Annotated in this window: 50 protein-coding genes (2 of these 50 cut by a window edge); 34 read left to right on the forward strand and 16 right to left on the reverse strand. The window is 72.1% G+C overall.

Annotation, left to right across the window (positions count from 1 at the left end):
- Positions 1-46 carry the 3' portion of a hypothetical protein gene (locus tag ACIO9J_RS22545; protein ID WP_402002263.1) on the forward strand. The gene continues 422 nt to the left of window position 1, outside the view, so 46 of the gene's 468 nt are visible here — the last part of the coding sequence; the start codon falls outside the window, past its left edge; its stop codon occupies positions 44-46.
- Between the two features lie 2 nt (positions 47-48).
- Positions 49-2,223 (forward strand): hypothetical protein, encoded by a 2,175-nt coding sequence (locus ACIO9J_RS22550; RefSeq protein WP_402002266.1) that lies wholly within the window; start codon positions 49-51, stop codon positions 2,221-2,223.
- A gap of 175 nt (positions 2,224-2,398) precedes the next feature.
- On the opposite strand, the gene ACIO9J_RS22555 is transcribed toward ACIO9J_RS22550, so the two are convergent.
- Both ACIO9J_RS22555 and ACIO9J_RS22560 read right to left on the reverse strand, forming a co-directional pair.
- On the reverse strand, positions 2,399-3,376 hold the full coding sequence (locus ACIO9J_RS22555) for a hypothetical protein (protein ID WP_402002269.1): 978 nt from the start codon (positions 3,374-3,376) through the stop codon (positions 2,399-2,401).
- A gap of 168 nt (positions 3,377-3,544) precedes the next feature.
- Entirely contained in the window at positions 3,545-4,234 is a 690-nt protein-coding gene (locus tag ACIO9J_RS22560) for a YoaK family protein (protein ID WP_402002272.1), read from the reverse strand.
- Positions 4,235-4,314: 80 nt separating this feature from the next.
- Here ACIO9J_RS22560 and ACIO9J_RS22565 point away from each other — a divergent pair, with 80 nt between their 5' ends.
- Positions 4,315-4,737: a ferredoxin gene (locus ACIO9J_RS22565; protein ID WP_402002275.1), complete on the forward strand. Its 423-nt coding sequence runs from the start codon at positions 4,315-4,317 to the stop codon at positions 4,735-4,737.
- Between the two features lie 111 nt (positions 4,738-4,848).
- On the opposite strand, the gene ACIO9J_RS22570 is transcribed toward ACIO9J_RS22565, so the two are convergent.
- Entirely contained in the window at positions 4,849-5,358 is a 510-nt protein-coding gene (locus tag ACIO9J_RS22570; protein WP_402002277.1) for a DinB family protein, read from the reverse strand.
- 217 nt (positions 5,359-5,575) lie between these two features.
- Here ACIO9J_RS22570 and ACIO9J_RS22575 point away from each other — a divergent pair, with 217 nt between their 5' ends.
- The 4 genes from ACIO9J_RS22575 to ACIO9J_RS22590 all read left to right on the forward strand — a co-directional run bounded on the left by ACIO9J_RS22575 (position 5,576) and on the right by ACIO9J_RS22590 (position 11,697).
- Entirely contained in the window at positions 5,576-6,766 is a 1,191-nt protein-coding gene (locus ACIO9J_RS22575; RefSeq protein WP_402002280.1) for an acyl-CoA dehydrogenase family protein, read from the forward strand.
- 90 nt (positions 6,767-6,856) lie between these two features.
- The gene (locus ACIO9J_RS22580; protein WP_402002283.1) at positions 6,857-8,440 is read left to right on the forward strand and encodes an alpha/beta hydrolase; all 1,584 of its coding nucleotides are present in this window, start codon (positions 6,857-6,859) and stop codon (positions 8,438-8,440) included.
- A 99-nt stretch (positions 8,441-8,539) separates the two neighbouring features.
- Positions 8,540-9,475, forward strand: coding sequence for an oxygenase MpaB family protein (locus ACIO9J_RS22585; protein ID WP_402002286.1), 936 nt, complete (start codon positions 8,540-8,542; stop codon positions 9,473-9,475).
- Positions 9,457-11,697 (forward strand): tetratricopeptide repeat protein, encoded by a 2,241-nt coding sequence (locus ACIO9J_RS22590; RefSeq protein ID WP_402002288.1) that lies wholly within the window; start codon positions 9,457-9,459, stop codon positions 11,695-11,697. Before ACIO9J_RS22585 ends, ACIO9J_RS22590 begins: the two co-directional genes overlap by 19 nt.
- Here the strand turns inward: ACIO9J_RS22590 and ACIO9J_RS22595 are convergent.
- A complete protein-coding gene (locus ACIO9J_RS22595; RefSeq protein ID WP_402002291.1) occupies positions 11,691-12,299 on the reverse strand; it encodes a TetR/AcrR family transcriptional regulator in 609 nt (202 codons plus the stop codon). The two genes, ACIO9J_RS22590 and ACIO9J_RS22595, sit on opposite strands and share 7 nt — an antisense overlap.
- A gap of 149 nt (positions 12,300-12,448) precedes the next feature.
- On the opposite strand from ACIO9J_RS22595, the gene ACIO9J_RS22600 reads away from it, so the two are divergent.
- Entirely contained in the window at positions 12,449-13,903 is a 1,455-nt protein-coding gene (locus ACIO9J_RS22600; RefSeq protein WP_402002293.1) for an amidase, read from the forward strand.
- A 40-nt stretch (positions 13,904-13,943) separates the two neighbouring features.
- Here the strand turns inward: ACIO9J_RS22600 and ACIO9J_RS22605 are convergent, their stop codons facing one another.
- Positions 13,944-14,915 carry a zinc-binding dehydrogenase gene (locus ACIO9J_RS22605; protein ID WP_402002296.1) on the reverse strand — a complete coding sequence of 324 codons (972 nt, stop codon included), beginning with the start codon at positions 14,913-14,915 and terminating at the stop codon, positions 13,944-13,946.
- 89 nt (positions 14,916-15,004) lie between these two features.
- Between ACIO9J_RS22605 and ACIO9J_RS22610 the strand changes: the two genes are divergently transcribed.
- From ACIO9J_RS22610 to ACIO9J_RS22625, 4 genes are all read left to right on the forward strand, one after another.
- On the forward strand, positions 15,005-15,658 hold the full coding sequence (locus ACIO9J_RS22610; RefSeq protein ID WP_402002299.1) for a TetR/AcrR family transcriptional regulator: 654 nt from the start codon (positions 15,005-15,007) through the stop codon (positions 15,656-15,658).
- 81 nt (positions 15,659-15,739) lie between these two features.
- Positions 15,740-17,290, forward strand: coding sequence for a phytoene desaturase family protein (locus tag ACIO9J_RS22615; protein ID WP_402002302.1), 1,551 nt, complete (start codon positions 15,740-15,742; stop codon positions 17,288-17,290).
- A 324-nt stretch (positions 17,291-17,614) separates the two neighbouring features.
- Positions 17,615-18,727 carry a nitronate monooxygenase gene (locus tag ACIO9J_RS22620; protein ID WP_402002305.1) on the forward strand — a complete coding sequence of 371 codons (1,113 nt, stop codon included), beginning with the start codon at positions 17,615-17,617 and terminating at the stop codon, positions 18,725-18,727.
- A complete protein-coding gene (locus ACIO9J_RS22625; protein WP_402002308.1) occupies positions 18,724-20,274 on the forward strand; it encodes an acyl-CoA synthetase in 1,551 nt (516 codons plus the stop codon). The genes ACIO9J_RS22620 and ACIO9J_RS22625 overlap by 4 nt, the downstream gene beginning before the upstream one ends.
- 66 nt (positions 20,275-20,340) lie before the next feature.
- On the opposite strand, the gene ACIO9J_RS22630 is transcribed toward ACIO9J_RS22625, so the two are convergent.
- Positions 20,341-22,749, reverse strand: coding sequence for a penicillin acylase family protein (locus ACIO9J_RS22630; RefSeq protein ID WP_402002311.1), 2,409 nt, complete (start codon positions 22,747-22,749; stop codon positions 20,341-20,343).
- 322 nt (positions 22,750-23,071) lie between these two features.
- Here ACIO9J_RS22630 and ACIO9J_RS22635 point away from each other — a divergent pair, with 322 nt between their 5' ends.
- A complete protein-coding gene (locus ACIO9J_RS22635) occupies positions 23,072-23,824 on the forward strand; it encodes a dienelactone hydrolase family protein (RefSeq protein WP_402003561.1) in 753 nt (250 codons plus the stop codon).
- A gap of 65 nt (positions 23,825-23,889) precedes the next feature.
- Positions 23,890-25,425: an acyl-CoA synthetase gene (locus tag ACIO9J_RS22640; RefSeq protein ID WP_402002314.1), complete on the forward strand. Its 1,536-nt coding sequence runs from the start codon at positions 23,890-23,892 to the stop codon at positions 25,423-25,425.
- Positions 25,426-25,435: 10 nt separating this feature from the next.
- On the opposite strand, the gene ACIO9J_RS22645 is transcribed toward ACIO9J_RS22640, so the two are convergent.
- Positions 25,436-25,786 (reverse strand): helix-turn-helix transcriptional regulator, encoded by a 351-nt coding sequence (locus ACIO9J_RS22645; RefSeq protein WP_402002316.1) that lies wholly within the window; start codon positions 25,784-25,786, stop codon positions 25,436-25,438.
- A 128-nt stretch (positions 25,787-25,914) separates the two neighbouring features.
- Here ACIO9J_RS22645 and ACIO9J_RS22650 point away from each other — a divergent pair, with 128 nt between their 5' ends.
- Entirely contained in the window at positions 25,915-26,757 is an 843-nt protein-coding gene (locus ACIO9J_RS22650; RefSeq protein ID WP_402002319.1) for an anti-sigma factor antagonist, read from the forward strand.
- Between the two features lie 123 nt (positions 26,758-26,880).
- On the opposite strand, the gene paaK is transcribed toward ACIO9J_RS22650, so the two are convergent.
- Complete coding sequence (gene paaK / locus ACIO9J_RS22655) at positions 26,881-28,173, reverse strand: phenylacetate--CoA ligase PaaK (RefSeq protein WP_402002322.1); 1,293 nt, start codon at positions 28,171-28,173, stop codon at positions 26,881-26,883.
- A 176-nt stretch (positions 28,174-28,349) separates the two neighbouring features.
- On the opposite strand from paaK, the gene ACIO9J_RS22660 reads away from it, so the two are divergent.
- Entirely contained in the window at positions 28,350-29,195 is an 846-nt protein-coding gene (locus ACIO9J_RS22660; RefSeq protein WP_402002325.1) for an alpha/beta fold hydrolase, read from the forward strand.
- Positions 29,196-29,279: 84 nt separating this feature from the next.
- A complete protein-coding gene (locus ACIO9J_RS22665) occupies positions 29,280-29,897 on the forward strand; it encodes a chorismate mutase (protein ID WP_402002328.1) in 618 nt (205 codons plus the stop codon).
- 7 nt (positions 29,898-29,904) lie between these two features.
- On the opposite strand, the gene ACIO9J_RS22670 is transcribed toward ACIO9J_RS22665, so the two are convergent.
- The gene (locus ACIO9J_RS22670) at positions 29,905-30,531 is read right to left on the reverse strand and encodes a YitT family protein (RefSeq protein ID WP_402002331.1); all 627 of its coding nucleotides are present in this window, start codon (positions 30,529-30,531) and stop codon (positions 29,905-29,907) included.
- A 133-nt stretch (positions 30,532-30,664) separates the two neighbouring features.
- On the opposite strand from ACIO9J_RS22670, the gene ACIO9J_RS22675 reads away from it, so the two are divergent.
- Positions 30,665-32,107 (forward strand): PLP-dependent aminotransferase family protein, encoded by a 1,443-nt coding sequence (locus tag ACIO9J_RS22675; protein ID WP_402002334.1) that lies wholly within the window; start codon positions 30,665-30,667, stop codon positions 32,105-32,107.
- Positions 32,108-32,128: 21 nt separating this feature from the next.
- Here the strand turns inward: ACIO9J_RS22675 and ACIO9J_RS22680 are convergent, their stop codons facing one another.
- Complete coding sequence (locus tag ACIO9J_RS22680; RefSeq protein WP_402002337.1) at positions 32,129-33,742, reverse strand: acyl-CoA synthetase; 1,614 nt, start codon at positions 33,740-33,742, stop codon at positions 32,129-32,131.
- A 210-nt stretch (positions 33,743-33,952) separates the two neighbouring features.
- Here ACIO9J_RS22680 and ACIO9J_RS22685 point away from each other — a divergent pair, with 210 nt between their 5' ends.
- The 8 genes from ACIO9J_RS22685 to ACIO9J_RS22720 all read left to right on the forward strand — a co-directional run bounded on the left by ACIO9J_RS22685 (position 33,953) and on the right by ACIO9J_RS22720 (position 42,925).
- Positions 33,953-34,753 (forward strand): crotonase/enoyl-CoA hydratase family protein, encoded by an 801-nt coding sequence (locus ACIO9J_RS22685; RefSeq protein ID WP_402002340.1) that lies wholly within the window; start codon positions 33,953-33,955, stop codon positions 34,751-34,753.
- Between the two features lie 107 nt (positions 34,754-34,860).
- Positions 34,861-35,829 carry a Zn-ribbon domain-containing OB-fold protein gene (locus tag ACIO9J_RS22690; RefSeq protein ID WP_402002343.1) on the forward strand — a complete coding sequence of 323 codons (969 nt, stop codon included), beginning with the start codon at positions 34,861-34,863 and terminating at the stop codon, positions 35,827-35,829.
- On the forward strand, positions 35,830-36,909 hold the full coding sequence (locus ACIO9J_RS22695; protein WP_402002346.1) for a thiolase domain-containing protein: 1,080 nt from the start codon (positions 35,830-35,832) through the stop codon (positions 36,907-36,909).
- Positions 36,906-38,096 carry a thiolase domain-containing protein gene (locus tag ACIO9J_RS22700; RefSeq protein ID WP_402002349.1) on the forward strand — a complete coding sequence of 397 codons (1,191 nt, stop codon included), beginning with the start codon at positions 36,906-36,908 and terminating at the stop codon, positions 38,094-38,096. Before ACIO9J_RS22695 ends, ACIO9J_RS22700 begins: the two co-directional genes overlap by 4 nt.
- Positions 38,097-38,202: 106 nt before the next feature.
- Positions 38,203-38,445: a DUF397 domain-containing protein gene (locus ACIO9J_RS22705; RefSeq protein ID WP_402002352.1), complete on the forward strand. Its 243-nt coding sequence runs from the start codon at positions 38,203-38,205 to the stop codon at positions 38,443-38,445.
- An 82-nt stretch (positions 38,446-38,527) separates the two neighbouring features.
- Entirely contained in the window at positions 38,528-39,544 is a 1,017-nt protein-coding gene (locus ACIO9J_RS22710; protein WP_402002355.1) for a universal stress protein, read from the forward strand.
- A gap of 380 nt (positions 39,545-39,924) precedes the next feature.
- On the forward strand, positions 39,925-40,425 hold the full coding sequence (locus ACIO9J_RS22715; RefSeq protein WP_402002357.1) for a hypothetical protein: 501 nt from the start codon (positions 39,925-39,927) through the stop codon (positions 40,423-40,425).
- A 271-nt stretch (positions 40,426-40,696) separates the two neighbouring features.
- On the forward strand, positions 40,697-42,925 hold the full coding sequence (locus ACIO9J_RS22720) for a glycosyl hydrolase family 95 catalytic domain-containing protein (protein ID WP_402002360.1): 2,229 nt from the start codon (positions 40,697-40,699) through the stop codon (positions 42,923-42,925).
- Positions 42,926-43,050: 125 nt separating this feature from the next.
- Here ACIO9J_RS22720 and ACIO9J_RS22725 read toward each other — a convergent pair whose 3' ends face one another.
- Positions 43,051-45,042, reverse strand: a complete 1,992-nt coding sequence (locus ACIO9J_RS22725; protein ID WP_402002363.1) for an N-acetylmuramoyl-L-alanine amidase — start codon at positions 45,040-45,042, stop codon at positions 43,051-43,053.
- A gap of 312 nt (positions 45,043-45,354) precedes the next feature.
- A complete protein-coding gene (locus ACIO9J_RS22730) occupies positions 45,355-45,936 on the reverse strand; it encodes a DUF664 domain-containing protein (RefSeq protein WP_402002366.1) in 582 nt (193 codons plus the stop codon).
- Positions 45,937-46,073: 137 nt separating this feature from the next.
- Between ACIO9J_RS22730 and ACIO9J_RS22735 the strand changes: the two genes are divergently transcribed.
- Both ACIO9J_RS22735 and fabG read left to right on the forward strand, forming a co-directional pair.
- The gene (locus ACIO9J_RS22735) at positions 46,074-46,745 is read left to right on the forward strand and encodes a DNA alkylation repair protein (protein ID WP_402002369.1); all 672 of its coding nucleotides are present in this window, start codon (positions 46,074-46,076) and stop codon (positions 46,743-46,745) included.
- Between the two features lie 170 nt (positions 46,746-46,915).
- Positions 46,916-47,710, forward strand: a complete 795-nt coding sequence (gene fabG / locus ACIO9J_RS22740) for a 3-oxoacyl-ACP reductase FabG (RefSeq protein ID WP_402002371.1) — start codon at positions 46,916-46,918, stop codon at positions 47,708-47,710.
- Between the two features lie 3 nt (positions 47,711-47,713).
- Here the strand turns inward: fabG and ACIO9J_RS22745 are convergent, their stop codons facing one another.
- The 4 genes from ACIO9J_RS22745 to ACIO9J_RS22760 all read right to left on the reverse strand — a co-directional run bounded on the left by ACIO9J_RS22745 (position 47,714) and on the right by ACIO9J_RS22760 (position 51,385).
- On the reverse strand, positions 47,714-48,304 hold the full coding sequence (locus ACIO9J_RS22745) for a hypothetical protein (protein ID WP_402002374.1): 591 nt from the start codon (positions 48,302-48,304) through the stop codon (positions 47,714-47,716).
- 36 nt (positions 48,305-48,340) lie between these two features.
- Positions 48,341-49,162 carry an alpha/beta fold hydrolase gene (locus ACIO9J_RS22750; RefSeq protein ID WP_402002376.1) on the reverse strand — a complete coding sequence of 274 codons (822 nt, stop codon included), beginning with the start codon at positions 49,160-49,162 and terminating at the stop codon, positions 48,341-48,343.
- Between the two features lie 35 nt (positions 49,163-49,197).
- Positions 49,198-50,031, reverse strand: coding sequence for an alpha/beta hydrolase (locus ACIO9J_RS22755; RefSeq protein WP_402002379.1), 834 nt, complete (start codon positions 50,029-50,031; stop codon positions 49,198-49,200).
- A gap of 136 nt (positions 50,032-50,167) precedes the next feature.
- Positions 50,168-51,385, reverse strand: coding sequence for an ROK family protein (locus tag ACIO9J_RS22760; RefSeq protein WP_402002382.1), 1,218 nt, complete (start codon positions 51,383-51,385; stop codon positions 50,168-50,170).
- Between the two features lie 190 nt (positions 51,386-51,575).
- Between ACIO9J_RS22760 and ACIO9J_RS22765 the strand changes: the two genes are divergently transcribed.
- The 6 genes in view from ACIO9J_RS22765 to ACIO9J_RS22790 are tightly spaced (each overlapping or abutting the next) and all read left to right on the forward strand, a layout consistent with a single transcriptional unit that may run on beyond the window.
- Entirely contained in the window at positions 51,576-53,051 is a 1,476-nt protein-coding gene (locus ACIO9J_RS22765) for a sugar ABC transporter ATP-binding protein (RefSeq protein WP_402003564.1), read from the forward strand.
- Positions 53,048-53,200, forward strand: a complete 153-nt coding sequence (locus ACIO9J_RS22770; protein ID WP_402002385.1) for a hypothetical protein — start codon at positions 53,048-53,050, stop codon at positions 53,198-53,200. The genes ACIO9J_RS22765 and ACIO9J_RS22770 overlap by 4 nt, the downstream gene beginning before the upstream one ends.
- Complete coding sequence (locus ACIO9J_RS22775) at positions 53,197-54,198, forward strand: ABC transporter permease (RefSeq protein ID WP_402002388.1); 1,002 nt, start codon at positions 53,197-53,199, stop codon at positions 54,196-54,198. The genes ACIO9J_RS22770 and ACIO9J_RS22775 overlap by 4 nt, the downstream gene beginning before the upstream one ends.
- Positions 54,195-55,211 (forward strand): ABC transporter permease, encoded by a 1,017-nt coding sequence (locus ACIO9J_RS22780; RefSeq protein ID WP_402002391.1) that lies wholly within the window; start codon positions 54,195-54,197, stop codon positions 55,209-55,211. The genes ACIO9J_RS22775 and ACIO9J_RS22780 overlap by 4 nt, the downstream gene beginning before the upstream one ends.
- Positions 55,208-56,425 carry a substrate-binding domain-containing protein gene (locus ACIO9J_RS22785; protein WP_402002394.1) on the forward strand — a complete coding sequence of 406 codons (1,218 nt, stop codon included), beginning with the start codon at positions 55,208-55,210 and terminating at the stop codon, positions 56,423-56,425. Before ACIO9J_RS22780 ends, ACIO9J_RS22785 begins: the two co-directional genes overlap by 4 nt.
- Positions 56,422-57,219, forward strand: the 5' portion of a protein-coding gene (locus ACIO9J_RS22790) for a sugar phosphate isomerase/epimerase family protein (RefSeq protein ID WP_402002396.1). The gene runs 99 nt beyond the window's last position; 798 of the gene's 897 nt are visible here — the first part of the coding sequence; its start codon is at positions 56,422-56,424; its stop codon lies off the right edge, out of view. The genes ACIO9J_RS22785 and ACIO9J_RS22790 overlap by 4 nt, the downstream gene beginning before the upstream one ends.

The raw sequence follows: 57,219 nt of genomic DNA on the forward strand, positions 1-57,219 counted from the left end.
GTCCCAGCCCTACTGGTACGAGTCGCGGGCCGCCTGGGAGACCTGAGCGTGCTGACCCTCGGCGACGTCGAACTGTGGCGCGGGCGCAACACGTTGACGTTCTCGGTCAAGGAACCGGCGGTCGTCGACGACGTCATCGCCTACGCCGTCGCGCTGGACCGCTTCACGCTGACACGCCTGCCGGGGCCCGTACTGCGCGACGCCTACGTGGGCGATCCGCGACACTCCCTCGGTACCGTCCGGCACGGCGAGCGCGCCCGCCTGCACTTCCGGCTCGCCGGACGCGCCGAGGGCACGTGTCGCGTCCACTACACGGTCACGGACTACTTCGGGGAGCGCGCGACATCGGGCACGGTGGCCGTCCCCTCCGGTCGGAGCGTCGCTTCGGGTGACCTGCCTCAACTCCCGCCAGGGCACTACCGGGTGGCGGCCAGGATCGTGCGGCATGGCGAAGGCCGGACGGCGCAGCAGGGCGAAGGGCCGCAGCTCGTACGGAACTTCGCGTGCCTCCCCCAACGCCGGGGCGCGGGCGGCGACCGGTTCACGGGGCCGCCGCGCGCGAACCGCTTCGGCGTCAACGCGTTCGTCTCCTCCCTGGTGCCGCCCGCCCGTCTCGACGCCTTCGCCGCGGGCATGAAGGAGATGGGCGTCGGCTGCGTGCGCGACGCCAACGCCTGGCCCGCCGCCGAGCCCGCGCGCGGCACGTACACCACCGAGCACTACGACCGCGTCACCCGCACCCTGCGCCGACACGGCCTGACCTCGCTCGAAGTCCTCTCGCCCGCCCCCGAGTGGGCGATGACCGATGCCTCGCTGCCGCTCCCCGCCGACCTGCGCGACGCCTACCGCTACACCCGCCACCTGGCCGCGGGGCGCGACGCGGCGGCCGTCCCCGAGGCGCTGCAACTCTCCAACGAACCGGACGTCGACGTCACCCGCAGCACGGGCGACGCCCACGCCGCCTACGTCAAGGCGGCCGCCCTCGGCATCGCGGACACGCCGAGGCCCCCGCTCACCGTGCTGCCCGGCATCGCCGAGGCCGGTCACTTCCAGCGGCTGATGCTGGCGAACGACGTCGTGCGCTACGCGGACGTCTGGGCCTTCCACGGCTACCCCGACCCCGCCGAGCAGAGCGAACCCGACTTCCCCGGGGCCGCGGAGGAGCAGCACGCGCTCAGCCGGGCTCACGGGGCGGACATCCCGCTGTGGATGACGGAATGCGGCGCGTTCCTCGAAGCCCGCCCCGGCCGCGATCTCACCCCATCCCAACAGGCCGTGCAGGCACGCTACTTGGTGCGCTCGACGGTGAAGGGGCTGGCTGCGGGGAACGACCGGCAGTTCTGGTTCGGCGGACCACCGCTGCACGACGAAGGGGTCTACTTCGGTCTGCTCAGCCGGGAGTTCCAGCCCTGGCCCGCCTACAGCGCGTGTGCCGCGCTCACGTCGCTGCTCGGCGACGCAAACGTGATCGGTCCCGTGGAGGGGCTGCCGCCGGGGGCTTTCGGCCATGTTTTCGACACGGGGGAGGAGTGCGGATCCGGGGAGCGAGGGGCGGGACGGGTGACGGTCACGGTCGCCTGGGCGGAGAAGCCCGTCCGTACTCAACTCCCCTTACGAGGAAGGTGCGTTGCGGTGCACGACATCATGGGGCGGCGCATCGATGGCGGAGACGCCACCGCGATCCCGGCCCCGGTCGGGCGTGGCGTGCGCGTCGAGCTTTCCCGCGATCCGGTGTACGTCGTCTGCGTCGACGAAGCGGGGAACGGGCGGCCCAGCGTCGCGACCTCACACGGCGAGCGGCTGCCCCGGCGGCTCTCCACGGCCGAGCACATCGTCCTCAGCCAGCGCTACGCCGCGCGCGACGCCGCCCCCGGCAAGGAGGACGGAGACGCCGAGCCGCCCCTCGGCTACCGGCTCGGCGTGCGCACCCGGATGACCCTGGACGTCTACAACTTCGACGCCGTCCCGCGGACCGTCACGGTCACGGCCCACCCGGCGGACGGCTGGACGGCGCGTGCGCGCGGGCCGCGTCGCGTCCGGGTTCCCGCGATGGGGCGCGTCGGCGTGGGGTTCACCCTCGTCGCGGGCCGCGGGGTGCGGCGCCGGGTCGATCACCGGCTCGCCTTCTCGGCCGTCCTCGACGACGGGGCGAGGGTGCCGCGTTCGGTCGCCATGGTCCATCTCGGGCGGGCGGCGAGGAGGGGCGCGGGGGAGGGCGGGTGAGGCGGGTCCCGGTGGGCGGCAGGGGTGTGCCCACCCCGGCAGGGACGGGCCGGGGTGGGCACGGGGTGGTGCGCGGGGGACGCACCGGGAAGGCGGGCTCGGCGGTTCGGCCGGCCGAGCGGCGGAGGCCGGGCCTCGCCGGGCCCGCGTGGTCGGTGGCTGGGCTACGGGAGGGTCAGCCGAACTTCACGGAGCTGATCTTGTTGTCGAAGCCGATCGTGGCCAGGTCGGCCACGTCGCCTTTGACGACCTTGGACTCGCCGGTGCAGTTCCGGCCCGACCAGATCTTCGCCGACCCGCTCATGGAGATCGAAGAGGTCACCTTCGGCCGTGCGACGTTCTGGCAGCCGGGTCCCGCCACGCCCTGGGCCGGTCCGTTGTCGGAGAACTTCGCGTCGTCGAAGAGGATGGCGCTCGTCGCGGGAGCCTGCTGGGACTCGTCGGGGGCGGGCTCTTCCTGGCCCGCGGGCTGCCCGGACTTCCCGCCGTCGGGCCGTACGCCGAACCAAGTACCGCCCACTCCCTGCCCGTTGGTGTCACCCGGCTTGAGGTCCTTGCTGAAGCGGTAGACGGGCCAGCCGCCGACGGTGACCTGGTGGGTGCCGTCGGCGCGCGTGATGACACCGACGGCCGACGGCTCCACGCCGTCCACGAAGACCTTGCCGCCGGGGTTCACGAGCACGGGCGGCCAGGTGGTGGCGCAGGCGCCGTCGCAGTTGGACTTGGAGGGTGCGGCGGTGTCCTTGTCGAAGCGGTAGAGGGTGAAGCCGGAACCGTTGACGACCACCGGATCGAGGTCGCCCGCCCTGCTCGCGGAGAGCTGCACCCACTTGCGCTGCACCGGCTTCGCCGCGGGCTTGCCGGGCGGGTTGGCCCAGTCACCGGTCATCTTCGGCGCGCTGTTCTGCTTCGCCGTACCGGACTTGAAGGCGAGATCCATGGAGCCGGAGTACGAGTCGGAGCCGGAGTCGGCCGCCCGGTCGCTCGCCGACGAAGTGGGCCGGGACCCTTCGGACTTGCCCGAGCCCGAGTCGTCACCGCCGCCGCAGGCCGACAACAGCAGGGCGCCCGCGGCGGCGAAGGACGCGAACAGGGCGGTGTTCCTGCGGTACTTGGTCCTGTCGGTCGTGGCGGTGGTCGTCGTCCTGGTCATCGGGATCTCCTCCGTTGGTGTCCGTCGGCTGGTGTCCGTGTCGGGCGCCGCCCAACTCGTGCCGTCGCAGCGTGAGTACGGGCGCCGAACGCCACCGGGTTCAGCACCGCACGGGACCGAGACCAAACCGAGACATTGTCTAAAGCGGGATACCTTCCGGGAGTTGAGTCATTCCCGCTCCCGGTAGCCGACGGCCGTCGCCGTGACGATCACCGTGCTCAGGAGCAGGGGCCAGGCGACTCCGTGGTGGAGGACGAGCCACGCGCCGGGGATCGCGCCCGCGAGCATCGCGACCACGGCGATGATCCGGCGTACGGAGCGGGCGTCCGTGCCGCCCGCGAGCCGGGACTCGGCTGCGAGGGCGGCCAGCGTGCGGGTGAGCACGGTCGTGGTCATGTCCGGGACGGCCAGCTTGCCCACCGTGCCGTTGCGCAGTCCCATCGCCAGCGCGACCAGGGCAATCACGGGATACGGCGGCCGCCCGCCGGTCGCGAACGCGACGGCGGTGGCGATGCCGAGCAGCACCGCCTCGCCCCACACCGCGGCGCGGACCCAGGGCACCCGGTGCCGGTCGCGGAACGCGCGCGCGAGCCGGCCCGCGACCACGGCGCCCGTGAGGAAGGCGGCGAGTGACACCAGCGAGCCGGTGACCGAGAACCCGGGCGCTCCGGCCAGCGCGAACCCGATGACGACGACATTGCCGGTCATGTTCGCGGTGAAGACATGGCCCAGGCCGAGGTAGCAGATCGCGTCCACGAGCCCGCTCACGGCGGTCAGCGTGATGAGGACCAGGGACAGGGGGTGACGGTTCCCGATCCGCGCGGTCGGCACGGATCGGCTTGCGGGGTGTGCGGTCATGTCGCCGTTCTACCGCGCGGGGCGCCGCGTTTGAGGCATGGCGTGACGGCTACCCGTGGGGAACCGAAGGGAGGGGTTCCGTGACCGTCACACCGTCCCCGCCGGCCCTGCCGACTCTGTCGAATCCGCCGCACCCGGCCGACCGCACCGACACCGAGGTGTGTCACGAGGACCTGGTCCGCTACCTGGAGGACCGCTTCGCCTGCGCCCAGGCGTGTGAGGACTGCGTCCGCGCTTGCGCCGTACGCCAGGGTCCCGCGGCCCCCGGCGCCACCCCGCGCCTCAACTCGGCCTGCGCGGACGTGTGCGACGCGACGTCGCGGGTGCTCGCCGAGCAGGGCGACCAGGACGAGCAGCGGGTCCGCATGCAGGTCGAGTGGTGCCGCGCGATCTGCCTCCAGTGCGCGAGCCTCTGCGACCGCCGGGCCGCCACGGACCACTGCGCCGAGGCGTGCCGCCGGTGCGCGAAGGCCTGCGACGACTTCCTGGCGACGCTGGGCTGAGCCCGGCCCGCCGGAACATCCGCCGGAGCCGGAGCCGGAGCCGGAGCCGGAGCCGGAGCCGGAGCCGGAGCCGAAGCCGAAGCCGAAGCCGAAGCCGAAGCCGATGAGCCCTCAGGCCCCCACTGTCCCGTCCACCCCCTCCCGCAGAAAGTCCGCGTGCCCGTTGTGGCGCCCGTACTCCAGCAGGACGTGCACCATCACCATCCGCAGCGACACCTTCTCGTCCCACCGGGGCTGATGCCCGGTCAGGTCCAGGGATTCCGCGGCCTGTTCGATCCGGCGTGAGTGCGCCACCTCGGCCTCCCACGCGGTGAACGCCTCGTCCCTGGTCGACGCGCTCGCGTCGTACGCCGCCTGGAAGTCGATCTCGTCGGACCAGACCATCGGCGCGTCGTTGTCCTCGAACACCCGGCGGAACCAGGCGCGTTCCACCTCCGCCATGTGCCGCACGAGCCCGAGCAGCGACAGCGTGGACGGGGGCATCGACCGCTGCCGCAGTTCCTCGTCCGTGAGGCCCTCGCACTTCATGGCGAGGGTCGCCCGGTGGAAGTCGAGAAAGGCCCGCAGCGTCTCGCGCTCGCTGCCGGCACTGGGCGGTCCTACACGCTGGTCCCCGGTCACTGACGTGCCTTTCCTCGGTGCGGTACATGGTGCGGTACGTGCGATCGGGGGCAAGTATCCACGACGCGCCACCGCCGCCCCGGGCGAGCCGTCCAACAGGCACCCGCTGAAGCTGCCCGCGCCGCCGCCATTCCCTATTACTGAAACGCGTTCTACTGTGTGCGCCGTCAAGTCCGGGACCGAGTCAGCCATCAGCCAGTCTGAGCCTGGAGGGGCCGTGCACCTCGAATACACGCCTGAGCAGCAGCGGCTGCGCACCGAGCTGCGTGCCTATTTCACCGAGCTGGTGCCGGACAACGCCTATGCCCGATACGGCGATCCCGCCGCCCAGAAGCGGTTCTACCGGGAGACGGTCCGGCGGCTGGGCACGGACGGCTGGCTCGGGGTCGGGTGGCCCGCGGAGTACGGCGGGCGCGGCCTCTCGCCCATGGAGCAGTTCATCTTCTTCGACGAGGCGGCGCAGGCGGGTGTTCCGCTGCCGCTCATGGCACTGAACACCGTGGGCCCGACGATCATGCAGTTCGGTACGGAGGAGCAGAAGAGCTACTTCCTGCCGAAGATCCTCTCCGGCGAACTGGACTTCGCCATCGGCTACAGCGAACCGGACGCGGGCACCGACCTCGCCGCCCTCAAGACCAGGGCCGTGCGGGAGGGCGACGAGGAGACCGGCCACTACACGGTCGACGGGCAGAAGATCTGGACGACCAACGGCGACACCGCCGACTGGGTGTGGCTCGCCGTCCGCACCGACCCCGACGCGCCGCCGCACAAGGGCATCACCATGCTCCTCGTACCGACGAGCGACCCCGGCTACTCCTGCACGCTCATCAACACCCTCGCCTCGCACGACACCACCGCGAGCTATTACGAGAACATCCGCGTCCCCGCGTCGCGCCGGGTCGGCAAGGAGAACAAGGGCTGGCGGCTCATCACCAACCAGCTCAACCACGAACGCGTCACCCTCGCCGCCCACGGCACCATGGCCATCCGGGCCCTCCACGACGTGCAGCGCTGGGCGATGGACACCAAACTCGCCGACGGCCGCCGCGTCATCGACCTGAACTGGGTGCGCCAGCGCCTGGCGCGGACCCACACCAGGCTCGACGCGATGAAGCTCCTCAACTGGCAGATGGTGAACGCCGTCCAGGAGGGCACCCTCACCCCGCAGGACGCCTCCGCCGTCAAGGTCTACGGCTCCGAGGCACGCCGTGACGCTTACGCCTGGCTGATGGAAGTGGTCGGCGCCGCGGGTTCCTTGAAGGAGGGTTCGGCGGGCGCGGTGCTCCACGGCGAACTGGAGCGCGGCTACCGGTCCGCGGTGATCTTCACCTTCGGCGGCGGCAACAACGAGATCCAGCGGGAGATCATCTCGTGGATCGGCCTGGGCATGCCGCGGGTGCGCCGCTGACGGCCGCCCGCCTCCCCGCGTGAGGGAGGTGGGCGGGCCCCCGCTGCGTCCCACTGTTCGGTGACCTGAACCGAACAGAAGGAGCGTCTCGTGCAGCAACTCGCCTACCGGCGGCGCCTGGTGCCGCTGCTCGCGCTCGGCGTCGTCGCCGGGCTCGCGCCGGGGCTCGCGACCGGGGTGGCATCCGCCGCTCCCGGACGAGCGGCCGCCCCCGCGGAACGCGGCTCCGCCGACCCGCTGGCGCCGTACACGCGGCAGAAACTCACCTGGAAGCGGTGCGCCGTCGACAAGCCCGCCGCGTTCCAGTGCGCCACCCTGAAGGTGCCGCTCGACTACCGCGCGCCCGAAGGCAAGCGCATCGACGTGGCGATCTCCCGGGTCAGGACGAGCGACCCGGACAAGCGGCGCGGCATCCTCACCATCAATCCGGGCGGGCCCGGCGGACCGGGCCTCGACCTGCCGGTCGAGGCCGCGGAGGCGTTACCGAAGGCCCTGCTCGACCAGTACGACATGGTGGGCTTCGACCCGCGAGGAGTCGGCAGGAGCACGCCCGTCAGCTGCGGGCTCACCCCCGACGAGCTGCCCTACCCACGCGTCACCCGCTCCGCCGCCGACGCCGCGGCGAACGAGGCCTGGGCCAGAACCTTCGCCGCCAAGTGCCGGAAGACGGCAGGAGAGCGGCTGCCGCACAACAGCACCCGCAACACCGCCCGCGACCTGGACGTCATGCGAGCCGTGCTGGGCGAGAAGAAGCTGACGTACTTCGGCGTCTCGTACGGCACGGCGCTCGGCGCCGTCTACATGCAGCTGTTCCCGCACCGCGTCGACCGGTTCGTGCTCGACAGCGCCGTCGACCCGGGGCGGATGTGGCGTGGCATGTTCCGGATCTGGGCCCCGGAGGGCGAGCGGGCCTTCCAGCGGTGGACGAAGTGGACCGCGGACCACGACCAGAAGTACCACCTCGGCAGCTCCCCGGCGGCGGTCGCCCGGACCTTCTGGGGGCTCGTCGCGCAGGCCGACAAGAAGCCGATCGTGTTCGGCGACGTGACGGTCGACGGCCCGGCCGTACGCGATCTGCTGCGGCGGGAACTGTACGGCGTGCGTACGGGTGCCGAGGCCGTGGCCATGCTCAAGAAGGCCGCCGAGGGGCAGAGCGTGCCCGGCCTGCCCGCCGACGAGAGCACCGAGAACGAGATCGCCAGCCAGACGGCCGTCCTGTGCGCCGACGCCCCCTGGCCGCGCGACCCGGGCGTCTACCGTCGTGACGCCGTCCGTGACGCGGCTCGCTACCCGCTGTACGGCGACTTCGTCTCCAGCATCATCCCCTGTGCCTACTGGCCGAAGGGTGCCGAGCCTCCCACCAAGGTCGACAACGACGCCAAGTCGCTGATCGTGCAGAACGAGTGGGACTCGCAGACCCCGCTGACCGGCGCCCGCGCCATGCACCGCGCCCTCAGGGGCTCGCGGATGGTCACCGTTGACGAGGGCGAAGGTCACGGCGTGGTGTTCGGCGACGCCCGCAACGCCTGTGCGGAGAACGCCGCCATGGGCTACCTCATCACGGGCGATCTCCCTGACCACGACATCACCTGCCATGCCACGCCCGGCGAGGGCGGCACCGACCGTGCGGTGCGGGGATTCGGGCTGGGCGCCCCTGCCCCGACCGACACCTGATCCGGCCTGGGGATGCCGCGCTTCCGCCGTTAACCTGGTTTTGACCGCCGGTCAGTGACGGGGGACCAGGACGGTCGGGACAGGAGGAGGGGGCGCACCATGACGATGGCGACCGGCGCCGATCCGGGGCTCTTCGGCCCGCGCTCGGTGACCTGGCAGACGCACGCCGACCCGATGATGTGGGTGGCGGGCATCCGCGCGCTCTACCTCCAGGCACTGCACCCGCGCGCGGTCCGCGGAGTCATGCAGAACTCCGACTTCCGCAAGGACGCCTGGGGCCGGCTCATGCGGACCGCGCACTTCGTGGGGACCACGACGTACGGCACCACCGAGGCGGCGGAGAAGGCGGGCGCGCGCGTCCGCAAGATCCACACCATGCTCAAGGCCATCGACCCGGACACGGGGGAGCGGTACGGAGTCGACGAGCCGGAGCTGCTGCTCTGGGTGCACTGCGCGGAGATCGACTCCTACCTCCACGTCGCGCGCCGCTCGGGCCTCCCGATCAGCGACGAACTGGCCGACCGGTACGTCGCCGAGCACCGCGAGAGCGCGCGCCTGGTCGGCCTCGATCCCGCGGGCGTCCCCGCGTCGACCGCCGAACTCGCCGCGTACTTCGAGAAGGTGCGGCCCGAGCTCGTCGCGGGGGCGGAGGCCCGCGCCGTCGACGACTTCCTGCGGCGGCCGCCGACCCACGCCCTGCTCGTCCCCGCGCGCGCCCTGCTGTGGCGGCGCGTGGCCGATCTGGCGTACGCCTCCCTGCCTCCGTACGCCCACGACCTGTACGGCAGGGCCGCGCCCGCACCCGCGACGGTGACGCGCCGCCTGCGCCTCACCGGCACCGCGCTGCGCACCATCCCCGCGCGTGTGCGCTGGCAACTTCCGCCCAAGCACATCCTGCGCGCCATGGCACGGCTCGGTCCCGGCAGCCGTCCGGCACCGTACAAACTCGACAGACGGGCCGCCATACTGGACGGGCCGGGGAGGGCGCAGCGAAACAACGGGGGCGACAGCACGAGATGGCGGACACCAGGCTGATCCACGGCCGCTACCGGTTGCTGGATCTGATCGGGCGCGGCGGCATGGGCGAGGTGTGGCGGGCACGCGACGAGTCGCTCGGCCGCCGGGTGGCCGTCAAGTGCCTCAAACCCATGGGGCCCCAGCACGACGACCACTCCTTCACGCGCGTACTGCGCGAGCGCTTCCGGCGCGAGGCGAGAGTCGCGGCCGCGCTCCAGCACCGAGGCGTCACCGTCGTGCACGACTTCGGCGAGTACGAAGGCGTCCTGTACTTGGTGATGGAGCTGCTTGAGGGCCGCAATCTCAGCCAGCTCCTGGAGGACAACAAACAGCACCCGCTGCCCGTCGACGACGTGGTGGAGATCGCCGAACAGGTCGCGTCCGCCCTCGCGTACACCCATGAACAGGGCATCGTGCACCGGGACTTGAAGCCCGCGAACATCATGCGGCTGTCCGACGGCACGGTGAAGATCTGCGACTTCGGCATCGCCCGGCTCGGCGCCGACATCGGCTTCACCTCACGCCTGACCGGCACCGGCATCGCCATGGGCACCCCGCACTACATGTCGCCCGAGCAGATCAGCGGCGACCCGGTCGACCAGCGCAGCGACCTCTACTCCCTGGGCTGTGTGCTCTACGAGATCGCCACCGGCGCCCCGCCCTTCGACCTGGAGGACGCCTGGGCCGTCCTCGTCGGTCACCGCGACACCACCCCCGAGCCGCCCCGCCGCCACCGCGCCGAACTGCCCGCGTACTTCGACCGGGCCGTCCTGGACCTGCTCGCCAAGGAACCCGCCGACCGGCCGCACGACGCACGGGAGCTGGGCCGCCGCATCACCGCGGGCCGCAGCAGCTGTTCGTACGTGCCGACCGTCGTCACCCCGCCCGTGCGCCGCCCCGAACAGCCGCCCTCCCACGAGCCGCGGCTGCCGTCCTGGACCCGCGGCATGACCACCGGGCACAAGGCCAGCGGCGCCTCCGTGCTGCGCACCACCCCGCCGGACGCGGCGGCGGGCCTGACCGGCGAGTGGATCCCGCGCGTCGACGCGCGCCGGGCCGCCGCGCCGCGCGGGCCCGAACGGCCCACGCCTTCGGCCGAGTTGGTGGCCACCCTGACCAGCAGACACAACGCGGGCCTCAGTCTCGGCAGGCTCGGCCGGTGGGCCGAGGCGGGCGAGGTGCACCGCGCGGTGGCCGCCGAGCGCGAGCACGCGCTCGGCCCCGACCACCCCGACACGCTCGCCAGCCGCTACGAGGTGGGGTTCACCCTCAGCCGCACGGGCCGCGCCGCCGACGCGCTGCGCGAGTACGGCCGCGTCGCCCAGGGGCGGGAGCGCTCCCTGGGGCCCGAGCACCCCGAGACGCTCGCCGCCCGCCAGGAGATGGCGTACGTACTGGGCCAGCTCGGGCGGCACTTCGAGGCCCACCAGACGTACACCGCGGTGCTCGCCGTACGGGAACGCACGGCGGGCCCCGACCACCCGGACACGCTGCGCTGCCGGCACAACCTCGCCTACAACCTGAGCCGCCTGGGCCGCCTGGAGGACTCCTACCGGCTCGCCGAGGAGGTCGCGGCGGCCCGTGCGCGCGTGCTCGGCCCGGCCCACCCGGACACGCTCGTCACGCGGTACGAAGTGGCGTACGCACTGGGCCAGTTGGGGCGCTGGCCGGAGGCCCTCCAGACCTATCGCGAGGTCGCGGACGCGCGGGTGCGGGCGCTCGGCGCCGACCACCCCGACACGCTCGCCGCCCGCTACGAGGTCGGCATCAGCCTGGGCAGGCTCGGCCGCAGCGGCGAGGCCCTTGAGCTCTACCGCGATCTGATCGACGACCGGACGCGCGTCAACGGGCCCGCCGATCCGGAGACGTTGCGCGCCCGGCACGGCCTCGGGGTGAACCTCGGCAGGCAGGGCCGCTGGGAGGAAGCGCTCGCCGAGGCGCGCGACGTGTGCGCCATCCGCGAGCGCGTGCTCGGCGCCGACCATCCGGACACGCTGGTGAGCCGCCGCGAGGTCGCCGTCGGGCTCGGCTGGCTGGGCCGCTGGGCCGACGCCCTCACCGAGTACCGCAGGGTGGCCGCGGCCCGCGAACAGGTCCTCGGCGCCGACCACCCCGACGCGCTCGCGAGCCGCAACGACGAGGCGCACTGCCTGGAGCAACTGGGCCGTGGCACGGAGGCGGTGGAGCTGTACCGCAGGGTGGCGGCGCTCCGCCAGCAGCGCGCACCCGGCGGTCACTGACCGCCGGAGGACCGGTCCCGCTCGACGATCGCCTCGATGATCCGCATGAGCCGTTCCCCGGCCCGGTCGATGCTCCCGTTCTGCGTGCTGACCTGGGCGCCTTCGAGCAGGAAGGTGATCTCGGCGGCACTCTGCTCGGGGTCGGGCAGTCCGGCGGCCGCGCACATGCCGACCAGACGACGGGTCTGGCGGGCCTTGTGCTCCTCGATCACCCGCCGTGCGGGGTGGTCCCGGTCGGGCAGTTCGGCCAGGGAGTTGATGAACGGGCAGCCCCGGTGCGAGACGGCGGGCAGCCCCTCGGCGATGAAGCGGGCCAGGCCCAGGATCTGTTCCACGGGCCGGTCGGGATGTGCGGCCTCGACCCGGTCGAACGCCGCCTGATAGTCGGCGGCGACGATCCGCAACCACTCCGCGACCAGCGCGTCCTTGGTCTCGAAGTGCCGGTAGATGGCCATCTTGGTGGTCTCGGCCCGCTCGGCGATCGCCTGCACGCCCACCCGCCGGATGCCCTCGCTCTGGAAGAGCTCCTCGGCCGCGTCGAGGATGCGCTCGCGAGGCGGCAGCTTCGCCACCCTGCCCGGCCTGCTGACGGTCGATGCCATGACTTCTCCGTGACGTCCGGTACGAGGCCGGGCCCGCCCGGCGCCGGGCCCTCTCAGGTGCTGCTACGGTACCAGTCCGTCCCGAGCGATACCGATCGGTATCATCAGGGACTCATCGGTACCGTTCCTTCTCTTCGCAGGGAGTGACAGTGAAGATCAGTGAGTACGTGGGCCATGACGCGGTCGGGCTCGCCGAACTGGTGGCCAAGGGCGAGGTGACCTCCGCCGACCTCGAGGAGGTCGCACGCGAGGCGGCGGAGGCCGTCAATCCGCGGATCAACGCCGTCGTCGAGACCTGGCCGAGCGACGACGACCCCGTGCCGGGCGGCGCGCCCCTGGCCGGAGTGCCCTTCCTCATCAAGGACATCGGCGTCACCATGGCCGGGCGGCGCATGGAACTGGGCAGCCGCCTCGCGGCCGGCCACGTCGCCGCCGCCGACTCCGCCCTGATGCGGCGCTTCCGCCGCGCAGGGCTCGTGACGTTCGGAAGGACCGCGACGCCGGAGATGGCCTACAGCACCACGACGGAACCCGTGCTGTACGGCGAGACCCGCAATCCCTGGGACCCGGCACTGAGCGCGGGCGGCTCCAGCGGCGGGGCGGGCGCGGCGGTCGCCGCCGGTGTGGTCCCTCTCGCGCACGCCACCGACGCGGCGGGCTCGATCCGCATCCCCGCCGCCTGCAACGGACTCTTCGGACTCAAGCCCTCCCGGGGCCGGGTCTCCTGGGGCCCCGACTTCGACGAGATGTTCAACGGACTCGCCGTGCACGGCGGCATCAGCCGCACGGTGCGCGACAGCGCCGTCCTGCTCGACCAGATACGCGGCACGGAGCCGGGCGACCCGTACGCCGCGCCGGAGCCCTCGCGGCCGTACGCCGAAGAGGTCACCCGCGATCCCGGCCCGCTGCGGATCGGCGTGCTCGCCCAGGCCTGGGGCGGACGACGCACCGCCGCGCCCGTCGCCGAAGCGCTCTCCCGAACCGTACGACTGCTCGCATCGCTCGGGCACCGGGTGACGGAGAGCGAGATCGAACTCGGCGTCACCTGGGAGGAGTTGCTCCTCGCCAGTGCCCGGCAGTGGACGGCGAACCTCGCCGCCTCGATCGACGGACTGGCCGCGGCCACCGGCAGGCCCGTCGACTCCTCGACCCTGGAGCCGCCCGTCCTGGCCAGCTACCACTACGGGCGGAGCGTCGGCGGCACCGAGCTGGTCGACGCGCTCGCGCTCCGCAACCGGCTCTCCCGCCGCCTGGCACAGCACTTCACCACGTACGACATCCTGCTCACCCCGACCCTGCCGGAGCTGCCCCTGCCGCTCGGCACCCACGCCGAGGGCGCGGCGGAACTCGACGGTCTCGGCTGGCTGCGCCGCCTGTTCGACATGGCGCCGTTCAACGCGGTGTTCAACGTGGCGGGCGTGCCCGCGATGTCCGTGCCGGGCCCGGCCGAGCCCGCGACGGGACTGCCGATCGGGATGCAGTTCGCCGCGGAGTACGGCCGCGAGGACCAGCTGTTCCGCCTGGCGGGCCAGCTCGAACAGGCGAGCCCGTGGGCGCACCTGACCCCCGCGGTGTGGGCGGGAGACGGCGCGCCACGGGCCTGAGACGCCTGCCCCGGTGCGCGGGCCGCGGCTCTCGTAGCCGCTACGGCGTCAGCACGATCCTGCCGAACACCTCTCCCGCGGCCATCTTCTGATGTGCCGTCACAGCCTGGTCCAGCGGCAGCACCTCGTGCACCACCGTCTTGAGCTCACCCCGGCTCGCGGCGGCGAACTGTTCGCTCCGCACGGTGTCGAGGTCCGTCGCGCTGATGGAATCGGCACTGAAGTAACCGAAGGTCAGCGACTTCCCGAACGCGGCCAGGAGCCGCGCGCCGAAGTCCGCGGGTGGCCAGCCCGCGATCACGCCGACGCCGATCATCCGGCCGTTGGGCCGCAGCCGGTCGATGAACGAGGGCATGCCGGGGCCTCCCACGACGTCGAGAATGACGTCGTAGCCGTCGGGAGCGTCGGGGGCGTCGTCCCCGCCGTCGCCTGAGCGGTCGAGCACATGGGTCGCGCCGAGCAGGCGCAGCCGCTCGGCGCGTTCGGCGGACGACGTGGTGACCGCCACGGCACCGGCACCCCGGGCCGCCGCGAGCTGCACCGCCATCAGGCCGATGCTGCCCGCGGCGCCCCGCACCAGCACGGATTCACCGGGAGCGGGATGGGCGTGCGCGAGGCCGAAGTGGGCGACCGTTCCCGCACTGCCCAGCGTGACCGCGTCGATCGCGGAGAGACCCTCGGGAAGGGGAGTGATGTCCTGCACCTTGGCGACGGCCTGTTCGACGTAGCCGCCGCCCCTGCCGGTGAACGCCCAGACCCGACGGCCGATCCACCCGCGGTCGACGCCGTCGCCGACCGCGGTGACCCTTCCCGCCACCTCGCTGCCGATGACATGGCCCTCCGTGAAGCCGAGTCCTGCCAGCGCGCCGCTGCGGATCACCGTGTCGACGCCGCCGACGCCCACGGCCTCCGTCGCGACGAGCACCTGCCCCGCGGCGGGCGCCGGAGCCGGCAGATCCACCACGGCCAGGCCTTCGGGGTCGCCGTACGCCTTGATCGCGATTGCCTTCAACGGGCTCTCCGTTCTCTTCGGTCCCTGGTGGGAACGGGTTCGTCCCCCGATGCGGGAACGTAACGGACGCCCCCGTCCGTTTAGCCGAAGTGAGAGTGACTCCCGAGCAATTGACTCACCCGCTGCGTTCCGACGCGCGGGACAACCGCGCGCGGATCGTCGACGCGGCCCGCGCGCTGTTCTCCACCGAGGGCCTGAAGGTTCCGATGCGGGAGGTCGCCCGCCGCGCCGAGGTCGGGCCCGCCACCCTGTACCGACACTTCCCGACCAAACAGACGCTGACGGCGGCCGTCTTCGCCGACCAGATGCGCGCCTGCCACCGCGTCGTCGACGAAGGGTGCGCCGACCCCGATCCGTGGCGCGGCCTGTGCCGGGTGATCGAGCGGATCTGCGAGGAGCACGCCCGCGACCGGGGTTTCACGGAAGCGTTCCTGACGGCCTCGCCACAGGCGGTGCCCGAGGGGACGACGGTGGGGGCGCCGGACATCGCCGAGGAGCGCGCCCGCACCGTGCGGGCGATCGGCGAGCTGGCCGAGCGGGCCAAGAGCGCGGGCCGGCTGCGCCCCGACTTCGTCCTCGACGACCTCATCCTGATGCTCATGGCGCACTGCGGGATCAGGGGCGCGTCGACCACCGCCCAGGTCGGCGCCTCCCGCCGGTTCGCGGCGTACGTCATCCAGGCCTTCGAGGCCCGCCCCGCGTCCACCCCGCTGCCGGCGCCCGCCCGACTCGCGTTCCCGTGACCCGGCGAACGCCCGCGCCCTGCGGCGCGCCTGTCCTTCACGGGCGGGCCCCTGACGCCCCGGCCCGTGCTAGGAAGGGGCATGCCTGATCGCGATGCGTACGACGCCGTCATCGTCGGCGGTGGTCACAACGGTCTCGTCGCCGCCGCCTATCTCGCCCGCGCCGGCCGGTCCGTGCTGCTCATCGAGCGGCTCGCGGACACCGGGGGCGCCGCCGTCTCCAGCCGGCCCTTCCCCGGGGTCGACGCACGACTCTCCCGCTACTCGTACCTGGTCAGCCTGCTCCCGAAGAAGATCGTCAGAGACCTCGACCTCGACTTCCGGGTGCGCACGCGCACCGTCTCCTCCTACACGCCCACCGAGCGGGCGGGCCGCCCCACCGGGCTGCTCGTCGGCGGTGGCGAGGCCCGCACCCGGCAGGGCTTCGCGCGGCTCACCGGCGACCAGCGCGAGTACGAGGCGTGGCGGAGCTTCTACGCCATGACCGGACAGGTCGCCCGCAGCGTCTTCCCCACGCTCACCGACCCCCTGCCCACCCGCGACGAACTGCGCGCCCGCATCGGCGACGACACCGCCTGGCGCACCCTCTTCGAAGAGCCCATCGGTGCGGCGATCGAGGAGCGCTTCGCCGACGACCTGGTGCGCGGAGTCGTCCTCACCGACGCCCTGATCGGCACCTTCGCCGACGCCCACGACCCGTCCCTGCGGCAGAACCGCTGCTTCCTCTACCACGTCATCGGCGGCGGAACCGGCGACTGGAACGTCCCCGTGGGCGGCATGGGCGCCCTCACCGACGCGCTCGTGGACGCCGCACGCGCCGCGGGCACCCGGATCCGCACCGGGTGTGAGGCGACCCGGATCGAGTCCGACGGGCAGCGCGCCGAGGTGACGTACGCGACGGCCGACGGCGAACACACCGTCGCCGCCCGGCACGTCCTGGTCAACGCCTCCCCGCAGGCCCTCGCCGGACTGCTCGGCGACGCGCCGCCCCCGCCCGCCGAAGGCGCCCAGCTCAAGGTCAACATGCTGCTGAAGCGGCTGCCGAGGCTGCGCGACACCTCCGTCGACCCGCGTGAGGCGTTCGCCGGGACTTTCCACATCGGCGAGGGGTACGAGGCGCTCGCGACCGCGTACACCGAGGCCGCCGCGGGCGCGCCGCCCACCGCGCCGCCGTCCGAGATCTACTGCCACTCGCTCACCGACCCGACGATCCTCGCCCCCGCCCTGGTGGAGCGCGGCTACCAGACCCTCACGCTCTTCGGCCTGCACACGCCCGCGAGGCTCTTCACCCGCGACCACGACGCGGTGCGCGCCGAACTCCTCAAATCCACGCTCGCGCAGCTCGACCAGCACCTAGCCGAGTCGATCACCGACTGCCTCGCACTCGACGCGGAAGGCCGCCCCTGCATCGAGGCCAAGACCCCCCTCGACCTGGAAAGGGACCTACGGCTGCCCGGCGGCAACATCTTCCACCGCGACCTCGCCTTCCCCTACGCCCAGGAGGACACAGGCCGCTGGGGCGTGGAAACCCGGCACGCCAACGTCCTGCTGTGCGGCGCGGGCGCGGTGCGCGGCGGCGGGGTCAGCGGCATCCCGGGGCACAACGCGGCGATGGCTACGATGGGCGTCTGACGACCGCTGTCCGCCGCAGAACGCAAGAAACCCCCGGCTCCTTGTGGGAGCCGGGGATTCCGGTGGAGCGCTGGGCAGGCCTTGCACCTACATTTCCCCGCAGGAAGCGGGGCGTCTTTCCTTGGACGACCAACGCGGAGCCCGTGTCCCGGAGTTCCGGGTGCGGGCGCAAGATCAACTGTAGCGCATGTTCGAGGTCGTCAGGACCACGTGCTCCGGCGCCTTCGCCAGGTATCCGGTTCACCAGGGATCCGGCCACAAAGAATCTGACACAGCATCAGAAAATCTCTTCCCTCGGCACGACCGCTGCGGCATCCTGCGCCCATGCAGACGGAGTTGAGCAGGAAACTGGGGATCGAGCACGCCGTCTTCGGCTTCACGCCCTTCCCCGCGGTGGCCGCCGCCATCAGCAGGGCGGGCGGGTTCGGGGTGCTCGGCGCGGTCCGCTACACGGCGCCCGAGGAGCTGGCCAGGGACCTCGACTGGATGCAGGAGCACGTCGACGGGAAGCCCTATGGGCTCGATGTCGTGATGCCCGCCAAGAAGGTCGAGGGCGTGAGCGAGGCCGATGTCGAGGCGATGATCCCCGAGGGGCACCGGCAGTTCGTCAGAGACACCCTCGCCAAACACGGCGTGCCCGAACTCGCCGAGGGTGAGGCGTCCGGCTGGCGCATCACCGGATGGATGGAAGAGGTCGCCCGCAACCAGCTCGACGTCGCCTTCGACTACCCGATCAAACTCCTCGCCAACGCGCTCGGTTCACCGCCGGCCGACGTGATCCAGCGGGCCCACGACCACGACGTCCTCGTCGCCGCGCTCGCGGGCAGCGCCCGGCACGCGCGCAAGCACGCGGAGGCGGGCATCGACATCGTGGTCGCTCAGGGGTACGAGGCGGGCGGCCACACCGGCGAGATCGCCTCCATGGTGCTCACGCCCGAGGCCGTCGAGGCCGTCGCGCCGCTGCCGGTGCTCGCCGCGGGAGGGATCGGCAGCGGGCAGCAGATCGCCGCCGCCCTGGCGCTCGGCGCCCAGGGCGTCTGGCTCGGCTCCCTGTGGCTCACCACCACCGAGGCCGATCTCCACTCGCCCGCGCTCACCCGGAAACTCCTCGCCGCGGGTTCCGGCGACACCGTCCGCTCCCGCGCCCTGACCGGCAAGCCCGCACGCCAGTTGCGCACCGAGTGGACCGACGTCTGGGACGACCCGCAGGGCCCCGGCACGCTGCCGATGCCGCTCCAGGGGCTCCTGGTCGCCGAGGCCGTCTCCCGCATCCAGAAGTACGAGGTGGGGGAGCTGCTCGGCACCCCGGTCGGCCAGATCGTCGGCCGGATGAACAGCGAACGCAGCGTCCAGGCCGTCTTCGACGACCTGACCCGCGGCTTCGAGCACGCCGTGGACCGCATCAACCGCATCGCGGGAAGGGGAAGCCAGTCATGAGCACACCCCCCAACGGCTTCTGGGCCCAGGCCACGGCCGACCCGGAACGCACCGTCCTGGTCGCGCCGGACGGCGAACCGTGGACGGCGGGCCGCTTGCACGCCGCCGTCAACCAGCTGGTGCACGGGCTGCGCGGCGCGGGACTCGAACGCGGCGACGCCTTCGCCGTCGTCCTGCCCAACGGCGTCGAGTTCCTCACCGCGTACCTCGCCGCCTCCCAGGCCGGGTTCTACCTCGTGCCGGTCAACCACCACCTGGTCGGGCCCGAGATCGCCTGGATCGTCGCCGACTCCGGGGCCAAGGTCCTCATCGCGCACGAGCGGTTCGCCGACGCGGCGACCGCGGCCGCCGACGAGGCGGGCCTCCCCGCCACCCACCGGCACGCGGTGGGCGACGTGCCAGGCTTCCGCCCCTACGCCGAACTCCTGGACGGACAGCCCGCGTCCGCACCCGCCGACCGCACCCTCGGCTGGGTCATGAACTACACCTCGGGCACCACGGGACGCCCACGCGGCATCCGCCGCCCGCTGTCCGGCAAGCTCCCCGAGGAGTCGTACCTCGGCGGCTTCCTCGGCATCTTCGGCATCAAGCCGTTCGACGCCAACGTGCACCTGGTCTGCTCGCCGCTCTACCACACGGCCGTGCTCCAATTCGCGGGCGCCGCCCTGCACATCGGGCACCCGCTGATCCTGATGGACAAGTGGACGCCCGAGGAGATGCTGCGCCTCATCGACACCCACGCGTGCACGCACACCCACATGGTCCCGACCCAGTTCCACCGCCTGCTCGCGCTGCCGGAGGCGACGCGGGCCGCCTACGACGTGTCCTCGATGCGGCACGCCATCCACGGCGCCGCGCCCTGCCCCGACCATGTGAAGCGGGCGATGATCGAGTGGTGGGGCGAGTGCGTCGAGGAGTACTACGCGGCCAGTGAGGGCGGCGGGGCGTTCGCGACGGCGGAGGACTGGCTGAAGAAGCCGGGGACGGTCGGAAAGGCCTGGCCCATCAGCGAGTTGGCGGTCTTCGACGACGACGGGAACAAGCTGCCGCCCGGCGAGCTCGGCACCGTCTACATGAAGATGAACACGGGCGGATTCTCGTACCACAAGGACGAGTCGAAGACGAAGAAGAACCGCATCGGCGACTTCTTCACCGTCGGCGACCTCGGCATCCTCGACGAGGAGGGCTACCTCTTCCTGCGCGACCGCAAGATCGACATGATCATCTCGGGCGGCGTCAACATCTACCCCGCCGAGATCGAGTCGGCGCTGCTCACCCATCCCGCGGTCGCGGACGCCGCGGCCTTCGGGATCCCGCACGACGACTGGGGCGAGGAGGTCAAGGCGGTCGTCGAGGTCGCCGAGGGCCGCGAGCGGGGCGACGCGCTGGCCGCCGAGATCCTCGCCCACTGCGAGCGCCACCTCGCGGGCTACAAGCGGCCCAAGACCGTCGACTTCATCGAGACGATGCCCCGCGACCCGAACGGCAAGCTGTACAAGCGGCGGCTGCGCGAGCCGTACTGGGAGGGGCGCGAGCGAGCGCTCTAGGGGGACGAGACCGGGGGCCGTACCGCGCGATCATGCGGTACGGCCCCCGGCCCGTTCAGCGGCGGCTCAGCGGTGCTCGCGCACCCGGACCACCTTCAGGTGCGGATCGCCCAGGACGTCCTTCTCGCAGAAGCGCGAGGTCACCCAGCGCTCCTTCGAGAACAGCTTCGTCTGGTCGCTGTAGTGCGCTGAGTTCGGGTTGGCGGACTGCGAATACGACAGGAGCGTGCGGGCCTTCGGGCAGCGCCCCTCGTCCCAGCCGACCGCCTGGATGTGGCTGGAGCCGTGCACGACCTCGGTGTAGCCGCCCTTCGCGTCCCAGGACGCCTCGATCTTGTTCCAGACGCCGAGGGCCTCCGTGCCGCCGGGGACCGGGATGCGCTTACCACCCCGTACGACGTACTGGTTCGCGCCGAGCGGGGCGTCCAGGGCGATGTCCGCCGCGGCCAGTTCGGACACCGCGTCGGCCAGCGCCTTGGCGAACTGCGGCGACGTGGTGTCCAGGGTGTTCGGGGCGCGCACCGGGTCGGCGGCGGAGAACGGCACCTTCCAGAGTCTGGCGTCCGGCACGGCCGCGGTCAGCTTCCGCCAGAAGCGGTCGAAGAGCAGCGCGCCCCGGCTGCCGGTGTCCATCGTGTGGTCCCAACGGGCAAGCACCCGGCAGGCCTTGCGGACGTCCACGGCCTTGCCGTCGCTGCCGGTCGCGGTGGAGCCGGGCAGCGCCGCGCAGGCCTTCGCCGTGTCGGCGGCGGCCAGGTCCGCCGCGGGCACGCGGTTCGCGAACTGCTGGCGTTGCAGGTCACCGACGGTGAGCCGGCCCTTGCGGGCCATCGCCGAGACGTCCTCGACGCCGCCGCGGGTGCGCAGCGAGCGCTGCGTGCCGATCGTGCCGAAGACCCGCTCGTAACCGGTGATCGGCCGGTCGGCGTTGGCCAGCCAGGCGCTGTCGTTGGAGTTCTCGACGTACGGCGCGTTCTTGAGGCCCGGCATGCGGGACGGGCCGAAGATGCCGGGCTGCACCGCGTCCTTGTCGGAGCCGAGCGCGCAGTCCCCGCGCGAGCCGTCGAGCACCGCGACGCCCGACGCCGGATAGGTGACCTTGCCCAGGGGAGTGCTGCACCGCGCCGCGAGCTCGTCGGTGATGCGGGGGAGCACCTGCGACTGGGTGAACAGCGAGTGCCCGCGCCGGTCCGCCGCCACCGTGTTGACCCAGGGCAGCCCCTGGGTGTCGCTCAGGGACTTGAGGATGCCGTCGGTGGACCGAGCCCTGCCGAAGCCGAGGTCGGTGTCGCTGCCGCGCAGGTTCGCGGAGTTGGGGTCGTTGAGTGCGTACGCCGTGGTGGCGGACCAGGGCAGCGGCAGCTGTGGACCGAGGTCGGTCACGACCGGGCCGTAGCGCGTCCACCACTGGGTTCGGGTCACCGGGGCGCCGTCCTTGACCGGCACCTCGACCGTGCGCCTGGTCATCTTGTGGGGCTTGCCGTCCACCAGATAGGTCGTCGGATCGGCCGGGTCGAGCGTCAGCTGATGCAGGTTCAGCGGCACCCCGGTCGCGACGGTGTGGCTCCACGCCACGTCACCGTTGAAGCCGATGTTGACCACGCTGGTGCCGAGCAACGAGCCGCCGGAGACGTTGAGTTCACCGGGGATGGTCTGCTGCGACTGCCAGAAGCGGCGCCCGCCGTGCCAGGGGTAGTGCGGATTGCCGAGCAGCAGGCCCTTGCCGTTCGCGGTGGTCTTCCCGCTGAACGCGACGGCGTTGGAGCCCATGTCGGCGTCGCGCGTGGAGAACAGCTCACGGGCCGCCGCCGCGGAGTGCCGCGGATCGGCCGTGCGGTCCTTCGCCCCCGCGGCCGGCGGCGCGGCCGCGGTGATGCCGTCGATGCCGCGCCCCTGCCCGCCCAGCACCTGCACGGCATAGCCCTGCCGGGCCACGTCGAGGGCGCTGATCGGGCGCACCCAGGCGGCCTTGGCGCAGGCCGGATCGGTGATGCGGTTCTGCTTCAGCCAGGCGTTGTAGCCCGCGGCGAACCCGCGCATCAGCTCCTTGGCGTCCCGGCTCGGGCCCGCGGGCGCGGGCTGGGCGAGCAGCTTCTCCACGGTGCCCGCGTCGCGCACCCCGCCGAAGTACAGGTCGCTCTTGAGGTTCGTGGACGCCGAGGACAGCGCGGAACCGGGCGGCGCGTCGGGCCCGAAGTACCGGGAGCGTTCGCCCTTGACGGTCAGGTAGCCGTCGGCGAGCGTGCACACCTGGTCGGCGGCCTGCGCCCAGCCGGTGCCGAAGCCGAGGTCGGCGTAGTCGTCGGCGAGGATGTGCGGAATGCCGTACTGCGTGTAGCGGACGGTGGCGTGCAGACCGCCGCCCGAGGGGCGTGCGTCGTCACGGGGCGCGGCCCCGGCGCCGGCCGGCAGCAGGGCGACGGAGGTCAGCAGGGTGACCCCGACGGCGGCCAGGCGTCTGGTGCGGATGCGCATGGTGCCTCCCAACGGCGTTGAGGGAAGGAGCGGTTGAGCGTACCAAGCGGTTGGTCATTTGCGTGGGGGTGTGTTTCCGCCGAGGTGCGGACGGTGGGTCCCCGCAGGGGAACGGAGGGCAGGCGCCGAGGCGTGGCCTTCCGCGAAGGCGTGAACCGGCCGTCCCGCCGGGCGGATCCGGCCCCGCCCGGCGGCCTTCGGTCATGATCTGCCCATGAGCTGTGGCCTGGTCAGGGGCTCACGATGCATGCTGGTCCCAGATGCCGGGGCCGGACCGTCAGGGGCGGCCTCCCGGTGTCGGACCGAGGAAGGAAGATCCACCATTCCCACCACGACATTGCAGATACCCACCCCGGACGGCCGGGCCGACGCCTTCGCGGCCTTCCCCGACGGGGGCGAGCGGTACCCCGGGGTCCTCATGTACCCGGACGTCTTCGGCGTCCGTCCCGTGATCGAGCGGATGGCCACCGAACTGGCCGGGCACGGGTACTACGTGCTCGTCCCCAACCTCTTCTACCGGCACGGCCCCGCCCCGGTGACCGAACTCCCCGCGCACATCACGAACGAGGCCAGGCCGGCGATCTTCGAGCGGCTGCTGCCGATCGTCCAGGAGCACACCACCGAACGCGCCCTGCGCGACGCCGACGCCTATCTGACGTTCCTCACGGGCCGCCCCGAGGTCGCCGAAGGACCGGTCGCCGTCACCGGCTACTGCATGGGCGCCGCCCTCGCGGTGCGCACCGCGACGGCCCACCCGGAGAAGGTGGCGGCCGTCGCCGGATTCCACCCGGGCGTGCTCGTCACCGACGCGCCGGACAGCCCGCACCGCCGCATCGCCGAGCTCACCGCCGAGGTCCACATGGGCCTCGCCGAGGGCGACCTGACGCCCGAGGCGCTCGCCGAGCTCAACCAGGGCCTGGACGCCGCGGGCGTGGGCTACAGCACCGAGACCTATCCCGGCACCGTCCACGGCTTCACCATGGCCGACACCGACGCGTTCCACGCCGAAGGGGCGCGACGCCACTGGGAGCGGCTCCTGGCGCTCCTCGACCGGACCGTGGCGGCCAAGGGCTGAGGCGTCCTCGCGCGGCCGTGTGTCCTCCCTTGACCTGAGCGTCGTGCGGGACACAGGATCACGCCATGACGGGCACCGGGGGCAACAGGGTCGACGCCGTACTCTCGCGCAGCGCGCGCCGCACGCCGGGGCGCATCGCGCTCCGGTACGGCGAGCGGACCTGGACGTACCGCGAACTGGACGACGCGGTGAGCGAGGCGGCCCGCTTCCTCCTGGCCGAGGGCCTCGGGCAGGGCGAGCGGGTCGGCGCGTACGGGCACAACTCCGACGCGTATCTCATCGCCTTCCTGGCCTGCTCGCGCGCGGGGCTGGTGCACGTGCCGGTCAACCACAACCTCACGGGCGACGACCTGCGGTACATCGTCGAGCAGTCGGGCAGCACCGTCGTCCTCGCGGACCCGGCGGTGCGGCACCGGCTGCCCGACGCCACCCGGGTGCTGCCGCTGCGCGACGCCGCGGATTCGCTGCTCGACCACGCACGCCGCCTGCCGGAGGGCGGCCCGCGCGTCTTCCCGGGCACCGACGACGGCGGCGAACTGGCGCAGCTGCTCTACACGTCGGGCACGACAGCACTCCCGAAGGGCGCGATGATGTCCCACCGCGCCCTCGTCCACGAGTACGCCAGTGCCATCGCCGCCCTGGACCTCAAGGAGACGGACAAGCCCGTCCACTCGCTGCCGCTCTACCACTCCGCGCAGCTGCACGTCTTCCTCATGCCCTATCTGGCGGTCGGCGCGGAGAACACGATCCTCGACGCACCCGACGCCGAGCGGATCTTCGAACTCGTCGAGGCGGGGCTCGCCGACAGCCTGTTCGCGCCGCCGACCGTGTGGATCGGCCTCGCGAACCACCCCGGGTTCGCCACGCGCGACCTGGGCGCGCTGCGCAAGGCGTACTACGGGGCCTCGATCATGCCGGTGCCTGTCCTGGAACGGCTGCGGTCCAGGCTGCCGGGGCTCGGCTTCTACAACTGCTTCGGGCAGAGCGAGATCGGGCCGCTGGCCACCGTCCTCGGTCCCGACGAGCACGAAGGCCGGATGGACTCCTGCGGGCGGCCCGTCCTGTTCGTCGAGGCGCGGGTCGTCGACGAGCACGGCGCGGAGGTGCCGGACGGCACGCGGGGCGAAGTCGTCTACCGCTCGCCGCAGTTGTGCGACGGGTACTGGGACAAGCCGACGGAGACCGCGGAGGCGTTCCGCGACGGCTGGTTCCACTCCGGGGACCTCGCCGTGCGGGACGCCGACGGCTACTTCACCGTCGTCGACCGGGTCAAGGACGTCATCAACTCCGGTGGCGTACTCGTCGCGTCGCGGCAGGTCGAGGACGTGCTGTACGAGCACGCGGGCGTCGCGGAGGCCGCGGTGATCGGGCTGCCCGACGACCGCTGGATCGAGGCGGTCACCGCGGTCGTCGTGCGCGCCGACACCGGTGCGGGCAAGGAGCTCACCGAGGCCGAACTGATCGCCCACGCGCGCGAGAAGCTCGCCCACTTCAAGGCGCCCAAGCGGATCCTGTTCGTGGCGGAACTCCCGCGCAACGCCAGCGGCAAGATCCTCAAGCGCGAACTGCGGGACCGGCCTGATCCAAACGAAAGACCCTAGCCCGGATGCGTCAGGACGTGGCGTGGTGCCGTCCCTCGCCCCCGAGGGAATTGGCACGGTCGGCTTCGTCGCGGGCGAGCAGGGAGAGCAGGGAGGCCACGGCGAGGCCTGATTCCGCCGGATGGCGCAGCACCTTACTGGGGTCGATCTCGTAGGCGTTGCTGCGTCCTTCGCGGGTGTGCGAGAGATACCCGTCCTGTTCGAGGTCGGCGATGATCTTCTGAACCGCGCGTTCGGTGAGGCGGCAGTGTGCGGCGATGTCTCGGATACGGGCGTTGTGGTCGTCGGCGATGGCCGCCAGCACGCGTGCGTGATTGGTGAGAAACGTCCATCCGGTATGTGGCTCGGGCACTCCATCCATGCGCCAACACTAGGACCTGGCATGCACGTTTTCAAAAACACGTACTCGATTTCAGGTATCTGTTGACGTGTGTGGCCTGCTGCGGGCAGCCTAAGAGCGGCGGATGGCGACGAGGAGAGGGAGAGGCCATGCCGGAGCCCGCACACTCGCAGCAGCCCCTCGCTGGAGGGCGCGTCGAGCACGCAGAGGGCGGTCACCCCACAGTGCCGCTGCCAGGTCCGCCCACCGCCCGGGTACCGGGTGGCGGCAGGCGGGTCATGATCGTGCGGGGAGAGCTCGACCTGGACGTCGCCCAACGGCTCAGGCCCGATCTGTGCGTCGCCCTCAACCACGCGGCCGCGGGCATCGACCTGGACCTGCGGGACATCGACTTCTGCGACTGCTCGGGCCTCAACGTGCTGCTCGGCCTGCGTCAACAGGCCCTGAGAATGGGCAAGAACGTCGTCATCAGCGTCAGCAGCCCCGCGGTGGACCGGGTGCTCGAACTGACCGGAACGCGCGCCTTGTTCAGGGCGTGGGAAGAGAACGAAGCCGAGGACGAGGCCGAGGTCGGGAACGAGGCCGGGTCGGGTGAGGTGCCCGGAGCGTGCCCGACGGTGCACGAGACGTCCCGCCCGGAACCCGACCAGGATCTGCACATGGTGGTGGCCCAGTTACGCCGCGCCATGTTGACCAGGCCGACCATCGACCTGGCCCGCGGCATCCTGATGTCCTCCTTCAGCCTGAGCCCCGAGGCGGCCTGGGAGGTCCTGGTCACCGCCTCGCAGAACACGAACACCAAGCTGTACGTGCTCGCCGAGGACGTGGTGAGCACAGTGCGGGGCAGTGCCCTGCCGGACGCCGTGCGCAAGCAGTTGGAGGCCGCGGTCGCCAGGACGACGGCGGCGTACACGGGGGCGGACACGCGCTCCCTCACCGATCTGGCCGTCGTCGCGGTCGATCCTTGTTCTCCGCCGGACGACCTGCCGTGACGGCGTAGCGCGGCGCGCGGCGCGTGGTGCGCGCGCCCCTTGAACCACCCCGAGCCGAGCCCGGTCCTCCCCCGAGCCGAGCCCGGCTCGGGGGCGGTCGTCTCAGTCCCGCAGATCCACGATTCAGTCCCGCAGGTCGATGATCCGCTTGAACTTGCCCACCGACCGCTCCAGCGTCTCCGGGTCGACGATCTCGACGCCCACCGAGACGCCGACGCCGTCCTTCACCGCGGCCGCGATCTCCCGCGCCGCCGCCTCGCGCCGCTCGGGCGGCGTGTCCGCGCGTGCCTCGGCCCGCACGGTGAGGGCGTCCATGCGGCCCTCGCGGGTCAGCCGGAGCTGGAAGTGCGGGGCGATGCCCGCCGTGCGCAGGACGATCTCCTCGATCTGGGTGGGGAAGAGGTTGACGCCCCGCAGGATCACCATGTCGTCGCAGCGGCCCGTCACCTTCTCCATCCGGCGGAAGATCCGCGCGGTGCCGGGCAGGAGGCGCGTCAAGTCCCTCGTCCGGTAACGGATCACGGGCATCGCCTCCTTGGTGAGGGAGGTGAACACCAGCTCGCCGGACTCGCCGTCGGGCAGCGCCTCGCCGGTGATCGGGTCGACGATCTCGGGGTAGAAGTGGTCCTCCCAGATGTGCAGCCCGTCCTTGGTCTCCACGCACTCCTGCGCGACACCGGGGCCGATCACCTCCGACAGCCCGTATATGTCCACCGCGTCGATCGCGAACCGCTCCTCGATCTCACGCCGCATCTCCTCCGTCCACGGCTCGGCGCCGAAGACGCCGACCCGCAGGGAGGTCGTCCGGGGATCGACGCCCTGCCGCTCGAACTCCTCCAGGAGCGTGAGCATGTACGAGGGGGTGACCATGATGATCTCGGGGCGGAAGTCCTGGATCAGCCGGACCTGACGCGCGGTCATGCCGCCGGATGCGGGGATCACCGTGCAGCCGAGCCGCTCGGCCCCGTAGTGCGCGCCCAGCCCGCCGGTGAACAGGCCGTACCCGTAGGCGACATGGACCTTGTCGCCGGGCCTGGCGCCCGCGGCGCGGAGGGAGCGCGCGACCACGTCGGCCCACATGGACAGGTCCTGCTCGGTGTAGCCGACGACGGTGGGCAGCCCCGTCGTGCCGCTGGAGGCGTGCAGCCTGCGCACCTCGGACTGCTCGACGGCGAACATCCCGAAGGGATAATTGGCCCGCAGATCGTCCTTGGTTGTGAAGGGGAACCGTGCGAGGTCGGCCAGCGAACGGCAGTCGTCGGGGCGCAGGCCCGCCTTGTCGAACGCGGCCCGGTAGAACGGGACGTTCTCGTACGCGTGCAGCAGGGTGTCCTGGAGGCGTTCGAGCTGGAGGGCCGCGAGGGCGTCGGGGCCCAGCCGTTCCGTCGCGTCGAGGAGCAGCGGCAAACGCGTCATATGTCATTCTCCCGTCCTGAACGGGCGACCGATCATTCGGTCGTCGATCTTCTGTCGAGGTCAGTAATCCAGGCGGCGGGGTGGCCGTCAAGAGATCGCGCAAGACCGCGTCGAGCTGGGGCGTTACGTTCCAGGAGCATTGCCCGGGTGCGACACGGGATGTGATGATCACCATCATGCCGACATTCAGTGCGTACGACGGAACCGAGCTGGCCTACCACGAGAAGGGTCAGGGCGAGCCGCTGATCTGTCTGCCGGGCGGGCCGATGCGGGCCTCCGCCTATCTGGGGGAGCTCGGCGGTCTCACCGCGTACCGCAAGCTGATCCTGCTCGATCTGCGCGGCACCGGGGATTCGGCGGTGCCCGGGGACCGGGCGTCGTACCGCTGCGACCGCATCGTCGACGACGTCGAGGCGCTCCGCGAGCACCTCGGGCTCGATCAGTTCGACCTCCTCGCGCACTCGGCGGCCGGCAACGTGGCCACCCTGTACGCGGCCCGCCACCCCAAGCGGATCCGCGCCCTCGCGCTGATCACCGCCGCCAGTCAGGCGGTCGGTCTCACCGTGACCATCAAGGACCGTCTGGCCGCCGTCGAGGCCCACAAGGCCGAGCCCTGGTATCCGGCGGCCGTCGCCGCGCTGGAGGAGATCGAGCGCGGCGGCAGCCCCGCGAACGCGGGCGAGGCGCTGGCCCCGCTGCCCTACGGGCGCTGGGACGAGACGGCCCGCGCGCACCAGGCGGCCAGCGCGACGGAGAAGAACGCGGACGCCGCCGCGGCCTTCTACGAAGACGGCGCCTTCGACCCGCCCGCGACCCGCGCCGCCCTGGCGGAACTGGCCGCTCCCGTGCTCGTCCTCGCCGGGGAGCACGACGGAAGCCCGAACCCCGCGCACGCCGCGGAGCTCGCCGGGTTCTTCCCCGGCGGCGTCCGCCAAGTGCAGCCGGGCGCCGGGCACTTCCCGTGGCTGGACGACCCCGAGTGGTTCGTGCGGCGCGTGGCGGGATTCCTCGCGCAGGACTAGCGCCCTTCCGGCGGTTCCCTGTGAGAGGGGTGCGGGGCTCGTACGATGGGCGCCGACCGGAAACGATCACCTGAGGGGAACCCCGTGCGCCTCACCTCACCCGTGTCCCGCTGTCTGACCGTCGGCGCCTTGACGGCCGCCCTGCTCACCGGGGGAGGCGCGGCCGTCGCCGCGCCCCCGCGGCCATCCGCGTCGACGGCCACGACGCCCGCCGGTCCCTACGCCCAACTGCGTCCGCTCGCCGACCTGTCCGCGGGGCGCCTCGCCACCGCCGACCTGGTCGCGGCCGCGAAGTACGGCACGGACAGCCCGATCGACGACCCGGCCCGCGAGAAGCAGGTCCTGGACGCGGTGGCCGCGCAGGCGCGTGAGATCGGCGGCGACCCCGAGGCGACCGTGCGGATCTTCCGGGACCAGATCGAGGCGAACAAGGTCGTGCAGCGCGGCCTGTTCCGGCGCTGGGACGCCGATCCCTCCCAGGCGCCGACCGAGCGGCCCGATCTCGCGGAGGTCCGCAAGGAGATCAACCGGATCAACGGCGAGCTGGTCCGGGGCATCGCCGCGTCGCCGGACGCGCGGACGGCGCCGTACTGCGGGGGAGTGCTGACCGTCGCTGCCGTGCGCGTCCGGCACGAGCGTGGGCTCGACGCCCTGCACTCGGTCGCCCTTGGCCGGGCGCTGCGGTCGGTCTGCGCGGCCTGACGGGGCCTTACGCGTCCTGGCGGGCGCGGTAGGCGCACCACGGCATGACGTACTGGGTGACCGGGCCGACCGCGACCGCGTAGAGGACCGTGCCGATGCCCACCGTCCCGCCGAGCAGCCAGCCGACGGCCAGCACCGCAAGCTCGATGAGGGTGCGGACCTGCCGCAGCGAGCGCCCGGTGGCCGCGGCCGCACCCGTCATCAGGCCGTCCCTGGGGCCGGGCCCGAAGCGCGCGCCGACGTACACGGCCACGGCTACCCCGTTGAGCAGCACCCCGCCGACGAGCAGCCCGAGGCGGGCGGGCAGGCCGTGCGCCTCGGGCAGGACGTGCAGGCCCAGGTCGGACGAGACGGCGAGGACGACGATGTTGGCGCCGGTGCCGAGCGTCGGCCGTTGCTTCAGGGGGATCCACAGGAGCAGGACGAGCACCCCGAGCACGGCGCTGATCGTGCCGAAGCTGAGCGGCGTCCGGTGCTCCAGGCCCTCGTAGAGGACGCTCCAGGGATTGACGCCGAGCGCGGCCCGCACCAGGACCGAGAGGCTGAACCCGTACAGGGCGAGACCGAGCAGGAGCTGGGGCACCCGCCGCGCGGGGTGCTCGTGGAGAGGGACGTAGGAGATGTCCTGCCGCATGCCGGATGTCCTCCGAAGGACTGGGGGAGAGAGATGGCCGGGTCTTTCAAGGCCACTCCCGCGCCTCAAGGCCATTGCGGCCACTCTGTAGAGTGATTGGCCCGGAAAACACAGCCAATTACAGGAGAATGGTGTGGTCGAGACGCTGGGCGGTCGGCAGCTCGCCGCGATGCTGCCCGATCCGGCAGGACTGCGCCCCGCCTACCGCCATTTGGCCCGCTCGATCGGCGAGCTGATCCTGGACGGCCGCGTCTCCCTGCACGTCAGACTCCCCGCCGAGCGCGAGCTCGCCGCCGCGCTCGACACCAGCAGGACCACCGTCACCGCCGTGTACGACCTGCTGCGCGAGCGCGGCTACGCGCACAGCCGGCAGGGATCGGGCACCTGGACGGCCCTGCCGGACGGGCAGGCCCCCAGCGGGGTGCGCAGGCTCGTCGCCGCCGAGGACACCGCGATCGACCTGGCCAGAGCGGCCCCGGGGCTGCCCGAGCGGGAGCTCGCCGACGCGCTCACCCGGATCGCCCCACGGCTGGCCGGGCACGCCCACACGCCCGGCTACCACCCCTACGGGCTGCCCGAACTGCGGGCCGCCGTCGCCGAGCGCTACACCCGGCGGGGCCTGCCCACCGTGCCCGAGCAGATCCTGGTGACGTCGGGGGCGCAGCACGCGCTCACCCTCGTGCTCGGGCTGCTGAGCCGGGCGGGTGACCGCGTCCTCGCCGAGAACCCGTCCTATCCCAACGCCCTCGATGCCATCCGCCGCGCCCGCCTTCGTACGGTGTCGGTGCCGGTCACCGACGACGGCTGGGACATCGGCGTGGTCGCGTCGGCGTTCCGTCAGTCGGTGCCCCAACTCGCCTACCTGATACCGGACTTCCACAACCCGACCGGCAGCCTCATGCCGGAGCGGGACCGGGGCCGGGTGCTGCGCGCCGCCCAGCGGTCCGGCTGCTGGCTCGTCGTCGACGAGACCCTCGCCGAGCTGGCCCTCGACGTGCCCGCGCCGGTCCCCTTCGCCGCCCACGCCCCGCCGGGCGGCGCGACACAGCTCGTCACGATCGGGTCCATGAGCAAGACGCACTGGGCGGGCCTGCGCATCGGCTGGCTGCGTGCCCCCGCCCGCCTGGTCACCGAACTCGCGGGCCAGCGCGTCGCCACCGACATGGGCGGCTCGGTCCTGGACCAACTGCTCGCCCTCGACCTGCTCGACAGGGCGGACGATGTGCTCGCGCGCCGACTGGACGAACTGCGCACGCGGCGCGCCGCGCTGTCCGCCGCGCTGGCCGAGCATCTGCCCCGGTGGACGTGGCGCGCGCAGCCCGGCGGCCTGTCGTGCTGGGTCGACCTCGGCGAACCCGTGGCGTCGGCGCTGGCCGAGCGGGCCCTCGACCACGGCGTACGGGTCGAGAGCGGCGCCCGCTTCGCCACCGACCCGGGCATCTTCGAACAGCGGCTGCGCATCCCGTACACCGCACCGCCCGACGTCCTGCGCGACGCGGTGCGCCGCCTGGCCGCCGCGCTCGCGAGCGGACTCCCGGCGGGCACCGGGGCACGACCGCCGCACTGGATGGCGTGAGCGCGCCGGAGGCCGCGGACGCTACCCCTGTGCCGCCACCGTCTTCGCCCAGCGGTAGTCGGCCTTGCCGCTCGGCGAGCGCTGTATGTGGTCGGTGAAGACCACCGCGCGCGGGATCTTGTAACCGGCGAGCCGGGTGCGGCAGTGGGTCTGCACCCCGGCCAGGTCCAACGAGGGAGCGCCCGTGCGGAGTTGGACGACGGCGGCGACGCGGTTGCCCCATCGCTCGTCGGGGACCCCGGCGACCAGCGCGTCGTAGATGTCCGGATGGGACTTGAGGGCCTGCTCGACCTCCTCCGGATACACCTTCTCGCCGCCCGTGTTGATGCACTGCGAGCCGCGCCCGAGCACGGTGACGATGCCCTCGTCGTCGACGGTCGCCATGTCGCCGAGCAGCACCCAGCGCTCGCCGTCCTTCTGGAAGAACGTCTCGGCCGTTTTCTTCGGGTCGTTGTAGTAGCCGAGCGGGACGTGGCCGCGCTGGGCGAGCCGGCCGGGCTCGCCGACCGGCACCGGCTCGTACGTCGCCGGATCGACCACCTGGGTACGCTCGTTGACCTCCAGGCGGAAGCCCTTCTCAGGGCCCGAGTCGTCCGTCGCCTTGCCGTTGGAGCCGGACTCGGACGAGCCGAAGTTGTTGAGCAGCAGCACATTGGGCGCGAGCGCCTGGAACTGGGCGCGCACCGTCTCCGACATGATCGCCCCGGACGAGGAGACGCTGAAGAGGGACGAGAGGTCGGCGCCCTGGAGCGGTCCGTGCAGCGCGTCGATCAGCGGCCTGAGCATGGCGTCGCCGACCAGCGACACGCTGGAGACCTTCTCCCGCTCGATCGTACGGAGCACCTCCTCGGGCACGTACTTGCGGTGGATCACCACCCGCTGCCCGTAGTTGAAGGCGATGAACGAGGTCAGCGTGGACGTGCCGTGCATCAGCGGGGGCGTGGGGAAGAAGGTGAGCCCGGGGCTGCCCGCGGCGACCCGCTCGGCCAGCTCGTCGGGCCGCTTGACCGGCTCGCCCGTCGGCTCGCCGCCGAAGAGACCCGCGAAGAACAGGTCCTCCTGGCGCCACATGACGCCCTTGGGCATGCCGGTCGTGCCGCCGGTGTAGATGATGAACTGGTCGTCGGCCGAGCGTGGCCCGAAGCCGCGCTCCGGCGAGCCGGTGGCCTCCGCGTCGGTGAACGCCACCACGTCGAGCGCGGGCGCGTCGGCGGGCGGCGTGCCCACCCGGACCAGATGCCGCAGCTTCTCCGTGCGCGGCAGGGCCGCCGCGACCCGCTCGGTGAACTCGGCGTCGAAGACCAGCGCCGCGAGGTCGGCGTCGCGGTAGAGATAGACCAACTCCTCTTCGACGTAACGGTAGTTGACGTTGACCGGTACGAGGCGTGCCTTGAGGCAGCCGAGGACCGTCTGGAGGTACTCGATGCCGTTGTACAGGTGCAGGCCCAGGTGCTCGCCCGGCTTCAGGCCGCTGTCGATCAGGTGGTGCGCGACGCGGTTGGCGGCCGCGTCCAGCTCGGCGTAGGTGAGGCGGCGCTCCGCTCCGGTGCCGGGATGGTCGACGTACACGAGTGCCTCGCGGTCGGGGACCACGTCGACGACCGACTCGAAAAGGTCGGCAAGGTTGTACTCCACCGCGCTCCTCCTGACCCCGGCGCCCACTGTGACGTCTCGCTTGGCGGTCATCAGAGCAGAGGCACCCCCAACTGGGAAGGGCCTCCGCAGAAGAAAACTGACTGGGTGTCAGAAAACTATTGAACTGGCTCCCCGCCTACTGCAACCTGTTCCAGGTCCGGAGCCGACAGGCCGGCCGTGCGGCGGCCGTCGATGGAGGGAGCACGGCACATGGGCGGTACGGAACACCTCACCGTGCGGCGCGAGGGCGCCACACTGATTCTCACGCTGAACAGGCCGGAAGCGAAGAACGCCCTCTCGCTGCCGATGCTCGTGGGCCTGTACGACGGCTGGCTGGAGGCCGACGCGGACGACGCGATCCGCTCCGTCGTCCTCACGGGCGCGGGCGGCGCGTTCTGCGCGGGCATGGACCTCAAGGCCCTCGCGGGCAAGGACATGGACGGCCAGCAGTACCGGGACCGGATGACGGCCGACCCCGATCTGCACTGGAAGGCGATGCTGCGCCACCACCGCCCCCGCAAACCCGTCGTCGCCGCCGTCGAGGGCTACTGCGTCGCGGGCGGCACCGAGATCCTCCAGGGCACCGACATCCGCGTCGCGGGCGAATCCGCCACGTTCGGCCTCTTCGAGGTGAAGCGGGGCCTGTTCCCCATCGGCGGCTCGACGGTCCGCCTCCAGCGCCAGATCCCCCGTACGCACGCGCTGGAGATGCTGCTCACCGGGCGCCCCTACTCGGCGGCCGAGGCCGCATCGATCGGCCTCGTCGGACACGTCGTGCCGGACGGCACCGCACTGGACAAGGCCCTCGCGATCGCCGAACAGATCAACGCGTGCGGGCCGCTCGCCGTCGAGGCGGTCAAGGCGTCGGTGTACGAGACCGCCGAGATGACCGAGGCGGACGGGCTCGCGGCCGAGCTGAAGCGGGGGTGGCCGGTCTTCGACACGGCCGATGCGAAGGAGGGCTCCAGAGCCTTCGCGGAGAAGCGGGTTCCTGTCTTTCGGCGGGCCTAGGCGTTCTCGGGTCGTCGCTTCTTGCCGCGGGTCCGTCGTGGCTGGTCGCGCAGTTCCCCGCGCCCCTCACGGGGCCCGTCCGCCCCTTGCGAAATGGAGTTCTGCTCATGGCGTCTACTCCCACCCCCGAGGTGCTGCGTGCTCCTCTGGTCGTTGAATTTCCCTTCACCCGGTCCCTCGGGCCCGTGCAGAGCGCGTTCCTCACCGGGCTCCGCGAGCGCACCGTGCTCGGCGTGAAGGCCGGTGACGGCAGGACGCTCGTCCCGCCCGTCGAGTACGACCCCGTGACCGCCGAGGAGATCCGCGACCTCGTCGAGGTCTCCGCCACGGGCACCGTCACCACCTGGGCCTGGAACCACGAGCCCCGGCGCGGCCAGCCCCTCGACACCCCGTTCGCCTGGGTGCTCGTGAAGCTCGACGGCGCCGACACGGCCCTGCTGCACGCCCTGGACGTGCCGGGCCCCGACGACGTGCGCAGCGGCATGCGCGTACGGATCCGGTGGGCCGCCGAACGGGTCGGAGCCATCACCGACATCGCCTGCTTCGAGGCGTACGAGGGCGAGCAGGAGCGGCAACCCGTGCCGCACGACGGGGAGTTCGCCGAGCCGGTGACCGGGATCGTCGCCGAGGCCAGGCTCGACTACACCTACTCGCCGGGCCGCGCCCAGACCGCGTACATCAACGCCCTCGCCGACCGCAGGACCGTCGGTGAACGCTGCCCCTCCTGCCGCAAGGTGTACGTGCCGCCCCGCGGCGCCTGCCCGACCTGCGGCGTCGCCACGACGGAGCGGGTGGAGGTCGGCCCGCGCGGCACCGTCACGACGTACTGCATCGTCAACATCAAGGCGAAGAACCTCGACATCGAAGTGCCCTACGTCTACGCCCACATCGCCCTCGACGGCGCCGATCTCGCCCTGCACGCGCGCATCGCCGGGATCCCCTACGACCAGGTCCGCATGGGCCTGCGCGTAGAACCCGTGTGGAGCGACTCCGCCACGGGTGCCCGCTACCCCGACCACTACCGGCCCACCGGCGAACCCGACGCCGACTACGACACGTACAAGGAGCTGGTGTAGATGGCGCCCCGCAAGCAGTCCGTGATGCGGCCCGCCCGTGAGGTGGCGATCGTCGCCTTCGGGCAGACCCGGCACCAGCGCTCCACCGACGAGATCTCCGAGGTGGAGATGCTCATGCCGGTGCTGCACGAGGTGCTCGCCGCCACCAGCCTGAAGACCAGCGACATCGGCTTCACCTGCTCGGGATCCTCCGACTACCTCGCGGGCCGGGCCTTCTCCTTCACGATGGCGCTCGACGGCGTGGGTGCCTGGCCGCCGATCTCCGAGTCGCACGTCGAGATGGACGGCGCCTGGGCGCTGTACGAGGCGTGGACGAAGCTCCAGACCGGCGAGGCCGACACCGCGCTCGTGTACTCCTACGGCAAGTCGTCACCCGGCTCCGTGCGCGACGTCCTGACCCGGCAGCTCGACCCGTACTACGTGGCGCCGCTCTGGCCCGACGCCGTGGCGCTCGCCGCGCTCCAGGCGCAGGCACTCATCGACGCGGGCGACACCGACGAGCCCGCGCTCGCCGGGATCGCCACCCGCAGCCGGACATCCGCGGACGCCAACCCCCACGCACAGCTGGGCAGTTCGGCGCGGCGGGGCGACTACGCCGTACGTCCGCTGCGCACCGGCGACTGTCCGCCGGTCGGCGACGGGGCCGCCGCGGTGATCCTCGCCGCCGGGGACCGCGCGCGTGACCTGTGTGAGCGGCCCGCCTGGATCCGGGGCATCGACCACCGCATCGAAGCGCACTCCCTCGGCGTGCGCGACCTCACCGACTCGCCCTCCACGCGGCTGGCCGCGGAACGGGCAGGCGTCTTCGAACGCCCGGTGGACACCGCCGAGTTGCACGCCCCCTTCACCTCCCAGGAGGTCGTCCTGCGCAAGGCCCTGGAACTCGGCGAAGACGTCGACGTCAATCCCTCGGGCGGCGCGCTCGCCGCCAACCCCGTGATGGCCGCGGGCCTCATCAGGCTCGGCGAGGCCGCCGCCCGCATCCACCGGGGCACATCGGACCGGGCCGTCGCGCACGCCACCTCCGGGCCCTGCCTTCAGCAGAACCTCGTCGCCGTCCTGGAAGGAGACGCCCGATGAGCGCCACGGTGCACACCTCGACGGGCAAGGAGCCCGTCGCCGTCGTCGGGATCGGCCAGACCAAGCACGTCGCCGCGCGTCGGGACGTCTCCATCGCGGGGCTCGTCCGCGAGGCGGCCCAACGTGCCCTGGAAGACGCCGAGTTGACCTGGTCCGACATCGACGCCGTGGTGATCGGCAAGGCGCCCGACTTCTTCGAAGGCGTCATGATGCCGGAGCTGTACCTCGCCGACGCACTCGGCGCGGTCGGCAAACCGATGCTGCGCGTGCACACCGCGGGCTCCGTCGGCGGCTCCACGGCGCTCGTCGCCGCGAACCTGGTCGCGGGGCGCGTCCACGGCACCGTCCTGACCCTCGCCTTCGAAAAGCAGTCGGAATCCAACGCGATGTGGGGCCTCTCGCTGCCCATCCCGTTCCAGCAGCCGCTCCTCGCGGGCGCGGGCGGCTTCTTCGCCCCGCACGTACGCGCCTACATGCGGCGCACCGGAGCCCCCGACTCGGTCGGCTCCCTCGTCGCGTACAAGGACCGCCGCAACGCCCTGAAGAACCCCTACGCGCACCTCCACGAGCAGGACATCACCCTGGAGAAGGTCCAGGCGTCACCGATGCTCTGGGATCCGATCCGCTACTCGGAGACCTGCCCGTCGTCCGACGGCGCCTGCGCGATGATCCTCACCGACCGTGCGGGCGCGGCCCGTTCGCCCCGGCCGCCCGCCTGGATGCACGGCGGCGCGATGCGCAGCGAACCCACGCTCTTCGCCGGCAAGGACTTCGTCTCGCCGCAGGCGGGCAAGGACTGCGCGGCCGACGTCTACCGGCAGGCGGGCATCGCGGACCCGCGCGGGGAGATCGACGCCGTCGAGATGTACGTGCCGTTCTCCTGGTACGAGCCGATGTGGCTGGAGAACCTGGGCTTCGCCGACGAGGGCGAGGGGTGGAAGCTCACCGAGTCCGGCGTGACGGAGCTGGACGGCGACCTCCCCGTGAACATGTCGGGCGGCGTCCTCTCCACCAATCCGATCGGCGCCTCCGGCATGATCCGCTTCGCCGAAGCGGCACTTCAGGTGCGCGGACTGGCGGGCGAACACCAAGTGGACGGTGCCCGCAGGGCACTTGGGCACGCCTACGGAGGCGGCGCGCAGTTCTTCTCCATGTGGCTCGTCGGAGCCGAACCGCCCACCACCTGAACGGCCGTGCGCGCCGGACGGACCGCGCCTTCCCGCCGCGGCCTGTCCGGCACCCGGAGCGAAAGCTAGGCTGGCGCCGGACGACGCACTCGGGAGGAGCACGGACGTGGCCGAAAGCACCACTCAGCAGCACCCGCTCACGGGCTGGGACAAGCCGCAGCTCGACCTCAGCACGGCCGACTGGCGATCGAGCAGCGAAGGGCGCGGGGACGTGGAGATCGCCTTCGTCGAAGGGTTCGTCGCGATGCGCAACAGCGGGCGGCCGGAGAGCCCGTCCCTGATCTTCACGCCCGCGGAGTGGGGCGCGTTCGTGCACGGCGCGCGCGAGGGCGAGTTCGACCTGACGTAGGGGTCGGCGCGGGGATTCGGCCCCGCCGATCTTGTGACCTTCGGCCCTCGCCGCGCGCTCGCGCGCGGACGAGGCTGAGGGCATGAACAGCCAGCCGGTGAGCAGTGAGTCAAGGAACGGCGGGCACGACGGGGCCGGTGAGCCGGAGCGCGGTCAGGGTCCCGTCGTCGCGGCCTTCGACGGTTCGGCGGGCAGCGGCCACGCCCTGGAATGGGCGCTGGCCGAGGCCCGGTTGCGGGGTGCGCCGCTGCGGATCGTGCACGTGCGGTCGTACGGCATCCCGTTCGTCGACGGCCCGTTGACGCCGCCCCTGCGGGAGCCCTCCACGGGTGACCTGGTCATGGACCGGGTGAGGACCGACCTCGAAGGGCGCGCCGGTCTCGAAGGGCGCACCGGTCTTGAAGCGCGCCCCGATCTGCCCCCGTTGGAGTACGTGACGGTCGACGGCAGCCCCGGACGCGAGCTGCCGCGGCTCGGCGCGGACGCTCAGCTGCTCGTGCTCGGCTCGCGCGGCAGGGGCGGCTTCGCCAGCCTGCTGCTCGGCTCGAACGGTCTGGCGTGCGCGCGGGAGGCGGCGTGCCCTGTCGTGGTCGTGCGGGGGCCCTCGGAGGGTGCGGCTGATTCGGGTGCGGTCGGGCGTTGCGGTGGGCCTCGGGTGGTGCTCGGGCTCTCGGCTCCCGCGCCGGACGCGGCGGCCGTCGCGTTCGCCTTCGCCGCGGCGGCGCGGCGCGGGGCGCGCCTCCAGGTGATCGCCGCGTACCCGTGGCCCGTCCTCAGCTCGACGCCCACGGGTGACTTCGTGGTCTCGGCGATCGAGGACGAGGAGACGCGGGTGGACTACGCCTCGCTCGGCGACGAGGTACTCGCCCCGCACCGGGCGCGGTGGCCGGACGTGCCGGTGGACGTGTTCGTGGTGCCCGGTGACGCGGCGGGCCACCTGGTCGACGCGTCGCACGACGCGGATCTCGTGGTGGTCGGGCGGCACCGGCGACGGGTGGGGCCGGGGCGGTGGCTCGGGTCCGTGACTCATGCGGTGTTGCTGCACGCGGGGTGTTCGGTGGGGGTGGTTCCGCCGGGGCCGGTGCCGGGGGCGGCGTGAGGGGGACTCTGGGTGCGGGTGTGTGGGGGGTGCTCGCGCCGTTCCCCGCGCCCCTGATCTGCCCGCCCCGGGTGCGTTCCCGGGTGCGGGTCCGTTGTGGCTGGCCGCGCAGTTCCCCGCGCCCCCTAACGGGGCACGAGCCCCGTCGTCGTTAGGGGCGCGGGGAACTGCGCGCTCAGCCACGACGATCCCGCAGGGAAGAACGCGGCGCGACCGGTACCCGGCTCAGGGGCGCGGGGAACTGCGCGGCCAGCCACGGCGCAACCCGCAGGGAAGGACGCCACGGGCCGTGTCCACCCGTGGTGAAGGAGGGGCGGGCTGACCTCGTAGGGGGCAGGGGGTCGCGCCGGGGAACGCGGCGAGGCACGTACCATGGGCGCATGTCCTTCCTCCGCCGCCGCAGCGCCGCCACACCCGCGGGCCCGGACTTCGATGTCCTGGCCATGGACCCCGGTGACTGGCCCGGCAATCTCGGCGCGGGCCTGCTGCCCGCACCCGACGGCAGCTGCCAGGGCGTCTTCCTGCGCTACGACCTGTTCGGCGGCCGCGGGCCCGCAATGATCATCGGCAACCTCCCCGAGGGCTCCCCGGCGCGGGAGACCGCGGACGGCGAGGTGCCCTTCGAGGTCGCGCAGCTGCTGATCGCCCTGGAGAACGAGGAGGAGATCACGGTGGTCTCCTCGGAGGACATGCCCGTGATGCAGGGGGACAACCTCCTCATCGTGCGCCGCCTGAAGCTCTCGGAGAGCCGCATCTCCTGCGTCCAGTTCGACCGCAGTGACAACGTCCTCGTGACGATCGCCGCCTGGGACCGGCCGATCACCGACGACCTCTACGCGCTCCTGAAGCCGCTGCCCGCGGAGCTCTTCCAGCAGGGCTGACGCCGCCGCCCCCGCACATTCGTCCAAGCGCCGCCCCGTTCCGTCCAAGGAACGGGGCGGCGCTCTGTCTTGCCAGGCAGTCATCGGACTTTTAACGTGGCCGGTCATGACTCAGGGGATGACGCGAAGAACCACGATGAAGTCGGCGCTCGGTGGAGCGGCCGTCATCGCGGCGGGCGGAGGAGGAGTCGCGAGCGCCGCCGCGGGTGGCACGGGAAGCGCGGAGGAGTCCGAAAGCGGGGGATCGCGGAAGGATCCATCCGATGAATTGGTGCTCTGGTATCGGGCGCCCGCCGCCGACTGGGAGCGCGAGGCCCTGCCCATCGGCAACGGCGCCCTCGGCGCCATGGTCTTCGGCACCCTCGCCACCGAGCGCCTCCAGTTCAACGAGAAGACCTTGTGGACGGGCGGCCCCGGCTCCCGCGAAGGCTACGACTTCGGCAACTGGCGCGCCGCGCGCCCCGGGGCCCTTGACGCCGTCCGTGCCGACCTCGACGACAAGGGCAGGCTCGACCCCGACGCGGTCGCGGCGAAGCTCGGCCAGGCCCGGCGCGGCTACGGCGCCCACCAGGCGTTCGGGGATCTGCACATCGACGTGCCGGGGGCGCCGGACGCGCCCGACTCCTCGTACCGTCGCGAACTCGACCTGGCGCGGGGCATCGCGACGGTCGCCTACCGCCGTCAACAGGTCGCCCACCAGAGGGAGTTCTTCGCCTCGTACCCGGACGGCGTGCTCGTGGGGCGGCTCTCCGCGACGCGCGCCGCCCAGGTCACCTGCACCCTGCGCTACACCTCGCCCCGCGCCGACTTCGCCACGAAGGCCGCAGGGGACCGCATCACCGTGCGCGGTGAACTCGCCGACAACGGGCTCGCGTTCGAGGCCCAGGTGCGGATCGCGCACCGGGGCGGCACCCGCACCGTTGGCGCCGACGGCAGCGTCACGGTGACCGGGGCCGACCACGTCTGGTTCGTCCTCGCCGCCGGGACCGCCTACGCCGACACCTACCCCGACTACCGGGGAGCCGACCCGCACGCCGCCGTCACCCGCGCCGTCGACACGGCCGTCGCCAAGGGGCACGACGCGCTGCGCGCCCGCCACCTCCGTGACCACCGCGCGCTCTTCGACCGCGTCGCCCTCGACATCGGCCAGGCCCCGCCCGCCGACGTCTCCACGGATGAGCTGCTCAAGCGGTACACGGGCGGTACGACATCGGCTGACCGGGCCCTCGAAGCGCTCTTCTTCCAGTACGGCCGGTATCTGCTCATCGCCTCGTCGCGGGCGGGTTCGCTCCCCGCCAATCTGCAGGGCGTCTGGAACAACAGCACCACGCCGCCCTGGTCGGCGGACTACCACACCAACATCAATCTCCAGATGAACTACTGGCTCGCCGAGGCCGCCAACCTTCCGGAGACCACCGCTCCGTACGACCGGTTCGTCGAGGCGCTGCGCGCGCCGGGGCGGCGTACGGCCAAGGAGATGTTCGGCAGCCGCGGCTGGGTCGTGCACAACGAGACCAATCCGTACGGCTTCACCGGCGTGCACGACTGGTCGACCGCCTTCTGGTTCCCCGAGGCAGCGGCCTGGCTCACCGCGCAGCTCTACGAGCACTACCGCTTCGGCGGATCCACGGACTATCTGCGCTCCACCGCGTACCCCGCGATGAAGGAGGCCGCCGAGTTCTGGCTCGACAACCTGCGCACCGACCCGCGCGACGGCACCCTCGTCGTCACCCCCAGCTACTCGCCCGAACACGGCGACTTCACCGCGGGCGGCGCGATGGCCCAGCAGATCGTCCACGACCTGTTCACCAACACGCTGGAGGCCGCGCGCACGCTCGGCGACGCACCCGCCTTCCGCGCCGAACTGGAGAAGACCCTCGAAGCGCTCGACCCGGGCCTGCGCGTCGGCTCCTGGGGCCAACTCCAGGAATGGAAAGCCGACTTGGACGACAGGGACGACGACCACCGCCACGTCTCCCACCTCTACGCCCTGCACCCCGGGCGTCAGATCGAGCCGGGCAGTGAGTGGGCCGACGCGGCGAAGGTGTCCCTGACGGCGCGCGGTGACGGTGGCACCGGATGGTCCAAGGCGTGGAAGATCAATTTCTGGGCGCGGCTGCGCGACGGCGACCACGCGCACAAGATGCTCGGCGAACAGCTCAAGTCCTCCACGCTGCCCAACCTCTGGGACACCCATCCGCCGTTCCAGATCGACGGCAACTTCGGCGCCACGTCGGGCGTCGTGGAGATGCTGCTCCAGAGTCAGCACGACGTCATCGAGGTGCTGCCCGCGCTGCCCGCGGGATGGCCGCGAGGATCGGTGCGCGGCCTGCGGGCGCGCGGCGGGGCCACCGTCGACATCGAGTGGGAGGACGGCCGGGCCCGCCGCATCGTCGTACACGCGACGCGCACCCGTGAACTCACCGTGCGCAGCGGTCTGTTGAGTGGTGGGAACAAGACCTTCAGGGTGCGTGCGGGGCAGCGGTACGTCTTCGACTGAGCGAGTAGCCGTTGCCCCCTGCCGCACATGGCGTCGGGTCCGGGCCCACCCCCACGCGGACCCGGACCCGACCCTTCATGGCGGCTCTCGGTACTGCCGGCTCTCCCGGCAGGGGACGACGCCGGCTACGAACCGGACCGCACCACCTGCACATCGGCGGCCCGTACGTACCCGACGCGGTGCCCGTACTGGACGACGTAGTACATGTCCTTGCCGCGCACCACCTTGTGCGGCGCGGTGTCGAACGTCGGCGCGTAGAAGTACTCGCCGGGCACCTTGTCACCGACCACGTACCGCTGGCCCGCGAGGATCTTGTACGGCAGCGGGGAGACCGTCTGCACGGGCACGCCCGCCGGGTAGGCCTCCTTCTCCGGGTAGGCGCGGCCGTACACGGGGACCTCGGTGGCGCCTGCCTTCGGCGTCACCACGTAGCCCTTGGCGTCGACGGCCGTGGGCTGCTTCCTCGGGTTCTTGAACCACGCCTTCTGGCCCAGGTACCAGACGGCCGTCCAGTCGCCCTTGCGGTCGGCGACCGCGTACTGCTGGCCGGTGGAGAGCCGCGGTCCCGTGTCGTTCACGTCGAGCGTGGAGTCCTGGCCGCCGGGCCGCTTGCCGATGTCCTTGATCAGCGGAGCGTCGTCGCGCGGCTCGGTGTGGACGCGCAGCGCGGTGGAACCGTGCGGCACGCACGTCTCGCCCGGCTTGACGCAACCGGTGTACTCCGGACGGTTCTTGGCGTACTCGGGTGCCACGGTGACCAGGCCGCCCTTGGGTCCCGCCGTCTTCCTGAACGGCTTGCCCAGCAGCGTGAAGTAGTGCTGCCAGTCCCAGTACGGGCCCGGGTCCGTGTGCATCCCCGGGATCGACGACGTCACGGTGCCCTGCACGTTGTCGTGGCCGAGGATGTGCTGCCGGTCCAGCGGGATGTCGTACTTCTTGGCGAGGTACTTCACCAGACGGGCCGACGAGCGGTACATCGCCTCCGTGTACCAGGTGTCGGGCGCGGTGAGGAAGCCCTCGTGCTCCAGGCCGATCGACTTGGAGTTCACGTACCAGTTGCCCGCGTGCCAGGCGACGTCCTTGGCCTTCACGTGCTGGGCGATGTGGCCGTCGGTGGAGCGCAGCGTGTACTGCCACGACACGTACGTCGGGTCCTGCACCAGGTTCAGGACGCCTTCCCAGCGGCCCTCGGTGTCATGGATGACGATGCTGTCGATGCTCTGCGACTTCGGCCGGTCCGCCAGGTCGTGGTTGCCGTAGTCCGGGTTGCCCTGCGGGTCCTTGAACTCCTCGTACGGCGCGGGGATCCACTCGCAGGAGACGGTCCTCGGGCACTCGGTCTCGCCCGTGGGCGCCTCGCGCAGCCCCATGCTCCGCAACTGCGCGGGGTCGGTCCGCAGCGCGGGCTCGGGCGCGAGCGTGACGCGCTGGCCGGAGTCCGTGACGCGCCGTTCGCCGTCGCGCATGACGGCGAACACGTCATTGGCGTACGTCGCGGCGGTGGCCTGGTCGTCCGCGCCGGAGAAGCGGGCGATGGCGCCGTACCAGTCGGCGGGGTCGGAGCTGAGCGGCTCGCCGAGCTTCCGCTGGGCGGCGGCGAGCAGCGCCGCGCCGCCCTCGACGTTCGCGGCGGGGTCCGTGCGCAGCTGCTCGGCGGAGCGCCCGGTCAGCTCCGCGGCACGGGGCAACGTCTTGAGCCTGGCAGGGACCTGGGACTCGGCGGGCAGCTTCACCTTCGGCGCGAGCGCCCGGCGCGAGGTGTCGCCGCGCGGGTCCTCCTTGCCCTCGGTGTGCTGCGGGGCGGTGGCGATGGCCGTCCTCGCGTCGGTGAGGTGCATGGGGCCGTAGCCGCCGGTCACGCTGGCCGCGCCGCCGTGCGCGTCCCAGCGTGACTGGAGGTAGGAGACGCCGAGCAGCACGCTCTGGGGAACGTGATAGCGGGCCGACGCGGACGCGAAGGCGCCCTGGAGCCCTGCTGTGGACGACTGTTCGGGGGTGCTCGCCGAGGGGGCGGCGCCGAGCAGCGGAATCAGCAGGCCGGCCGACGCGAGGGCGCCCGCCGTCCTGACGGAGCGTCTGCGCGCTGACGCGGTACGGGCGGTGGCGGATCCTCGCAATGCAGCCTCCTGGGCCGATGAAGCGTGACGGGGCGTGCGGGGCCGGGCGTGCGTCAGTGGTACCGGCTCTCCGACGATCCGTCAATCATGCCCAGAGGAAGGGATTTCCCATGTCAGCACCGGTACCGGCGGGTTACGGACAGGTTTTCGCCAAGGGAGCCCCCACCGCCTGCGGTGCGTCAGTGGAGTGGACCAATGGGGCGGCGCGAGATCCACCTGTTCGGGGGAGCACTCGGGGGAGTGCGCGAGGTGTTCTCGGGCCGTATGGAATGAGCTACCCGTCCTCTCCTCACCCACCGGCCCACCCGGCAGCTACTGCCCCACCCTGCCGTCCACACACTCGCGCAACAGGTCCGCGTGGCCGCTGTGCCGGGCGTACTCGTCGATCCTGTGCACCAGCAGCTCGCGGATCGCGATCCCGTCCTTGCCCACGCGCTCGCCCAGATCTTCGAACGCGGCGAGCGCGGCGTCGGTCGCGGCCTGCTCGCGCTCCAGATCGGCGTACGCGGCGTCGACCACGGCCTGCTCGCCGACGGCGCCGTGGAAGTCCGCGTCCTTCTTGCCGTACAACCTCGGCAGCGGGTCGTCGTGGGTGAGCCAGCCGCGCCAGTCCCGCTCCACCATCGCGAGATGCCGGACCAGACCGAGCAGGGACATCGTCGACGGCGGCACCGACCGCCGGGCCAGCTGCTCCGGGCTCAGCCCCTCGCACTTCATCCGCAGCGTCATGCGGTAGCTCGACAGGAAGTCCGTGAGCGTCGCGAGCTCACCGTCCGGGCTGGTGCTGTCACTGTCCCGGGGGTCGTTGTCCGGATCCGTCCACATGTCGGGGTAGACGGTCGCTTCGGTCCAGCGCGCGGGCTGTTGATCACCAAGGTCACTCATGCGGGTCATCGTGGTCTGCCGGGGCCGGGCTTGCCACTTCTTTACTGTGGGGGGGGCGGGGACCGTGGGGGTGCCCTTCCGTACGCGAAGGAACCCGTACCCGGAGGAATCCGTACCCGAAGGAACAGGAGGCCGAGGTGGCTGACGTGGCCGAGACGACCGTGGCCGAGGTGATGGCCGAGCTGGCCGGCCTCGAGGACCCGAAGAGCCGCGCGGTGAACGAGAAGCACGGCGACGATCACGGGGTGAACCTCGGAAAGCTGCGTGCGATCGCGAAGCGCCTGAAGACGCAGCAGGAGCTCGCGCGCGGGCTCTGGGCCACGGGCGACAGCGCGGCGCGGCTCCTCGCGCTGCTGATCTGCCGCCCCAAGGCTTTCGAACGCGCCGAGTTGGACACCATGCTCCGCGAGGCGCGCACCCCCAAGGTGCACGACTGGCTCGTGAACTACGTGGTGAAGAAGAACCCGCACGCCGAAGAGCTGCGCCTGGCCTGGTCCGCCGACCCGGACCCGGTGGTCGCGAGCGCCGGATGGGCGCTGACCACCGAACGCGTGGCGAAGCGGCCCGCGGGCCTCGACCTCGCGGGACTGCTCGACGTCATCGAGGCCCGGATGAAGGACGCGCCGGAGCGCCTGCAGTGGGCGATGAACCACTGCCTGGCCCGGATCGGCATCGACCACGCCGCGTACCGCGCCCGCGCGATCGACATCGGCGAACGCCTCCAGGTCCTGAAGGACTACCCGACGGCCCCGGGCTGCACCTCGCCGTTCGCGCCGGTCTGGATCGACGAGATGGTGCGCAGGAACAGCGGAACCTAGCGGGCAGGCGGACGGCGGCCGGGAGGGCCCGCGCTCCCGGCCGCCGTCCTTCGACGACCTGGCTGATCTTCGCCGTCGCGTGGGCGTCCGCCGGTCCGGTCTCGTTAGCGTGACGGCGTTCGCGGCCGGGAACTCCCGTGCCGGAGACGTGACGGAGAGAGGCGCGCGGCATGACGTTCACGCAGTGGCAGGACCGGTCCGTCATCGTGACCGGCGGCACCCGGGGCATCGGGCTCGGCATCGCCGAACTCTTCGCCCGCCAGGGCGCCGCCGTGCTGCTCACGGGCCGGGACGAACCGACGGCACACGCGGTGGCCGACGGGCTCGCCCGAGCCACCGGCGGCCGGGTCCGCGGCATGGCGGTGGACGTACGGGAGCCGGAGCGGATCGAGGAGATGGCGGCCGAGGCCGAGCGGCGGCACGGCGGCATCGACGTGCTGTGCGCCAATGCCGGGATCTTCCCCGAGCGGCCCCTGCGGGACATGAGCGCCGAGGACCTGGACGAGGTACTCGACGTCAATCTGCGGGGGTCCATCCTCGCCGTGCGGGCCTGCCTGCCCGCGATGGAACGGGCGGGGCGCGGCCGCATCGTGCTGACCTCCTCGATCACCGGGCCGACCACCGGCTACGCGGGCTGGTCCCACTACGGGGCGAGCAAGGCGGGCCAGCTGGGCTTCCTGCGGGGCGCGGCCCTGGAGCTCGCGCCGCACGGCATCACCGTCAACGCCGTGCTGCCCGGCAACGTCCGCACCGAGGGCCTGACCGGCCTCGGCCCCGACTATCTGCGCAAGATGACCGACGCCATCCCGCTGGGGCGCCTCGGCGAGACCGCCGACATCGCGCACGCGGCCCTCTTCCTCGCCTCGGACGAGGCCTCCTTCGTCACCGGCCAGACCCTCACCGTCGACGGCGGCCAGACCCTGCCCGAGTCCCTGGACGCCTTCGCCGTACCCGCCCGCCCCTGACGGTCAGGAGGATCCCGCCGTATTCGGCGGGGAACCGACCCCCTCCGACCGCAGCGCCTCCGCCACCGCGTCGCGCATGCCGCGCGCCGACCACGTCCGCACCGGCGTCAGGCGCCCGACCACGCGTTCCAGCCACGCGGCGTCGCCGAGCCGGTGCGCCTCACCGGCGGCGACCGTCCGCGTCAGGAGCTGCTCCAGGAAGGCCACGTCCATGACCGGGTAGGCGTGTGGGTGGCGGTCGTAGCCGAGGCTGTGGTCCTCGTACGGGTGGCGGAGCGTCATGTCCAGGTGGCCGCCGCCGCGCCCACGCAGCCCCGGGAGGCCGCCCAGCAGGCCGGGGATCGTGAAGTTGCCGCCCTTGGAGGGGTAGCCGCGGCCCACGTACACGCTGATGCCCAGCATGATCCTCGGCCAGGGGATCAGCTCGTCCGCCTCCGACGGCTTGCGCGCGGGCGCGTGCCGGTACAGGCCCTCCGGGCGGAACTCCACCCAGGAGCCGCCCGGCCGCCGCGAGTCACCGACCCCGCAGCGGCCGTCGGTCAGCTCCAGCGGCCCCAGCAGCAGTGGCGTGTTCATGTACGGTCCGGCACTCATGCCTCATTGGAGCACGGGCGGGGCAGGACGGCCGGGTCAGGACGACAGGAACGCGAGCAGGTCCGCGTTGAACTCCTCCTCGTACGCGCCGTTCAGACCGTGCGGGGCGCCCGGGTACACCTTCAGGGTCGCGTCCTTGACCAGCTGCACGGCCTTGGGGGCCGCCGCGACGATCGGCACGATCTGGTCGTCGTCGCCGTGCGCGAAGAACGTGGGCACGTCCACGCGCCGCAGGTCGTCCGTGAAGTCGGTCTCGGAGAACTGCCGCACGCAGTCGTACGCCGCCTTCACGCCGACCTGCATGCTCTGCAGCCAGAAGGCGTCGCGCAGGCCCTGGGACACGGTGGACCCCGGCCGGTCAGCGCCGTAGAAGGGCACGCTCAGCTCGTGGTAGAACTGCGCGCGGTCGGCGCGCACCCCTTCCCGCAGGCCGTCGAACACTTCCCTGGGCAGGCCCTCCGGGTTGGCGTCGGTCCGGAGCATCAACGGCGGGACCGCGCCGAGGAGCACCACCTTGGAGATCCGCTCCGTGCCGTGCCTGCCGATCGTGCGGACCACCTCGCCGCCGCCCGTCGAGTGACCGACCAGGACGGCCTCGCGCAGGTCGAGCTCCGCAAGCAGATGGGCGAGGTCGTCGGCGTAGGTGTCCATGTCGTTGCCGTGCCACGGCTGGTCCGAGCGGCCGTGGCCGCGCCGGTCGTGGGCGATGGCGCGGTAGCCGCTCTCGGCGACCAGGCGCAACTGGTTGTCCCAGGCGTCCGCGTTCAGCGGCCAGCCGTGGCTGAAGACCACCGGCTGCCCCGTACCCCAGTCCTTGTAGTGGATCGAGGTCCCGTCGGCGGTCGTGACGGTGCCCATGAGTGTCCCCTTCCGGGTCCTTGCGCGGTGGTACGTCAGACGAAGCGTTGTACGAACGCCAGGGCGATGTCGGCGACCTCCTTCCACCTGCTGTCGAGCGTCAGCGCGTGGTCGCGTCCGTGCAGCTCGGTGATCTCCGTGACGGACGTATTGCGCTTCTGCCGCTTGTACGCGCCGTTGGCGAGGGCCCAGGGCACCGCGTTGTCGTGGCTGCCGGAGACGATGAGGAGCGGTCCGCGCTGCGGAGTGCGGGAGTCCGCCTTCGCCTCGGTGCGGGGATTGAGATTGGCCATGGCCGCCTGCATCGGCGGGGCGCACGGTGCCGGTACGGCGTACCGGTCGTAGATGGCGCGGGCCTCCTCCTCGCCGACGGCGTTGGCGTAGGCGTAGCGGAACTGCTCGTAGGTCAGGGGCTTGGCGCGCTTGCGGTTGGCCGGGTTGGCGATCATCGGGATCAGGGAGCGCAGCGTGGACATGGGGAGCGCGAGGACGCCGCGGAAGGGGGCCGGGTCGATCGCCACCGAGACGGCGGACAGGCCGCGTCCCGCGAGGATCTGGGTGAGCATCCCGCCGACGGAGTGCCCGATCAGGGCGGGTTTGCGGTCCAGGGTGTTGATGAGGTCCGCGAGGTGGTCGGCGACCTGCCCGACCGTCTTGCCCGCGATGGCCTCGGGATGGTTCCTGGCCTCGGCCACCGTCTTCGCCTCCCCCGGCCAGGTGAGGGCGACCGGTGCGTATCCCGCGGCGTCGAAGTGCGGCAGCCAGTGGTCCCAGCTGCTTGCCAGCATCCACAGGCCGTGCACGAATACGACCGGCGTGCGACCGGAGGCGTTGGCCCGGTCGATCTGCTCTGCGTCGGTAACGGACATACCCTGACGCTACGGTCGCAAGTCCCCTGGTGTAAGGGGGAGTTGACGGTGTGGCCGATACTGCCGCGTGCGCTTCCGGATCGTGCCGTCGCGGGGGAGCGGATTCCGGTGCGGCCGGGGTGCGGTGGCCCGCTGCTCAGCGTGGTGCGCCCGCCAGGACCCGGTCCACCTGCCGCGGTGACAGCGCGTGCTCGACGGCGAGGATCCCGGCGCCGACGGCCGCCGCGTTCTCGCCGGTGCGGCTCGGCTCGATGCGCAGGACGTGGGTGGCCAGCGGGTGCGAGCGCCGGTACACCGCTTCCCGTACGCCCGCGAGGAGTTGGTCGTGCACGGCCGCCAGCGCGCCGCCGACCACCACGGTGTCCGGATTGAAGAAGTTCACCAGGCCCGCGAGCACCTCGCCGACCGAGCGGCCCGCCTCGCGCACCATCCGTACGGCGTCCCGGTTGCCCGACTTGACCAGGCGTACGACATCGCTGCCCGATGTCGCGTCGAGGCCGAGCCCCGCGAGCCTGCGGGCGAGCGCCGCGCCGCCCGCGATGGCCTCCAGGCAGCCGGAGTTGCCGCACCGGCAGGGGTCCTCCAGGTCGCCGACGCGGATGTGCCCGATGTCGCCCGCGCTGCCCTGCGCGCCCCGGTGCAGCCGGCCGTCCGCGACGATGCCGCAGCCGATGCCCGTGCCCACCTTGATGTAGAGCAGATAGCGCGTGTCGGGGAAGGCGCGGCGCTGCTCGGCGAGGGCCATCACGTTCACGTCGTTGTCGACCAGGGCCCGCGCGCCGAACCGCTCGGCGAAGAACTCCGGGATGGGGTACTGGTGCCAGCCCGGCATGATCGGCGGATCCACCGGCCGGCCCGTGGAGAACTCGACGGGCCCCGGCACGCCGACGCCGATGGACTGCAGGGCGTCCGGGGAGTGGCCCGCCTCCTTGAGGAGGGTGTGCAGGGTGCGCTCCACATGGCCGAGAACCGCCCGCGGCCCGTCCGCGATGGACAGCGGGTCCTCGCGGAGCGCCAGCGTCTCGCCGCCGATGTCCATGAGCGCGACGCGGCAGTGCGAGGCGCCCAAGTCCACTCCCGCCACGGCGTGTTCACGGGTGCGCAGGCGCAGTCTGCGCGGCGGCCGCCCGCCCGTCGAACCGCCGTCGGCCTCCTCGGTGAGGAAGCCGTGCGCGATCAGCGCGTCCACGCGCTGCGACACCGTCGACCGGGCGAGGCCCGTCAGACGGGCGATGTCCGCGCGGGTCGCGGCGGCTCCCGTACGCAGCAGGGCGAGCACCTCACCGGGTGAGGACGGCACGGCGGCGGGTGCGGAAGAGGCCTCGGGAAACGGGTGATCCGACGCTCCAGGCATGGAGCCACCCTAGGCAGGAGTTCCGCTGCTCACAAGGCCGATGGTGTTCGACAGTCGACCTAAGTCACCGTCAACTCCCGTGCAAGCAAAGCTGCTTGGACCCTTGACAGGTCAAAGTTGTCTCATCACATTGCTCTGCAGACCGCTGCCGAAGGAGCCGAGGGTGCAGGCGATGCAGGCGACACGGACGATGTTGGCGATGCGCGGAGTGTCCAAGAGCTTTCTCGGGGTGCGCGTGCTGCACGACGTCTCGATCGACCTCGCCGCGGGTGAGGTGCACGCGCTGGTCGGCGAGAACGGCGCGGGCAAGTCCACGCTGATGAAGGTCCTGGCAGGCGAGCACGTCCCGGACGAGGGCACCATCCTGCTCGACGGCGAGGAGCGGTCCTTCACCCATCCCGCGCAGGCCCAGGCTGCCGGAATCGGCATCATCCACCAGGAGTTCGCGCTGCTGGCGCACCGGACCGTCGCCGAGAACGTCTTCCTCGGCCGCGAACCGACCCGCCGCGGTCTCGTCGACCGCCGCGCCATGGAGGCCCGTACCGCCGAACTCCTCGACGAGGCGGGCGTGTCGGGCATCACGCCGCGCACTCACGTCAGGGAACTCTCCGTCGCCCGCCAGCAGACCGTCGAGATCGTCAAGGCCCTCGCCTCCGACGTGCGCGTCCTGGTCATGGACGAGCCGACCGCGCCGCTCGCCGACCACGAGGCCGGACTCCTGCACGCGCTGGTGCGCCGCCTCGCCGCCCGGGGCCTCGGCATCCTCTACATCTCCCACCGGCTGCGCGAGGTCTTCGACCTGTCGCGACGCGTCACGGTCCTCAAGGACGGCCGCCACGTCATGACGGTGCCCACCGAATCGACCGACACCGACCAGGTCGTACGCGCCATGGTGGGACGGGAGTTGAGCGCCTACTACCCGCCGCGCGCGAGCCCCGGGGACATCGGTGACGTCCGCCTCGCCGTGCGCGGCGGTGGCAACGACCGGCTGCGCGACGTCGACCTGACGCTGCGCGCGGGCGAGGTCACCGGCATCGCGGGGCTCCAGGGCTCAGGGCGCACCTCGCTGGTGCGCGCCCTGTTCGGCGCCGCGCCCTTCACCAGCGGCGCCATGACCGTGGACGGCGCCGCGCTGCGGCCCGCCAGCCCGCGCCGGGCCATCCGCGCGGGCATCGCCCTGGTCACCGAGGACCGCAAGGCCGAAGGGCTCGCCCTGCGCCAGTCGGTGCGCGACAACGCGCTCCTGGTCACCCGCGCCGTGCCGGTCCGCGGCCGGCCGCCCGCCGACCGTGACCTCGCCGCGCTCCTGGAACGCGTCACGCTCCAGGCGCGCGGCCAGGACCAGCAGGCCCAGTACCTGTCCGGCGGCAACCAGCAGAAGGTCGTCATCGCCAAATGGCTCGCCGCGCACCCGCGCGTGCTGCTCTTCGACGAGCCGACCCGTGGCGTCGACGTCGGCGCCAAGGCCGCCATCCACACGCTCGTGCGCGACCTCGCCAAGGAGGGCCTCGCCGTCCTGATGGTCTCCTCCGAACTGCCCGAGCTCATCGGCATGAGCGACCGCGTGCTCGTCATGGCCGAGGGCCGGATCGCCGGTGAACTCCCGCCCGGCGCCTCGGAGGAGGACGTGATGCGGCTCGCCACGGCACGGCGGGACGGCCCATGACCATCGGCACCGCGCACCTCGTCATGGGAACCACCCATCCCGTCATGGGCACCGCTCACCCCGTCATGGGAACAGCCCATCCCGTCACGGGAACCGCCCGCCCGGCCACCGCGCACCACCCGCATCCGCCGCAGGAGGAAGCCGCATGACCGGCACCACCCTCGCCCCGCCGCCCGCCGTGGAACGCGCCGCGCGCCGCCGCGCCCGACTCGCCGATCCGGCCGTCGGCGTCTGGCTCGCCGCCGGCGCGGTGACCGCGCTCGGCTGGATCGTCGTCGCCGCCCGGGGCGGTGACTTCCTCACCCAGGCCAACGTGGTCGGCATCCTGCAGAACTGCGTCGCGCTCGGCCTCGTCGCCGTCGGCCAGACCGCCGTCATCCTGACCGGCTCCCTCGACCTGTCGGTGGCGTACCTCATCAGCCTCGGCACGCTCGTCGCCGCCACCACGATGGAGGACGGGAGCGTCCTGACCGCGGTGCTCGCCGTCCTCGCGCTCTCCGCGGCCGTCGGCCTCGCCAACGGCCTGATCGTCACGGGCCTCAAGGTCAACGCGTTCATCGCCACCCTCGGCACCGCGTTCATCCTGCGCGGCTGGATCGAGGACAACTACACCGGCCCCGCGGGCAAGGTGTCCGCCTCCTTCCAGCACCTCGGCTACGACCGTGTCGGACCCGTCCCCGTCTCCCTCTTCCTGCTGCTCGCCGTCGCGGCGGCCCTCTGGGTGATCACTCGCCGCACCCGCTTCGGCCACCATCTGTACGCCACCGGGGGCGACGAACACGCGGCGCGCCTGTCCGGCGTGCGCACCCGGCGCACCGTCATCGCCGCGCACGTCCTGTGCTCGCTGTGCGTCGGGGCCGCCGCGCTGTTCCTCGCCGCGCGGCTCGGCGCGGGCGCCCCCTGGGCGGGCACCGAGGCCCGCTACGACCTGGAGTCCATCGCCGCCGTGGTGCTCGGCGGCACCGCGCTCGCGGGCGGGCGCGGGGGAGTGACGGGCACGCTCGGCGGCGTCCTCGTCCTCGCCGTCCTCGACTCCGTCTTCAACCAGCTCGGCGTCGACCCGTTCTTCAAGAACGTCGTCCGGGGCGTCGTCATCATCGCGGCCGTCGCCCTCTACGCACGGCGCGGCAGCAGGAGGCCCGCATGACCACGGCCACGGCAACTCCCGCCCTGCACAAGCGCGTCGCGCGCTCCCTCGGCACCGGCGCGCCGGTCTTCGCGCTGCTCGCGGTGCTGCTCGCCGTCCTGGCGGTCACCGACATCGGCTTCTACGAACCCGACCGCTTCCTCGCCTTCGTCAAACGCGCCGCGCCCCTGGTGATCCTCGCCGCGGGCCAGTACCTGGTCATCGTCTGCGGCGAGTTCGACCTCTCCGTCGGGGCGATCGTCACGGCGGGCGTCGTCGCGGCCGCCGAGGTCTACGGCTCCTTCCCCGACGCGCCCTGGCTCCTCGTCGCCGCCGGACTGCTGCTCGCGGGCGCCCTGGCCGGACTGGTCAACGGACTGATCACCACGAAGCTGCGCGTGCCGTCGTTCATCACCACCCTCGGCATGATGCTGATCCTCGAAGGCGCCGTCTTCTACTGGACCGGCGGCTCCCCGCACGGCCAACTCCCGCAGGACTTCAGGCAGCTGGGGCGAGGCACGGCACTGGGCTGGCTGCCCTGGGCCGTGCTCGCCTGCCTGGCCGCAGGAGCCGTCGCCGTACTCCTGATGCGCTCCGACTTCGGCCGCACGCTCATCGCCACCGGCGACAGCGATCGCGCCGCCGCGCTCGCCGGGGTGCGGGTGCACCGCGCCCGCATCATCGCCTTCGTCCTGTCCGGCGCGGCCGCCGCGCTCGCCGCCGTACTCGTGGGCGGCTTCTCCGGAGTCTCCGCGCAGGCGGGCCGCGGCTACGAGTTCGAGGCGATCACCGCCGTGGTCCTCGGCGGTGTGGTGCTCGGCGGCGGCCGGGGCGGCGTCGTGGCCGCGATGGCCGGCGCCTTCTCGCTCCAGGCCCTGTTCACGCTGCTCAACCTGCGGGGCGTCTCCGGCGCCCTGGAGTCCACCGTCCAGGGCGTCATCGTCATCGCCGCCGTCGGCATCGGTGCCGCCGACTGGTCCCGGCCGCGCCGCCGCCGTACCCACTCCTCGTCCCCGGGAGGGACACCCTCATGAATCCCCGCATGGTCCGCAGACGCGCGCTCGCGTCGGCCGCCGTCCTGCTGACGGGCGCCCTGCTCGCCTCCTGCTCCAGCGACGCCCCGCCCGACGCCCCCGCGGCGGCGAGCGGGGGAGAGAAGGCAGCCGGTGACAAGCCGTCCAAGTTCTTCGAACGAGACGAGTACGAACGGCAGTTGAAGCTCGGCGCGGAGACCCCGAAGGGCCCCGCGGGCAAGCCGTGGGAGCAGATGCTCGAACCGCAGATGGTCTCCACCGCTCAGTACGCGAAGAAGCGCAAGGGCGACGACGTCCACCTCTGCTTCTCCAACGCCGGGGTCTTCAACCCGTGGCGCCAGGTCGGCCTGAAGACCATGAAGGCGGAGGTGAAGCTGCACGAGGAGATCTCCGACTTCACCGTCCTGGACGCGCAGGGCAAGGACGACAAGCAGATCTCCGACATCCAGGAGCTGGCGGGCAACAAGGACTGCGACGCGCTCATCGTCTCGCCGAACACCACCGCCACCCTCACCCCCGCCGTGAAGGAGGCGTGCGGAAAGCTGCCCGTCATCGTCTTCGACCGGGGCGTCGAGACCGACTGCGCGGTCACCTTCGTCAACCCCATCGGCGGCTACGGCTACGGAGCGGTCGCCGCCGACTTCCTCGTCGACGAGGTGCAGCCCGAGGGGAAGATCCTCGCCCTGCGCATCGCGCCCGGCGTGGACGTCCTGGAGACCCGCTGGTCGGCGGCGAAGCTCGCCTTCGACAAGAGTGAACTCGACGTCGCCGACGTCAAGTTCACCGACGGCGACCCCGCCAAGACCAAGTCGATCGTCGCCGACGCGATCTCCCGGCACGGCTCCATCGACGGGGTGTGGATGGACTCGGGCGCCACGGCCGTCGCCGCCGTCGAGGCGTTCGAGGACGCGGGCGTCGACGTGCCGCCGATCACCGGCGAGGACCAACAGGACTTCCTCCAGGCGTGGAAGGACAAGAAGCTCACCGCGATCGCGCCCACCTACCCCACCTTCCAGTGGCGCACACCGGTCATCGCCGCGCTGCGCGTCCTCGGCGGCGAGGGCGTCCCCAAGGAGTGGAAGCTCCCGCAGCCGACCGTCACGCAGGACAACCTGGACGAGTACCTCAAGGACGGCATGCCGCCCCTGCACTACGCGATGTGCGGCTGCCAGAAGCTCCCCGGCTTCCCCGAGGACTGGGGAGGCAAGAAGTGACCCGCGCCGACGATCGCCAAGAGGTCGCTCTGGTATGGCAGTTGGGCGCCAATCCCTGGATCTGGCACTCGCCCGTCACCACCGAAGCCCTCACCGAGACCCTGCCCCGTCTTGCGGGCTGGGGCTTCGACTGCGTGGAACTCCCGCTGGAGAACCCCGACGACTGGGATCCCGCCTCCGTCACCAAGCTCCTGGACACCACGGGCCTCGCCCCTGCCGCCGTCGTCGCCGTCATGTCCGAGGGCCGCGACCTCGTCCGCGCCGACCCGGCCACGGTCCGCGCCACCCAGGACTATCTGCGCCGCTGCGTCGACGCGGCCCACGCCGTGGGCGCCCCCGTCGTCGCCGGACCCGTGTACGCACCGGTCGGCCGCACCTGGCGCATGGACCGCGCCGCGCGGACGGCCGCGTACGAGGAGTGGCGCGCCCACCTCGGCCCGGTCGCGGCCCATGCCGCCCGCGCCGGAGTACGGATCGCCGTCGAACCCCTCAACCGGTACGAGACGAGCCTGCTCAACACCGTCGCGCAGACCCTCGAAGCGCTCGAAGGCCTGCCCGCCGACGTGGTCGGCATCGCCCTGGACACCTACCACCAGAACATCGAGGAACACTCCCTGCCCGAGGCCGTCCACGCGGCGGCGGACCGCATCGCCCACGTCCAGGTGTGCGCCAACGACCGTGGCGCGCCCGGCACCGACCACCTCGACTGGCCCGGCTTCCTGACCTCGCTGCGTACGGCGCGGTACCGCGGGCCGCTGTGCATCGAGTCGTTCACCGCGCACAACGCGTCCATC

The sequence above is a fragment of the Streptomyces sp. NPDC087300 genome, from assembly GCF_044744425.1.
Lineage (GTDB): Bacteria > Actinomycetota > Actinomycetes > Streptomycetales > Streptomycetaceae > Streptomyces.

Excerpts from the sequence above, each read along its gene's own strand:
- ACIO9J_RS22555 (WP_402002269.1), bottom strand. The coding sequence starts at position 3,376 with ATGACCAGGACGACGACCACCGCCACGACCGACAGGACCAAGTACCGC.
- ACIO9J_RS22560 (WP_402002272.1), bottom strand. The coding sequence starts at position 4,234 with ATGACCGCACACCCCGCAAGCCGATCCGTGCCGACCGCGCGGATCGGG.
- ACIO9J_RS22585 (WP_402002286.1), top strand. The coding sequence starts at position 8,540 with ATGACGATGGCGACCGGCGCCGATCCGGGGCTCTTCGGCCCGCGCTCG.
- ACIO9J_RS22590 (WP_402002288.1), top strand. The coding sequence starts at position 9,457 with ATGGCGGACACCAGGCTGATCCACGGCCGCTACCGGTTGCTGGATCTG.
- ACIO9J_RS22595 (WP_402002291.1), bottom strand. The coding sequence starts at position 12,299 with ATGGCATCGACCGTCAGCAGGCCGGGCAGGGTGGCGAAGCTGCCGCCT.
- ACIO9J_RS22615 (WP_402002302.1), top strand. The coding sequence starts at position 15,740 with ATGCCTGATCGCGATGCGTACGACGCCGTCATCGTCGGCGGTGGTCAC.
- ACIO9J_RS22620 (WP_402002305.1), top strand. The coding sequence starts at position 17,615 with ATGCAGACGGAGTTGAGCAGGAAACTGGGGATCGAGCACGCCGTCTTC.
- ACIO9J_RS22625 (WP_402002308.1), top strand. The coding sequence starts at position 18,724 with ATGAGCACACCCCCCAACGGCTTCTGGGCCCAGGCCACGGCCGACCCG.
- ACIO9J_RS22630 (WP_402002311.1), bottom strand. The coding sequence starts at position 22,749 with ATGCGCATCCGCACCAGACGCCTGGCCGCCGTCGGGGTCACCCTGCTG.
- ACIO9J_RS22640 (WP_402002314.1), top strand. The coding sequence starts at position 23,890 with ATGACGGGCACCGGGGGCAACAGGGTCGACGCCGTACTCTCGCGCAGC.
- ACIO9J_RS22645 (WP_402002316.1), bottom strand. The coding sequence starts at position 25,786 with ATGGATGGAGTGCCCGAGCCACATACCGGATGGACGTTTCTCACCAAT.
- ACIO9J_RS22650 (WP_402002319.1), top strand. The coding sequence starts at position 25,915 with ATGCCGGAGCCCGCACACTCGCAGCAGCCCCTCGCTGGAGGGCGCGTC.
- paaK (WP_402002322.1), bottom strand. The coding sequence starts at position 28,173 with ATGACGCGTTTGCCGCTGCTCCTCGACGCGACGGAACGGCTGGGCCCC.
- ACIO9J_RS22660 (WP_402002325.1), top strand. The coding sequence starts at position 28,350 with ATGCCGACATTCAGTGCGTACGACGGAACCGAGCTGGCCTACCACGAG.
- ACIO9J_RS22670 (WP_402002331.1), bottom strand. The coding sequence starts at position 30,531 with ATGCGGCAGGACATCTCCTACGTCCCTCTCCACGAGCACCCCGCGCGG.
- ACIO9J_RS22685 (WP_402002340.1), top strand. The coding sequence starts at position 33,953 with ATGGGCGGTACGGAACACCTCACCGTGCGGCGCGAGGGCGCCACACTG.
- ACIO9J_RS22690 (WP_402002343.1), top strand. The coding sequence starts at position 34,861 with ATGGCGTCTACTCCCACCCCCGAGGTGCTGCGTGCTCCTCTGGTCGTT.
- ACIO9J_RS22695 (WP_402002346.1), top strand. The coding sequence starts at position 35,830 with ATGGCGCCCCGCAAGCAGTCCGTGATGCGGCCCGCCCGTGAGGTGGCG.
- ACIO9J_RS22700 (WP_402002349.1), top strand. The coding sequence starts at position 36,906 with ATGAGCGCCACGGTGCACACCTCGACGGGCAAGGAGCCCGTCGCCGTC.
- ACIO9J_RS22710 (WP_402002355.1), top strand. The coding sequence starts at position 38,528 with ATGAACAGCCAGCCGGTGAGCAGTGAGTCAAGGAACGGCGGGCACGAC.
- ACIO9J_RS22715 (WP_402002357.1), top strand. The coding sequence starts at position 39,925 with ATGTCCTTCCTCCGCCGCCGCAGCGCCGCCACACCCGCGGGCCCGGAC.
- ACIO9J_RS22730 (WP_402002366.1), bottom strand. The coding sequence starts at position 45,936 with ATGACCCGCATGAGTGACCTTGGTGATCAACAGCCCGCGCGCTGGACC.
- fabG (WP_402002371.1), top strand. The coding sequence starts at position 46,916 with ATGACGTTCACGCAGTGGCAGGACCGGTCCGTCATCGTGACCGGCGGC.
- ACIO9J_RS22745 (WP_402002374.1), bottom strand. The coding sequence starts at position 48,304 with ATGAGTGCCGGACCGTACATGAACACGCCACTGCTGCTGGGGCCGCTG.
- ACIO9J_RS22750 (WP_402002376.1), bottom strand. The coding sequence starts at position 49,162 with ATGGGCACCGTCACGACCGCCGACGGGACCTCGATCCACTACAAGGAC.
- ACIO9J_RS22755 (WP_402002379.1), bottom strand. The coding sequence starts at position 50,031 with ATGTCCGTTACCGACGCAGAGCAGATCGACCGGGCCAACGCCTCCGGT.
- ACIO9J_RS22760 (WP_402002382.1), bottom strand. The coding sequence starts at position 51,385 with ATGCCTGGAGCGTCGGATCACCCGTTTCCCGAGGCCTCTTCCGCACCC.
- ACIO9J_RS22765 (WP_402003564.1), top strand. The coding sequence starts at position 51,576 with ATGTTGGCGATGCGCGGAGTGTCCAAGAGCTTTCTCGGGGTGCGCGTG.
- ACIO9J_RS22770 (WP_402002385.1), top strand. The coding sequence starts at position 53,048 with ATGACCATCGGCACCGCGCACCTCGTCATGGGAACCACCCATCCCGTC.
- ACIO9J_RS22775 (WP_402002388.1), top strand. The coding sequence starts at position 53,197 with ATGACCGGCACCACCCTCGCCCCGCCGCCCGCCGTGGAACGCGCCGCG.
- ACIO9J_RS22780 (WP_402002391.1), top strand. The coding sequence starts at position 54,195 with ATGACCACGGCCACGGCAACTCCCGCCCTGCACAAGCGCGTCGCGCGC.
- ACIO9J_RS22785 (WP_402002394.1), top strand. The coding sequence starts at position 55,208 with ATGAATCCCCGCATGGTCCGCAGACGCGCGCTCGCGTCGGCCGCCGTC.